Source organism: Microbacterium sp. S1037, assembly GCF_048381605.1.
In the GTDB taxonomy this organism is placed as follows: Bacteria; Actinomycetota; Actinomycetes; order Actinomycetales; family Microbacteriaceae; genus Microbacterium; species Microbacterium testaceum_B.
In genome coordinates, this window is sequence record NZ_JBLWIG010000003.1 from 392,597 (window position 1) to 446,598 (window position 54,002).

Annotated in this window: 59 protein-coding genes and 1 tRNA gene (2 of these 60 running past the window's edge); 33 read left to right on the top strand and 27 right to left on the bottom strand. The window is 71.1% G+C overall.

Annotated elements, in window-relative coordinates; translation table 11 throughout:
• Positions 1-314 carry the beginning of an epimerase gene (locus tag ACMW4R_RS16910; protein WP_058627608.1) on the bottom strand. The gene continues 691 nt to the left of window position 1, outside the view, so only the first 314 of its 1,005 coding nucleotides appear in the window; its start codon is at positions 312-314; its stop codon lies off the left edge, out of view.
• 70 nt (positions 315-384) lie between these two features.
• Between ACMW4R_RS16910 and ACMW4R_RS16915 the strand changes: the two genes are divergently transcribed.
• The 6 genes from ACMW4R_RS16915 (at position 385) to ACMW4R_RS16940 (ending at position 5,969) form a co-directional block, all read left to right on the top strand.
• Positions 385-1,176 (top strand): hypothetical protein, encoded by a 792-nt coding sequence (locus ACMW4R_RS16915; RefSeq protein ID WP_418300488.1) that lies wholly within the window; start codon positions 385-387, stop codon positions 1,174-1,176.
• A 42-nt stretch (positions 1,177-1,218) separates the two neighbouring features.
• Positions 1,219-1,830 carry a hypothetical protein gene (locus ACMW4R_RS16920; RefSeq protein WP_058613214.1) on the top strand — a complete coding sequence of 204 codons (612 nt, stop codon included), beginning with the start codon at positions 1,219-1,221 and terminating at the stop codon, positions 1,828-1,830.
• A gap of 236 nt (positions 1,831-2,066) precedes the next feature.
• The gene (locus ACMW4R_RS16925; RefSeq protein ID WP_058613196.1) at positions 2,067-2,630 is read left to right on the top strand and encodes a copper resistance CopC family protein; all 564 of its coding nucleotides are present in this window, start codon (positions 2,067-2,069) and stop codon (positions 2,628-2,630) included.
• Positions 2,627-3,178: a copper chaperone PCu(A)C gene (locus ACMW4R_RS16930; RefSeq protein WP_418300489.1), complete on the top strand. Its 552-nt coding sequence runs from the start codon at positions 2,627-2,629 to the stop codon at positions 3,176-3,178. The genes ACMW4R_RS16925 and ACMW4R_RS16930 overlap by 4 nt, the downstream gene beginning before the upstream one ends.
• Complete coding sequence (locus ACMW4R_RS16935; RefSeq protein ID WP_418300490.1) at positions 3,175-4,383, top strand: Dyp-type peroxidase; 1,209 nt, start codon at positions 3,175-3,177, stop codon at positions 4,381-4,383. Before ACMW4R_RS16930 ends, ACMW4R_RS16935 begins: the two co-directional genes overlap by 4 nt.
• A 140-nt stretch (positions 4,384-4,523) precedes the next feature.
• Positions 4,524-5,969 carry a PepSY-associated TM helix domain-containing protein gene (locus ACMW4R_RS16940; protein ID WP_418300491.1) on the top strand — a complete coding sequence of 482 codons (1,446 nt, stop codon included), beginning with the start codon at positions 4,524-4,526 and terminating at the stop codon, positions 5,967-5,969.
• Here ACMW4R_RS16940 and ACMW4R_RS16945 read toward each other — a convergent pair.
• A complete protein-coding gene (locus ACMW4R_RS16945; protein WP_418300492.1) occupies positions 5,920-6,333 on the bottom strand; it encodes a GNAT family N-acetyltransferase in 414 nt (137 codons plus the stop codon). The two genes, ACMW4R_RS16940 and ACMW4R_RS16945, sit on opposite strands and share 50 nt — an antisense overlap.
• 41 nt (positions 6,334-6,374) lie before the next feature.
• Positions 6,375-6,806: a hypothetical protein gene (locus ACMW4R_RS16950; RefSeq protein WP_058629404.1), complete on the bottom strand. Its 432-nt coding sequence runs from the start codon at positions 6,804-6,806 to the stop codon at positions 6,375-6,377.
• Between the two features lie 100 nt (positions 6,807-6,906).
• Between ACMW4R_RS16950 and ACMW4R_RS16955 the strand changes: the two genes are divergently transcribed.
• Positions 6,907-7,389 (top strand): 2'-5' RNA ligase family protein, encoded by a 483-nt coding sequence (locus ACMW4R_RS16955; RefSeq protein WP_058627612.1) that lies wholly within the window; start codon positions 6,907-6,909, stop codon positions 7,387-7,389.
• 129 nt (positions 7,390-7,518) lie between these two features.
• Here ACMW4R_RS16955 and ACMW4R_RS16960 read toward each other — a convergent pair whose 3' ends face one another.
• Positions 7,519-7,752 carry a hypothetical protein gene (locus ACMW4R_RS16960; RefSeq protein ID WP_058629405.1) on the bottom strand — a complete coding sequence of 78 codons (234 nt, stop codon included), beginning with the start codon at positions 7,750-7,752 and terminating at the stop codon, positions 7,519-7,521.
• A 2-nt stretch (positions 7,753-7,754) separates the two neighbouring features.
• Positions 7,755-8,258 carry a hypothetical protein gene (locus tag ACMW4R_RS16965; protein ID WP_153001363.1) on the bottom strand — a complete coding sequence of 168 codons (504 nt, stop codon included), beginning with the start codon at positions 8,256-8,258 and terminating at the stop codon, positions 7,755-7,757.
• Positions 8,259-8,456: 198 nt separating this feature from the next.
• Between ACMW4R_RS16965 and ACMW4R_RS16970 the strand changes: the two genes are divergently transcribed.
• Positions 8,457-9,449, top strand: coding sequence for an aldo/keto reductase (locus tag ACMW4R_RS16970; RefSeq protein WP_418300493.1), 993 nt, complete (start codon positions 8,457-8,459; stop codon positions 9,447-9,449).
• Between the two features lie 65 nt (positions 9,450-9,514).
• Here the strand turns inward: ACMW4R_RS16970 and ACMW4R_RS16975 are convergent, their stop codons facing one another.
• From ACMW4R_RS16975 to ACMW4R_RS16985, 3 genes are all read right to left on the bottom strand, one after another.
• Positions 9,515-9,967, bottom strand: a complete 453-nt coding sequence (locus tag ACMW4R_RS16975; protein WP_058613215.1) for an SRPBCC family protein — start codon at positions 9,965-9,967, stop codon at positions 9,515-9,517.
• A 312-nt stretch (positions 9,968-10,279) separates the two neighbouring features.
• Complete coding sequence (locus tag ACMW4R_RS16980) at positions 10,280-11,470, bottom strand: NAD(P)/FAD-dependent oxidoreductase (RefSeq protein ID WP_418300494.1); 1,191 nt, start codon at positions 11,468-11,470, stop codon at positions 10,280-10,282.
• A gap of 65 nt (positions 11,471-11,535) precedes the next feature.
• Positions 11,536-11,862 (bottom strand): hypothetical protein, encoded by a 327-nt coding sequence (locus tag ACMW4R_RS16985; protein WP_058597066.1) that lies wholly within the window; start codon positions 11,860-11,862, stop codon positions 11,536-11,538.
• A 250-nt stretch (positions 11,863-12,112) separates the two neighbouring features.
• Between ACMW4R_RS16985 and ACMW4R_RS16990 the strand changes: the two genes are divergently transcribed.
• Positions 12,113-12,475 (top strand): sugar ABC transporter ATPase, encoded by a 363-nt coding sequence (locus ACMW4R_RS16990; RefSeq protein WP_418300495.1) that lies wholly within the window; start codon positions 12,113-12,115, stop codon positions 12,473-12,475.
• Positions 12,476-12,583: 108 nt separating this feature from the next.
• Here the strand turns inward: ACMW4R_RS16990 and ACMW4R_RS16995 are convergent, their stop codons facing one another.
• Positions 12,584-13,039: an Hsp20/alpha crystallin family protein gene (locus ACMW4R_RS16995; protein ID WP_058615312.1), complete on the bottom strand. Its 456-nt coding sequence runs from the start codon at positions 13,037-13,039 to the stop codon at positions 12,584-12,586.
• 488 nt (positions 13,040-13,527) lie between these two features.
• Here ACMW4R_RS16995 and ACMW4R_RS17000 point away from each other — a divergent pair, with 488 nt between their 5' ends.
• Positions 13,528-14,355, top strand: coding sequence for a UbiA family prenyltransferase (locus tag ACMW4R_RS17000; RefSeq protein ID WP_418300496.1), 828 nt, complete (start codon positions 13,528-13,530; stop codon positions 14,353-14,355).
• Between the two features lie 200 nt (positions 14,356-14,555).
• Here the strand turns inward: ACMW4R_RS17000 and ACMW4R_RS17005 are convergent, their stop codons facing one another.
• From ACMW4R_RS17005 to ACMW4R_RS17030, 6 genes are read right to left on the bottom strand one after another with little or no spacing between them, the layout of a single operon-like run.
• Positions 14,556-15,311, bottom strand: a complete 756-nt coding sequence (locus ACMW4R_RS17005; RefSeq protein ID WP_418300497.1) for an SDR family NAD(P)-dependent oxidoreductase — start codon at positions 15,309-15,311, stop codon at positions 14,556-14,558.
• The gene (locus ACMW4R_RS17010; RefSeq protein ID WP_418300498.1) at positions 15,308-16,159 is read right to left on the bottom strand and encodes a fumarylacetoacetate hydrolase family protein; all 852 of its coding nucleotides are present in this window, start codon (positions 16,157-16,159) and stop codon (positions 15,308-15,310) included. The genes ACMW4R_RS17005 and ACMW4R_RS17010 overlap by 4 nt, the downstream gene beginning before the upstream one ends.
• A gap of 30 nt (positions 16,160-16,189) precedes the next feature.
• Positions 16,190-17,131, bottom strand: a complete 942-nt coding sequence (locus ACMW4R_RS17015; RefSeq protein ID WP_058613416.1) for a sugar kinase — start codon at positions 17,129-17,131, stop codon at positions 16,190-16,192.
• Positions 17,128-17,781 carry a bifunctional 4-hydroxy-2-oxoglutarate aldolase/2-dehydro-3-deoxy-phosphogluconate aldolase gene (locus ACMW4R_RS17020; protein ID WP_418300499.1) on the bottom strand — a complete coding sequence of 218 codons (654 nt, stop codon included), beginning with the start codon at positions 17,779-17,781 and terminating at the stop codon, positions 17,128-17,130. The genes ACMW4R_RS17015 and ACMW4R_RS17020 overlap by 4 nt, the downstream gene beginning before the upstream one ends.
• Positions 17,778-18,536: an SDR family oxidoreductase gene (locus ACMW4R_RS17025; protein ID WP_418300500.1), complete on the bottom strand. Its 759-nt coding sequence runs from the start codon at positions 18,534-18,536 to the stop codon at positions 17,778-17,780. The genes ACMW4R_RS17020 and ACMW4R_RS17025 overlap by 4 nt, the downstream gene beginning before the upstream one ends.
• Positions 18,533-19,555 carry a zinc-dependent alcohol dehydrogenase gene (locus ACMW4R_RS17030; RefSeq protein ID WP_418300501.1) on the bottom strand — a complete coding sequence of 341 codons (1,023 nt, stop codon included), beginning with the start codon at positions 19,553-19,555 and terminating at the stop codon, positions 18,533-18,535. Before ACMW4R_RS17030 ends, ACMW4R_RS17025 begins: the two co-directional genes overlap by 4 nt.
• Before the next feature lie 183 nt (positions 19,556-19,738).
• Between ACMW4R_RS17030 and ACMW4R_RS17035 the strand changes: the two genes are divergently transcribed.
• From ACMW4R_RS17035 to ACMW4R_RS17060, 6 genes are all read left to right on the top strand, one after another.
• Positions 19,739-20,902: a CaiB/BaiF CoA transferase family protein gene (locus tag ACMW4R_RS17035; protein WP_418300502.1), complete on the top strand. Its 1,164-nt coding sequence runs from the start codon at positions 19,739-19,741 to the stop codon at positions 20,900-20,902.
• Positions 20,899-22,032, top strand: a complete 1,134-nt coding sequence (locus ACMW4R_RS17040; RefSeq protein ID WP_418300503.1) for an extracellular solute-binding protein — start codon at positions 20,899-20,901, stop codon at positions 22,030-22,032. The genes ACMW4R_RS17035 and ACMW4R_RS17040 overlap by 4 nt, the downstream gene beginning before the upstream one ends.
• Positions 22,029-22,496 (top strand): MaoC family dehydratase, encoded by a 468-nt coding sequence (locus tag ACMW4R_RS17045; protein WP_418300504.1) that lies wholly within the window; start codon positions 22,029-22,031, stop codon positions 22,494-22,496. Before ACMW4R_RS17040 ends, ACMW4R_RS17045 begins: the two co-directional genes overlap by 4 nt.
• A gap of 53 nt (positions 22,497-22,549) precedes the next feature.
• On the top strand, positions 22,550-23,629 hold the full coding sequence (locus tag ACMW4R_RS17050; RefSeq protein WP_418300505.1) for a LacI family DNA-binding transcriptional regulator: 1,080 nt from the start codon (positions 22,550-22,552) through the stop codon (positions 23,627-23,629).
• Positions 23,630-23,728: 99 nt separating this feature from the next.
• Positions 23,729-24,706 carry an aldo/keto reductase gene (locus tag ACMW4R_RS17055; protein ID WP_058597077.1) on the top strand — a complete coding sequence of 326 codons (978 nt, stop codon included), beginning with the start codon at positions 23,729-23,731 and terminating at the stop codon, positions 24,704-24,706.
• Entirely contained in the window at positions 24,703-26,004 is a 1,302-nt protein-coding gene (locus ACMW4R_RS17060) for an L-fuconate dehydratase (protein ID WP_058630023.1), read from the top strand. Before ACMW4R_RS17055 ends, ACMW4R_RS17060 begins: the two co-directional genes overlap by 4 nt.
• Before the next feature lie 3 nt (positions 26,005-26,007).
• On the opposite strand, the gene ACMW4R_RS17065 is transcribed toward ACMW4R_RS17060, so the two are convergent.
• A complete protein-coding gene (locus tag ACMW4R_RS17065; RefSeq protein ID WP_058597079.1) occupies positions 26,008-26,745 on the bottom strand; it encodes a FadR/GntR family transcriptional regulator in 738 nt (245 codons plus the stop codon).
• A 122-nt stretch (positions 26,746-26,867) separates the two neighbouring features.
• On the opposite strand from ACMW4R_RS17065, the gene ACMW4R_RS17070 reads away from it, so the two are divergent.
• The 6 genes from ACMW4R_RS17070 to ACMW4R_RS17095 all read left to right on the top strand — a co-directional run bounded on the left by ACMW4R_RS17070 (position 26,868) and on the right by ACMW4R_RS17095 (position 32,693).
• Complete coding sequence (locus tag ACMW4R_RS17070) at positions 26,868-27,740, top strand: amidohydrolase family protein (RefSeq protein WP_058597080.1); 873 nt, start codon at positions 26,868-26,870, stop codon at positions 27,738-27,740.
• A gap of 202 nt (positions 27,741-27,942) precedes the next feature.
• Entirely contained in the window at positions 27,943-29,259 is a 1,317-nt protein-coding gene (locus ACMW4R_RS17075; RefSeq protein WP_058613395.1) for an ABC transporter substrate-binding protein, read from the top strand.
• A gap of 81 nt (positions 29,260-29,340) precedes the next feature.
• Positions 29,341-30,318, top strand: a complete 978-nt coding sequence (locus ACMW4R_RS17080) for a carbohydrate ABC transporter permease (RefSeq protein WP_058597082.1) — start codon at positions 29,341-29,343, stop codon at positions 30,316-30,318.
• Positions 30,315-31,256 carry a carbohydrate ABC transporter permease gene (locus ACMW4R_RS17085; protein ID WP_058597083.1) on the top strand — a complete coding sequence of 314 codons (942 nt, stop codon included), beginning with the start codon at positions 30,315-30,317 and terminating at the stop codon, positions 31,254-31,256. Before ACMW4R_RS17080 ends, ACMW4R_RS17085 begins: the two co-directional genes overlap by 4 nt.
• Positions 31,257-31,260: 4 nt before the next feature.
• The gene (locus tag ACMW4R_RS17090; RefSeq protein WP_418300506.1) at positions 31,261-32,373 is read left to right on the top strand and encodes a Gfo/Idh/MocA family protein; all 1,113 of its coding nucleotides are present in this window, start codon (positions 31,261-31,263) and stop codon (positions 32,371-32,373) included.
• The gene (locus ACMW4R_RS17095; protein ID WP_013585670.1) at positions 32,370-32,693 is read left to right on the top strand and encodes an L-rhamnose mutarotase; all 324 of its coding nucleotides are present in this window, start codon (positions 32,370-32,372) and stop codon (positions 32,691-32,693) included. Before ACMW4R_RS17090 ends, ACMW4R_RS17095 begins: the two co-directional genes overlap by 4 nt.
• 3 nt (positions 32,694-32,696) lie before the next feature.
• On the opposite strand, the gene ACMW4R_RS17100 is transcribed toward ACMW4R_RS17095, so the two are convergent.
• The 3 genes from ACMW4R_RS17100 to ACMW4R_RS17110 are packed head-to-tail and all read right to left on the bottom strand — an operon-like array spanning position 32,697 to position 35,615.
• The gene (locus tag ACMW4R_RS17100) at positions 32,697-33,815 is read right to left on the bottom strand and encodes an FAD-dependent oxidoreductase (protein ID WP_418300507.1); all 1,119 of its coding nucleotides are present in this window, start codon (positions 33,813-33,815) and stop codon (positions 32,697-32,699) included.
• Positions 33,808-34,530 carry a methyltransferase domain-containing protein gene (locus ACMW4R_RS17105; protein ID WP_418300508.1) on the bottom strand — a complete coding sequence of 241 codons (723 nt, stop codon included), beginning with the start codon at positions 34,528-34,530 and terminating at the stop codon, positions 33,808-33,810. The genes ACMW4R_RS17100 and ACMW4R_RS17105 overlap by 8 nt, the downstream gene beginning before the upstream one ends.
• Entirely contained in the window at positions 34,527-35,615 is a 1,089-nt protein-coding gene (locus tag ACMW4R_RS17110; protein WP_418300509.1) for a type III polyketide synthase, read from the bottom strand. Before ACMW4R_RS17110 ends, ACMW4R_RS17105 begins: the two co-directional genes overlap by 4 nt.
• Positions 35,616-35,795: 180 nt before the next feature.
• Here ACMW4R_RS17110 and ACMW4R_RS17115 point away from each other — a divergent pair, with 180 nt between their 5' ends.
• Positions 35,796-36,125 (top strand): hypothetical protein, encoded by a 330-nt coding sequence (locus ACMW4R_RS17115; RefSeq protein ID WP_058613399.1) that lies wholly within the window; start codon positions 35,796-35,798, stop codon positions 36,123-36,125.
• A gap of 107 nt (positions 36,126-36,232) precedes the next feature.
• On the opposite strand, the gene ACMW4R_RS17120 is transcribed toward ACMW4R_RS17115, so the two are convergent.
• Positions 36,233-37,429 (bottom strand): glycosyltransferase, encoded by a 1,197-nt coding sequence (locus ACMW4R_RS17120; RefSeq protein ID WP_418300510.1) that lies wholly within the window; start codon positions 37,427-37,429, stop codon positions 36,233-36,235.
• A gap of 296 nt (positions 37,430-37,725) precedes the next feature.
• On the opposite strand from ACMW4R_RS17120, the gene ACMW4R_RS17125 reads away from it, so the two are divergent.
• Positions 37,726-38,136 carry a MarR family winged helix-turn-helix transcriptional regulator gene (locus ACMW4R_RS17125; protein WP_241490589.1) on the top strand — a complete coding sequence of 137 codons (411 nt, stop codon included), beginning with the start codon at positions 37,726-37,728 and terminating at the stop codon, positions 38,134-38,136.
• 6 nt (positions 38,137-38,142) lie between these two features.
• On the opposite strand, the gene ACMW4R_RS17130 is transcribed toward ACMW4R_RS17125, so the two are convergent.
• Complete coding sequence (locus tag ACMW4R_RS17130) at positions 38,143-38,484, bottom strand: hypothetical protein (RefSeq protein WP_058597088.1); 342 nt, start codon at positions 38,482-38,484, stop codon at positions 38,143-38,145.
• Between the two features lie 281 nt (positions 38,485-38,765).
• On the opposite strand from ACMW4R_RS17130, the gene ACMW4R_RS17135 reads away from it, so the two are divergent.
• The gene (locus ACMW4R_RS17135; RefSeq protein ID WP_418300511.1) at positions 38,766-39,701 is read left to right on the top strand and encodes a helix-turn-helix domain-containing protein; all 936 of its coding nucleotides are present in this window, start codon (positions 38,766-38,768) and stop codon (positions 39,699-39,701) included.
• Positions 39,702-39,940: 239 nt separating this feature from the next.
• On the opposite strand, the gene ACMW4R_RS17140 is transcribed toward ACMW4R_RS17135, so the two are convergent.
• Entirely contained in the window at positions 39,941-41,434 is a 1,494-nt protein-coding gene (locus ACMW4R_RS17140; RefSeq protein ID WP_418300512.1) for a SulP family inorganic anion transporter, read from the bottom strand.
• 120 nt (positions 41,435-41,554) lie between these two features.
• Here ACMW4R_RS17140 and ACMW4R_RS17145 point away from each other — a divergent pair, with 120 nt between their 5' ends.
• Positions 41,555-41,926, top strand: a complete 372-nt coding sequence (locus tag ACMW4R_RS17145; protein ID WP_058597098.1) for a MerR family transcriptional regulator — start codon at positions 41,555-41,557, stop codon at positions 41,924-41,926.
• The gene (locus ACMW4R_RS17150; RefSeq protein ID WP_058628014.1) at positions 41,923-42,498 is read left to right on the top strand and encodes a GNAT family N-acetyltransferase; all 576 of its coding nucleotides are present in this window, start codon (positions 41,923-41,925) and stop codon (positions 42,496-42,498) included. The genes ACMW4R_RS17145 and ACMW4R_RS17150 overlap by 4 nt, the downstream gene beginning before the upstream one ends.
• Before the next feature lie 36 nt (positions 42,499-42,534).
• Here ACMW4R_RS17150 and ACMW4R_RS17155 read toward each other — a convergent pair whose 3' ends face one another.
• Positions 42,535-43,275 carry a FadR/GntR family transcriptional regulator gene (locus tag ACMW4R_RS17155; protein ID WP_418300513.1) on the bottom strand — a complete coding sequence of 247 codons (741 nt, stop codon included), beginning with the start codon at positions 43,273-43,275 and terminating at the stop codon, positions 42,535-42,537.
• Between the two features lie 78 nt (positions 43,276-43,353).
• On the opposite strand from ACMW4R_RS17155, the gene ACMW4R_RS17160 reads away from it, so the two are divergent.
• From ACMW4R_RS17160 to ACMW4R_RS17175, 4 genes are all read left to right on the top strand, one after another.
• Positions 43,354-44,244, top strand: a complete 891-nt coding sequence (locus ACMW4R_RS17160; RefSeq protein WP_418300514.1) for a proline iminopeptidase-family hydrolase — start codon at positions 43,354-43,356, stop codon at positions 44,242-44,244.
• 45 nt (positions 44,245-44,289) lie between these two features.
• On the top strand, positions 44,290-45,714 hold the full coding sequence (locus tag ACMW4R_RS17165; protein WP_058628012.1) for an APC family permease: 1,425 nt from the start codon (positions 44,290-44,292) through the stop codon (positions 45,712-45,714).
• Complete coding sequence (locus ACMW4R_RS17170; RefSeq protein ID WP_418300515.1) at positions 45,711-46,652, top strand: acetamidase/formamidase family protein; 942 nt, start codon at positions 45,711-45,713, stop codon at positions 46,650-46,652. The genes ACMW4R_RS17165 and ACMW4R_RS17170 overlap by 4 nt, the downstream gene beginning before the upstream one ends.
• A gap of 49 nt (positions 46,653-46,701) precedes the next feature.
• A tRNA-Ser gene (locus ACMW4R_RS17175) sits at positions 46,702-46,793 on the top strand.
• Positions 46,794-46,850: 57 nt separating this feature from the next.
• Here the strand turns inward: ACMW4R_RS17175 and ACMW4R_RS17180 are convergent.
• Genes ACMW4R_RS17180 through ACMW4R_RS17195 form a run of 4 tightly spaced genes read right to left on the bottom strand, consistent with a single transcriptional unit; the run spans position 46,851 to position 52,021 of the window.
• Positions 46,851-47,426 (bottom strand): hypothetical protein, encoded by a 576-nt coding sequence (locus ACMW4R_RS17180; RefSeq protein WP_058630034.1) that lies wholly within the window; start codon positions 47,424-47,426, stop codon positions 46,851-46,853.
• A 24-nt stretch (positions 47,427-47,450) separates the two neighbouring features.
• Positions 47,451-49,742 (bottom strand): transglutaminase TgpA family protein, encoded by a 2,292-nt coding sequence (locus ACMW4R_RS17185; RefSeq protein ID WP_418300516.1) that lies wholly within the window; start codon positions 49,740-49,742, stop codon positions 47,451-47,453.
• Positions 49,729-50,973: a DUF58 domain-containing protein gene (locus ACMW4R_RS17190; RefSeq protein ID WP_058613407.1), complete on the bottom strand. Its 1,245-nt coding sequence runs from the start codon at positions 50,971-50,973 to the stop codon at positions 49,729-49,731. Before ACMW4R_RS17190 ends, ACMW4R_RS17185 begins: the two co-directional genes overlap by 14 nt.
• A gap of 7 nt (positions 50,974-50,980) precedes the next feature.
• On the bottom strand, positions 50,981-52,021 hold the full coding sequence (locus ACMW4R_RS17195; protein ID WP_193753590.1) for an AAA family ATPase: 1,041 nt from the start codon (positions 52,019-52,021) through the stop codon (positions 50,981-50,983).
• A 163-nt stretch (positions 52,022-52,184) separates the two neighbouring features.
• On the opposite strand from ACMW4R_RS17195, the gene ACMW4R_RS17200 reads away from it, so the two are divergent.
• Positions 52,185-53,117 (top strand): ROK family protein, encoded by a 933-nt coding sequence (locus ACMW4R_RS17200; RefSeq protein WP_058597107.1) that lies wholly within the window; start codon positions 52,185-52,187, stop codon positions 53,115-53,117.
• Between the two features lie 141 nt (positions 53,118-53,258).
• A protein-coding gene (locus tag ACMW4R_RS17205) for an ROK family transcriptional regulator (protein WP_418300647.1) crosses the window boundary here: on the top strand, positions 53,259-54,002 show its 5' portion. It continues 411 nt past the right edge of the window; 744 of the gene's 1,155 nt are visible here — the first part of the coding sequence; it begins with the start codon at positions 53,259-53,261; the stop codon falls past the right edge of the window.

Sequence of the window (54,002 nt, forward strand, 5' to 3'; positions counted from 1 at the left end):
GCGTTGAACCACACGCGGGGCGGACGGACTGCCGTGCGCACCGCGCGGTGCAACGCCCTCGTCGTCTCGACCCGTGAACGCAGGATCTCGTCTCGTGCCGCGTCGGTGTACCGGCACGACACGATCTTGCCCGCGAGGTTGACGAGCACGTCCGCGCCCTCGACGAGACGCTCGATGGCCGGTTGGTCTTCCCAGGTCGCGGTGCCCCTCCGGCCGATCGTGTCGAGGTCGTATCCCTCGTCGCGGAACGCGGATGCCAGAGCCTGGCCGACGAAACCACTCGCTCCGGCGATGACGACACGGGGTCGGGTCACGGCATCCTCCTGGGTCGGACTCAGCCTAGGGGGCGCGCCGCCCGCGCCCGCTGCCGACAGAATGAGAGGCATGGCGAAACCGCTCGACGTGGCCCCGCTCCTGCAATTGCGCGACGGATACGACGACAGCGAGGAGACGGAGGCCGTACGCCTGTTCGCCGAGGCGAACGGCGCGCAGTTCTGGCCCCTCGTCCTCGACCAGCCCCTGCCGGGTGTGGTCTTCCGCGACCCCGCCGGCCGCCCGCGCCAGATGCAGGGCGCGGGCCGGATCGTGCGGTTCCCCGGGGACCCCGAGATCGAGATCGCCAACTCCGCCTTCCAGTACGCGATCGAGCTCAACGTCATGAGTTCGGCGTGGGGGTACGCGGCTGTCCGCCTGTCGCGCCCCGCGCCGGCCCTTCTCGTCGAGACCGCGAGCGCGCGAGCGATCCGGCTCCTGCCGTCCACACCGACCGCCGCGGAGACGCTCGCGCTCGGGAACGGTACGGAGGTTCACGTCGATGCTCGGGCGGCGGGCTGGGCCCGTGGCATCCTGCGTCCCGACGTCCTCGACCTCCTCGACGACGCCGAGCTGCCGTTCGATCTCGAGATCGTCGAGGGGTGGCTCTTCCTCTACAGTCCGCGGCAGCTCGCCGTGGGGGACCCGCGCGTGTGGCGGCGGGCGCTCGGCGTCGTGGCAGCCGTCCGCGAGGCCATCGAAGAGACCGACGGCACCGATGCCATGGCATCCGGGGCTCCTCAGGTGCTCCCGATGAAGGACCGGCCGTGGAAGGGCGGGGGCCGGAGGGCTCTCGTGCTCTACGGCTCCGTGGCCGCCGTCGTGGCGATCCTCGGCGTCGGGATCGCGCTGTTCGCGCGGTGACGGCGGCGGTCCTCGCCGCGCACGCCTGACACAATGGGTCTCATGCGACGGCACGAACGGGGAACGCGCGTCGCGCGCGGAGCCGTGGCCGCCGCCGTGGCGACATTCGTCGCTCTGCTTTCGCACGTGACCGCTGGGGGAGCGATGCCGGGCGCGGTGGGCATCCTCGTCCCGCTCGCGCTGTCGTTCGTCGCGTGCACCGCGCTCGCCGGTCGCCGCCTGTCGGCTCTGCGCCTGGGGCTCGCGGTCGGCCTCAGCCAGCTGCTGTTCCACACCCTCTTCGTCTTGGGCAGCTACCGGCCGGGTGTCGCCGCCGGTCACGTCCATGGCGGCGCGGGGGCGATGCCCGCACTCGACGCGGACTCGGTGACGATGACGATGCTCCCGGATGCCACGATGTGGGGCTGGCACGTCATCGCCGCCGCGCTCACCACCGCCGCCCTGCACCGCGGGGAGCGGACCGTCGCGCACCTGCGCGAACTCGCCGTCCGGCTCGGTGCCTGGCTGCGCGCGCGGGTCCGTATCCTCACCGACGCGCCCGGACCGACCCCCGCGCGTCGTGTCCTCGCGGATGTCGTCGCCGACGTGCGAGCCGTCTCGGTCCTGCTGGCGGCGACCGCTCGACGGCGCGGCCCACCTCTCGGCGCACACTGACGCCCGCCCCGCGTGATCCGTCGCGGGGCGTTCGGTCGTCGGCATCCGGTTCCTGACGCTCCTCAGCGCTCGGCACCCGCCGCGACCGGCCCGTCGTGCACACGCACGGCGGGGATTCGCGTCCTCCGAGACGCCCGTGTCCGTCGTGCCGTGCCGTCGCCTGCGTGCGTGGGCAGCGCTGTGCGCTGAATCCGCGCCGTCGCGGCGCGCTCGGCATTGCCGAGAGAGAGAACCCCATGATCCGCCTCCGCGCTGTCGCGGTCGGATGCGCCGTGGCCGTCGTCGTCGTTCTGACGTCGGTCGTCCCGGCATCCGCCCACGATCAGCTGTTATCCAGTTCACCCGCTTCGGGTGAGCGTCTTCCGTCCGCTCCCGAAGAGATCACCCTGACCTTCTCGGCCGATGTCCTCGATGTGGGCGCCGACATCATCGTCGCCGACGCTGAGGGCACCGACTGGGCGGTCGGCGACCCCGCCATCGCGTCCGCGACCGTCGCGGTCGGCCTCACCGAGGGCATGCCCGCTGCGGGCTACGAGGTGCGCTGGCGCGTCGTCTCGAGCGACGGTCACCCCATCTCGGGCGTGATCCCGTTCACCGTCGGCGACGCAGCCCCTCTCGAGCGGGCACCCGCCTCGGCGAGCGCGCCCGCCGTCGCGGCCCCCGTGGCCGACGATCCGGGCATCCCCCGCATCGTCGTCGTCGCCGCCCTCGGCGCGGGCATCGCCCTCGCCGCCCTCCTCCTCGTTTCTCTCCTCCGCCGCGCCGCGCGCGGCCGACAGCCCGGAAAGGCCTCGTCATGAACACTCGCTCCCTGCGCTTCGGCGCCCTCGCCCTCGTCGCCTGCCTCACCCTCGCCGGTTGCGCCGGCACGACCGCGCCCGCTCCCGCCGCCGAATCGGCGTCGTTCTCCAGCACGGACGTCTGGGTCAAGGCCGCCGACGGCGGGATGAGCGCCGGCTTCGGAGAACTCACGAACACCGGCGACGCCGACCTCACCGTCGTCTCGGCGACGAGCCCCGCCACCTCGTCGATGCAGTTGCACGAGACCGTCGCGAACGAGGACGGCCAGATGGTCATGCGCGAGGTCGAGGGCGGGTTCGTGATCCCGGCCCACGGCTCGCTCACGCTCGCCCCGGGCGGAAACCACCTGATGTTCATGGACGTCACCTCTCCGCTGCGTGCCGGCGACGACACGACGATCACGCTGACGTTCTCGGACGCGTCGACCGTCGACATCACCGCCCCGATCAAGGAGTTCGCCGGAGCGAACGAGAGCTACGACGGCGGCGACATGGGTGACATGGACATGGGTGACATGGACATGGGCGAAATGGACATGGGCCAGTGAGGGCGCGTCTCGACACGCGCCGCGGCCCGACTCGGCGCACGTTCATCATCGGTGGGGCCGTCGCGGGGGTCGGCGCGGTGGCCGCGATCGGCGTCGACGCCGCGGCGTCGGCCCAGGCTGGCCCTGCCTCGACACCGCTGAACGGTGACGTGACCGTGCCGTTCTACGGCACCCACCAGGCGGGGATCGACACCGACGCCCAGGCGCACGCGTCGCTCATCGCGCTCGACCTGCGGCCCGACGTCGATCGCGACGGCATCCGTCGTCTTCTTCGGACGTTGACCGATGACGCCGCGCGCCTGACGCGCGGAGAAGCGGCCCTGGCCGACACCGAGCCCGAGCTCGCGACCGCCCCGGCCCGCTTGACGGTGACCTTCGGCTTCGGGCCCGGGCTCGTCGCGCGGGCCGGTGCTCTCGCCCCGTCGTGGTTGCGACCGCTGCCGGCGTTCTCGATCGACCGGCTCCGGCCCGACTACGGCGACGGCGACCTGCTGCTGCAGATCGCCGCTGATGATCCGGTGACCGTGGCTCACGCCGCACGAATGCTCCTGAAGGACGCACGCGCGTTCGCCGCCCCGCGGTGGGTGCAGCAGGGTTTCCGACGGGCACACGGCACCGAGCGGCCCGGGACGACCATGCGCAACCTCTTCGGACAGGTCGACGGTACGGCCAATCCCGTGCCCGGCACGACAGCGTTCGACGAGGTCGTGTGGGCGCGCGAGGGATGGATGGCCGGTGGAACAGGCATGGTGGTGCGCCGCATCGCGATGAACCTCGACACCTGGGACCGCCTCGACCGCCCCGGCCGTGATCAGGCCGTCGGACGCTTCCAAGCGACGGGCGCACCCCTGACCGGGACCGACGAGTTCGACGAGCCGGACTTCGACGCGAAGGATGCCATCGGCTTCCCCGTGATCCCGGAGTTCTCGCACCTGCGACGGTCGCGGTCGGACGATCCGGCGGAGCGCATCTTCCGCCGCGGGTACAACTACGACCAGACTCCGCCCGCGGGCGAGGTCAGCGACGCGGGGCTGGTGTTCGTGTCGTTCCAAGCCGATGTCGATCGACAGTTCGTCCCGATCCAGCAGCGCCTCGACCAGCTCGATCTGCTCAACCAGTGGACGACGCCCATCGGCTCGGCGGTCTTCGCCGTGCCGCCCGGGTGCGCCGAGGGCGGCTTCATCGGAGAGGGGATCCTGTCATGACGACAACGCGACCGGACGGGGCTTCCCCGCTGCCGGAGACCCCGTCGGGTACCGCCCCTTCGAGTGTCCAAGACACCCGGAGCCCCGGGGCCGGGAGTCCGGGTGTTCTGGACACTCGACCCGGTCGCGGTGCCGAAGGCGTGGCATCCGGTGCCGGCCGCAGAGGGTGGTTCACCGCGCTCCTGCGGCGGGTGCACTTCTTCGCGGGGATCCTCGTGGGACCGTTCATCCTCGTCGCGGCGGTGAGCGGCGGACTTTACGCCCTCACCCCGGTCGTCGAGAGGGTCGTCTACTCGCACGAGCTGACGGCGACCTCGAGCCTGCCCGGGATGCCGTTGGCCGACCAGATCGAGGCCGCCGAGGCCTACGTCGGTTCCGGTGCCACACCCGTCGCCGTGCGGCCCGCGCCCGAACCCGGCGCGACCACACGCGTGATGTTCGCCGACGACACGCTGCCCGAGAGCACCACGCGAGCGATCTTCGTCGACCCCGCCACGACCGAGATCCGCGGCGATCTCCCCGTCTACGGCACGAGCGGAGCACTGCCGGTCCGGCACTGGATCAGCGATCTGCACCGTTCGCTCCACCTCGGCGCCCTGGGCCGGTGGTACAGCGAGCTCGCGGCATCCTGGCTCGGAATCGTCGCGCTCGCGGGACTCGGACTCTGGATCGGGCGCTTCGTGCGCAGCCGCCGCGGGCGCCGCGATCTGCTCCGCCCCAACCGGTCGCACCGCGGTTACCGTCGCCTGTCGGGCTGGCACTCGGCGGTCGGGATCTGGGTCGTCCTGGGGGCGCTCTTCCTCTCGGCCACCGGGATCACGTGGTCGACGTTCGCGGGCGCGAACGTGACGGACCTGCGCGCGGCGATCGGCGGGGGGACGCCCTCGCTCGACACCTCGCTCGAGGGTGCCGCCGCCCACGGGGGAGACCATGCCGAGCATCTGGGCGGTTCGCCCTCCGCGCCCGCGGGGGCGGCGAATCCGCCGACCTTCGACGCGGTGCTCGCGATCGCGAAGCGCATCAACGTCGACAGCGGCGACGTCGAGATCCGCCCGCCGGCCGCTCCCGGCACCGCCTGGGTCGTGCAGGAGATCCATCGCAGCTTCCCGACGGAGGTGGATGCCGTGGCGATCGACGGCGCGACGATGGAGGTCGTCGACCGCGTGGACTTCGCGACCTTCCCGCTCCTCGCGAAGCTTTCGCGCTGGGGCATCGACCTGCACATGGGCTCGATGTTCGGTCTGCCGAATCAGATCGCTCTGTTCGCTCTGGCGGTCGGGATCGCCGCTCTCGTGGTGCTCGGCTACGCGATGTGGTGGAAGCGGCGCCCGACGCGGGGACTCGCGGCCGCCCCCGCCCGGGGAGCCCTTCGTGGTGCTCCGTGGTGGGGCGTCGCGATCGTGCTCGCCGTGGCGGTGCTCATCGGATCGGTCCTGCCGATGGTCGGTTACCCGCTCGCGGCGTTCGTCGTGCTCGACGTGCTGCTCGGGTGGTGGGGGCGACGCGCGGCGGTCCGACGGGTGACGGGCGCTGGGCTCAGCTCAGGACCTGGTGCATCGTCACGGAGCCGGTCGTCGGCTCGGTGAAGCCGAGGCTGCGGTAGAGCGCCTGGCCCGGCGGGTCGGCGAGGAGTGTCACATAAGCACCCTCGGGGGCCTTCTCACGGATCTCCGCGAGAAGGCCCTCGAGGATGCGGCGTCCGAGTCCGCGCCGCTGGTAGGCGGGGAGCGTCGCCATGTCGGCGACGAGGAAGTACCACCCGCCGTCACCGACGACCCGGCCCATCGCGACCGACCGGCCGTCGGCATCCACGATCCGTCGCCACGCCCAGCTGTTCGCCAGGGCCGGTGCGCCCTGCTCGGGGCGCTTCGGAGTCAGCCCGGAGGCGCGGCGCAGCTCGAGATAGTCGTCGAGCGTCGGGGCGAGGGGTTCGAGGCGGAGGTCGTCCATCGGACCAGCCTGGCACGCGTCGGATGCGGGGCTGGCGCGGCTCAGGCGTCGTCGGGGTCGGGGAGGTTCTGGGCGATGCGGCTCGAGGCGGCGGAGTCGCGACCCACGCCGGGCTGATACTTGGCGATCGGGTCGTCGCCGTCGACGTGCGGCTCCGGCGCCGTGTCGTCCACGGGCTCTCCCGCTGACGTGTCCTCGTGGTGGCGCGAGGTCGAGTCGCTGCCGCCCCGGGCATCATCGGTGCCGCGCTCCATGCCGCCGTCGGCCGCGCGCGTTCCGACCCCGGGCAGGTCGTTCTGGCTCGACACGTTCTGCACGCGCGCATCGTCGTCGGTGTCGATCTCGGTCGCGGCGACAGCGCCGCTGTCGGCTCCCGCGCCGCCCGCGGGGACGTCGGCGGCGAGACCGTCGGAGTCGGCGACGGTGTCGCCGTGATCGGCGCCGGGGAGATTCTCGGGGGTGGGAGTGTGCATGGACGTTCCTTCCGTGGGGCGTGTGGCCACGTTAGGCGCGGGGTCCGACATCGGCGGCGGGGTTGACGCCGCCGTCACGGCGGCATGGCAGGATCTTCGGATGACGGCCACTTCCCCTTCCCAGCGGTACTGCGTCGTCGCCCTGTTGGCTCCTCTGGAGGTGGGCGACCGTGTCGCGCGAAGCGCATGGCCGGCGCACGTGACGCTCGCCTCGAACTTCCTCGCGGAGGCATCGACCGCTGAGCTCGTCGAGATCCTCCGCGAAGTGCCGTTAGCGGATGAGCCCTTGACGTTCCGGGTCGGTGACGTGGCCATGTTCGGTTCGCAGCACGACATCGCCGTGCGGCTGGTGGAGTCGCCGCGCGCGAACCATCTGCACGGGCTCCTGACAGACCGTCTCGAGCATCTCGCGGGCTTCGCCGCGGACGAGCCCGCCTACTGGCGGGGTGGCTTCCGACCTCATCTCACGTTGGGACCCGCCGTCCGTGCGGTCGACGGGGAGATCATGCGGTCGACACGTGTCGGGATCGCGCGGATCCAGGGTGCCGAGGCAGAACTCGTGGGAGCTGTCTCCCTCGGGTGACGAGGCGAGGAGCCTCCTGCAGCGTGGTTCGCACGGGTGGCGGGCCGCCGACGTCGCCGACCACCCTCCCGTCCCGGGAGATCTCCCAGCCGCTGATACACCGGGCGGGGGGCGCTCCGAGGCGGCGGCTCAGTCGGTGTCGACCGCGCGGCGACCCCGCACGATCGTGAGCAGCGCCGCCGCGACGAGCACCGCCCACGACAGCACCAGGGCGATGGATGCCAGGGCGTGGCGTGGCGCTTCCGGCGAGGGCGCGGGGTCGAAGACCGCGTAGCCGAATGCGCTGAGCAGCAGCCCGAGCGACCCGACGAGGTACAGGGTTCCGAGCAGTCGACCGAGACGGGCGACGGGGGCGTGCGCCATGGTCAGATCAGTCCCTTCAGAATCGCCGCGACGAGGCCGGCGAGTGCCGTCAGCAGAGCGCCGAACAGGCGCACGTACCACCTCGCCCCGCGTTCGGCGAGCGCCAGCCACCCCAGCACTGCCAGGATCACGAGTCCCGACACCGAGGCACTCGCGAACGACGCCGTCTCGGGCAGCACGCCGACGACACCCAGGGCGAGCAGCGCGATCGGCACGATCGGACCGATCAGGATGCCGCTCGAGTGGGTCAGCGCCAGCGAGATCGACGCGCGCACCCCTGAGAAGGTATTGCCGCGGACGCCGTGCGTGGCGATGGTCACGGCCACCACGTGGGCCGTCCAGATCGCGGTGGAGGCGAGAATGCCGGAGAAGAAGACATCGGTCAGCGAAACCCCCGGCTGCGTACCGGCCAGCACGCCTGAGACGAGGATGGTGCCGTAGATGGCTTCAGGCGTCGCGATGACGTAGCGCAGCGGTGTGGCGCGCGCGGAGGGAGGAGTGCTCACGCTCACATTCTGAGGGACGCTGTTTCCCCCTGTCGCCGCGACGGGCGGGATCGTCGCGGTCATCCTCGAACCGGCCGACCGAGGTGCGCGGGAGGCGTCGAGGTACCCGCGGCGGCAGACCCGTCGGGCCCCGGCATCCGACCGCCCCGATGTCGGAAGCGCTGGCTAGGCTCGAGAACAGCGTCGAAAGGACACCCCATGCAGCAGCGCCCCCTCTCCCGTACCGGCCGCGAGGTCTCGGCGATCGGTCTCGGAACCTGGCAACTCGGTGCCGACTGGGGAGATGTCAGTGAAGACGACGCGCGGGCCGTGCTGGCAGCCTCCGCCGAGGCCGGCGTCACGCTCTTCGACACGGCCGACGTCTACGGTGACGGCCGGTCCGAGCAGATCATCGGGGATTTCCTGAAGAGCGCGGATGCCACGGGCATCACCGTCGCCACCAAGATGGGCCGCCGCGAAGACCAGGTGCCCGAGAACTACGTGATGGAGAACTTCCGCGGCTGGCTCGACCGTTCGCGGCGCCTGCTCGACACCGAGACCCTCGACCTCGTGCAGCTGCACTGCCCGCCGTCCGCGGTGATCGACGACGATGCCACGTGGGATGCCCTCGACCAGCTCGTGTCCGAAGGGGTGATCGCTGCGTACGGCGCCTCGGTCGAGACGATGGACCAGGCATTGTCGGCCCTGACACGGCCGAACCTCACCAACCTGCAGATCATCTTCAACCCGTTCCGTCTCAAGCCCCTCGACGAGGTGCTGCCGCTCGCGGCCGAGAAGAACGTCGCCGTGTTCGCGCGCGTGCCGCTCGCGAGCGGGTTGCTCTCGGGCAAGTATTCGCGGTCCACGACGTTCGCCGAGAACGACCACCGCTCGTACAACCGCAACGGCGAGGCATTCGACAAGGGCGAGACGTTCTCGGGCGTCCCGTTCGACGAGGGCGTTGCCGCGGCCGACGAGCTCAAGGCATCCCTCCCCGAGGGGGTGACGCTGCCCGCGGCGACGCTCGCGTGGATCGCGTCGCGCGAAGGCGTCACTTCGGTGATCCCCGGCGCACGCTCGGTGTCTCAGGCCACGGCGAACGCCCAGGCCGCTGAGCTGCTCGAGGGCGGCTTCGACCTCGACGCGTTCGACGCTCTCGTCCGCGACGTGTACGACCGCCGACTGCAGGCCGAGATCCACCCGCAGTGGTGACCCGCGCATGAGGAAAGCCGGGTCCGCTCATGGAGCGGACCCGGCTTCGTCGTGGGGAGGAGACGTCAGCTGACGTCGCCGCGCCAGGCGCCGGACTCGGCGCCGCGCGACTCGATGTACTCCTTGAAGTTCGCGAGGTCCTTCTTGACCGAGTGATCGTCGGCGCCGAAGACCGCGCCGAGCTTCTCGAGGACGCCGGTGGGTGCCCAGTCGATCTGGACCGTGACCCGCGTCTCGTCGTCCGACAGGCGGTGGAAAGTCACGACGCCGGCGTGGTTCTCGTCACCGCCGATGCTGTTCCACGCGACCCGCTCGTCGGGGTGCTGCTCGGTGATCTCGGCGTCGAACTCGCGCTCGGCCCCGGCGATCTTCACCTTCCAGTGCGTGAGGGTGTCGCTCTTCTGCGTGATGGACTCCACGAAGCTCATGAAGTGCGGGAACTCCTCGAACTGCGTCCACTGGTTGTACGCGACGCGGACGGGAACGTTGACGTCGATGGTTTCGATGACCTGTGCCATGGTGTCCTCTTTCGTGTGGTTTCCGGGGCTGTTCCAGTCTTCGGCCGTCGTGGCCGACGTGCCCCCGGGGTTGAGGGATCGGCACGGATGACCTATACGCGCGGGTGCCGTGGCGACGGCGTTGGGCGCGGCGGCGATGGCGTGGGGATGCGGCCATAAACGCGATTCGCGCGCAGAAACGCGAGGAGAGCGCGTTTATGGTCGCGGATCGTGTTTATGCGCGGGCGGGCGCCACCGGGCGCCGGGTCGGCGCTGCGCGGTCGCGCGTGCGAACGCCCCGGGCGCCGGGTCGCACCCCCGGGAGCCCCCGTGTCAGGCACGCCCCCGCAGGATCAGGTGCCAGTACACCCAGGGCAGGACGCGGCGGTCGGCGATCCATGAGAGATACCGCTCCCGGTACAGCGAGCGCCAGAACGGGATCGTCGGCTGCAGCCGGCCCCACCGGTCGAACTCCGCGAAGACGACCGTGCCGCGCGACACCGTGAACGGCACCACGCTGTACCCGTTGTACTTCTGCGTGGGCGCGCGTCCCCCCAGAACGGCGCGCAGGTTCTTCACGAGCGCCTTGGCCTGCTGACGGATCGCGCCGCCCGAGCGCCGGGTGGCGACCGCCGCCGCGTCGCCGACGGCCCAGATCTCCGGGTGCCGCACGTGCTGAAGCGTCTCGGGATCGACGTCGACGAACCCGTGCGGATCATCGGATGCCGCGAGCCCACTGCCCGCGATCCACTCGGGCGCCCGCTGGGGAGGCACGGCGTGCAGCACGTCGTACTCCAGCGTCTCCTCCGCGCCGCCGCGACCGATCGTGAGCGTGCGGGTCTCGACATCCACGGATCGAAGGTCGCGACTGTAACGCACCTCGATTCCGTACTCGTCGAGTTTGCGCTGCAGCTCGCGATCGACGGCCGGGATGCCGAAGGGCACCGGGTCGGGGCAGACGAAGACGACGCGGATGTCGTCGCGCACGCCGATCGCGCGCCACCAGTCGCACGCGAGGTACATCGGCTTCTGCGCGGCCGCGCCGCACGAGGCGGGTTCGGGCGGTTGCGTGAACACGACGGTTCCCGACCGGAGATCGCGCAAGGCCGCGGAGGCCTTCGCCGCGAGCGCGTAGTCGTAGTTCGAGACGCCGGAGTCCGCGGCCATCGCCTCGGGCAGTCCGGGGACCTGCTCCCACGCCATGCGCATTCCGGCGCAGACGACGAGCTGGTCGTAATCGACGCGCCCGCCCGAGACGAGATGGACGCGCCGGGTCTCGGCATCCACCGTGAACACCTCGTCGCGCAGCCACCGCACCCCCGGAGGGATGACGTCCGCCTGTGGCCGCGCGGCTTCCGAGGCGCGGGCAGCCCCGCCGGCGATGTGCGACTGGAGGGGGGCGAAGACGTGGAGCGTCCGCGGTTCGATGACCGTGATGTCGGCCAGACCGGCGCGGTGCAGGCGCCCGGCGACCGACAGTCCGGCGTTGCCGCCGCCGACCACGACAATGCGGGGATTCGTCATGCCCTCACGCAACGTCATGTCGTGGACCCGCGCCAGCGCCTTGACAGCCGCGGTGGGTGACGCGCCTACGCGAAGGTCGCGGCGGGGAGGCTGTCGTCCGCGGGTTCCGGCACGACGTACAGGCCGGTGGGGGAGTTCGCCGTCGACATGAGCGCTTCGAGCCACGCGCGGTTCACCGCCGGTGGACGCCCGCCGTTGAACTTGAACACGAGGTTCGCCCGGGGATGAAGCCACACCGCGGTCCGTCCGCCGCCCGTGCTGATGTCGTCCTTCCACACGAAGTAGAACGGCTCGCCCCGCCGCAGCTTGTTGCCGATCACGACCTGGAGGTGCGCCAGGAGGCGATCCTCGAACTCGTTGCGAACGCCGCCCTCGTAGATGAACTTGCCCACGTCTCCCTCTCCGCGGACGATCCCGCTGCTGTGTCCGTGCCATCGAAGTCGCTCGCGAGAGCCACGCGGCCCGGCGCGCGCCGAAGGACGGCGGCTTTGCGTACGAGTCCCCGCACTTTGCTGCCGGGGCGTGACGCGTCCTGCGTAGTTTTCCCAGTAGTCGGGTTCGGCCGCGGAAGGGCTGTCAAGGGGCGCCCCGCGGCGCGAGACCCGCGATGGGATGAAGGGGTTGCCAACGAAAGGACCTCTCATGAGCGACGCCTCGATCGACCCGTCCACCCCCGACGTTCCCGTCACCGACCCCGACGGCGGGCTCTCCGGGGCTCAGCCGCTGCGCGACGGTGACACCTCCATCGAGCCCGACCCCGCGCTCGACCCCGCGCAGGCCGAGTGGGATGCCACGACGGCCGTCAATGCCGGTGTCGACCCCGACGACATCAACCCCGCGACGGCGACGGGTGCCGATCCGGCCGAGATCCCCGCGGACGACAGCGACATCCCGCTCGAAGACATCCACCCGGAGTCGACCGGGACCGACTCGCAGGGCGAAGACCCCGGCATCGTTGAGCTCGGCGAGGAGGGTCAGGGCGACCTCGCCCCCGAGGACCTCTGAGCCCCACTCGCGTGGGATTCGACCGTGCGCACAGAACCGTGCGCACAGAACGGTGCGCACGCCGAGAGGGCCGGCCCCCGAAGGACCGGCCCTCTCTGCGTGTGAATCTCACTGCTCGATGAGCTGCGGGGTGCTCTCGTGCGCTTCGATGACGCCGTCGTGGTCGTCGGTCGAGACGGCGATGCGGCGCGGCTTCGCCTTCTCGCTCACCGGGATCGTCACGCTCAGCACGCCGTTACGGTACGAGGCGCTGATGTTGTCGGTGTCGATGCCCTGGCCCAGGTTGAGCTGCCGCACGAACGAGGCCGTCTCGCGTTCGCGCGTGATCCACTTCACGCCCTCGCCCGAGGAGAGCGTGCGTTCGGCGCGGATCGTCAGCAGCTGACCGTCGACGTCGATGTCGACCGATCCCGGGTCGACGCCCGGGAGGTCGGCGGCGAGGACGTAGTGGTCGCCATCGCGGTAGAGGTCCATCGGCATCCGTCGCGGTCCGCCGCCGCGGCGAGCGTCGAGAAGGGTCGACGCGAGGCGGTCGAGGTCGCGGAAGGGGTCGTAAGTGGCCATGTCGATACTCCTTTTCGATCTGTCCGTTGAAGTTGAGTCGAGTTCGCTCAACTGACCTCAGATTAGCACTCGCGTGGCGAGAGTGCCAAGGGTTCGCACGCGTGGTCGTCACGCTTTTCGGGATGAAACCCGGATGCCACGGCATCCGAGTCCCTTCCCTTTTCCGTCTGCTCCCCACGGCGTACCGTCGCGCGGAGTTGAGGGGAGACACGCCTGTGCGTCGGCCTCAGGGATCGGCGTGTCGGACGTGAACTCCGCTCGACGGTACGGCGGCTCGGGAGGTTGTGCGGCAGATGAAGCGGCAGAACTCGTACCGTCGCGCGGAGTCCGTCGGCGACGCGCCGGGGATCAGGGCCCCGGCACCGGCGCGCCGCGCCCCGACTCCGCATGACGGCACGCCGCGCCGGGCGGAAACTCCGCACGACGGCACGCCGCGCCCGGACTCCCGAGCCGCCCCGTCCGCCCTCCCCGCGCGATAGCGTCGTCGGGTGACGGATGCCGCGGCGAAGCCGCACCTCGTGCGGGCCCTCTGGGGCGCGACCCATCCCGGTCCCACGCTCGTGGTCACCGTCCTCTCCCTCGCGCTCGGGATCGCCGCGGGCGTCGAGCCCGCGCGCCTCGCGCTGCTCGTGGTGGCCGTGTTCGCGGGTCAGGTCTCGGTGGGCCTCTCCAACGATGCGATCGACGGGGCGCGTGACGCCGCCGTCGGCCGCACCGACAAGCCCATCGCCGGGGGAGCGGTCACCCCGGAGCGCGCGCTCGCGGTGGCCGTGGCATCCGCGATCCTCGCCGTGGGGCTCTCGGTGCCGCTGGGCCCGGGTCTCGTCGCGGCGCACGCGATCGCGCTCGCGTCGGCGTGGGGCTACAACGCCGGGCTGAAGTCGACGCCGTTCTCGATCGCGCCCTTCGTGCTGAGCTTCGGGCTCTTCCCCTCGTTCGCGACGCTGTCGGCTGTCCCGCCGGCGCTCGCGGCGCCCTGGGCGTCCGTCGCCGGGGCGGCGCTCGGAGCGGCCGTCCACCTCACCAACGTCGTCCGTGACCTCGACGACGACCGCCGAACCGGCGTAAGGGGACTCCCGCACCGGCTCGGGGCGCGCGCCTCGGTGGTACTGGCCGCGTGCGGGATCCTCGCCGGCGCAATCGCGGTGTTCCTGGGGACGGATGCCACGGCCCTCGGCCTGGTCTTCTTCGTCGCCGTCGCGACGGTCGCGGTCGCCGCGGTGGTCGTGGTGTTCGTGAGGTCGCCGGGGCGGGCGGTGTTCCAGCTGACGATGCTGGCGGCGTTGCTGCTCGCCGCGCAGCTCGTCGTGGCGTGACGGCGCTCGGGCCGTTCGGCGACGGCCCGGTGGCTTCCACAGGCTCAGCCACCTGCGTTGCGGCGGTGGGGGCGGGCTCCGGTGGCTTCGACGGGCTCAGCCACCTGTGTCGCGGTGATGGATCACCCACCTGTGTTTCGGCGGGCGGGGCGAGGCGCCGGCGGACTCAGCCGCCTCGGCGCCCCGCCCCGGACCGTGATTTACTGCGGGCGCACCCGCAGGTGCGTCACGCCGCCGTCGACCTCGAGGGCCGTCCCCGTGGTCGACCCCGACAGCGGACTCGCGAGGTAGAGGATCGCGCCCGCCACCTCGTCGGGCGTGACCATGCGGCCCGTCGCCTGCCGAGCGTCGAGCGCGGCACGCTCGGCGACCGGGTCGGGGAAGTTCTGCAGCATTCGCTCGACGAAGGGCGTCGACACCGTGCCGGGGCTCACGCAGTTCACCCGCACGCCCTCGCGCACATGGTCGGTCGCCATCGCGTAGGTGAGCGAGAGGATCGCGCCCTTCGAAGCGTTGTAGACGGCGCGCTGGGGGAGGCCGTTGAGCGCCCCGATCGAGCACACGTTGACGATCGACGCACGCTCCGAGCGCTTGAGGTAGGGCAGCGCGGCGGCGCACGCGCGGGCGGTGCCGCGCACGTTGATGTTCAGCACGCGGTCCCAGTCGGCCTCGGTGGCCTCCTCGACGGTTCCTACGCAGCTCACGCCCGCGCTGTTCACCAGCACGTCGACGCCGCCGAACCGGTCCGCGACGGCGGCCAGGGCGGCATCCACGGAGTCCCGGTCGGTCACGTCCGCACCGAATCCGGTCAGACCCTCGTCGAGATGGTCGGTGACCAGGTCGAGCACGGCCACCCGCGCCCCCCGCGCGGCGAACGCCTGCGCGGTCGCCAGACCGATGCCCGAAGCCCCGCCGGTCACCACGACGGAAAGACCGTCGAACTCGCCGGCGCTCATGCCTGCACCATCGTCTGACGCGCGCGGCCGAGACCGTCGATCTCGAGCTCCACCACGTCGCCGGCCCGGAGGTAGGGAGTGTCGGGGAGACCCAGGGCGACGCCCGCGGGGGTTCCCGTGTTCACCAGGTCGCCCGGGCGCAGCACCATGAACTGCGACAGGTACCAGACGACGTACGCGACGGTGAAGATCTGCGCGGAAGTCGAGCCGTTCTGCCGCTCGACGCCGTTCACCGAGAGACGCAGACCGAGAGCCTGCGGATCGCCGACGTCGGATGCCGGCACGAGGTCGGGGCCGAGCGGGTTGAAGGTCTCGCAGCTCTTGCCCTTGTCCCACTGGCCGCCGCGCTCGAGCTGGAACTCGCGCTCGGAGACGTCGTGTGAGACGACGTATCCCGCCACGTGGGCGAGCGCCTCGTCGGGGGAGGCGAGGTAGCGCGCGGTCGTGCCGATCACGACCCCGAGCTCGACCTCCCAGTCGGTCTTCGTGGACCCGCGGGGGATGAGCACGTCGTCGAAGGGACCGACGATCGTCGAGGGATCCTTCATGAACACGACGGGCTCCGCGGGGACGGCGGCTCCCGTCTCGGCCGCGTGATCGTGGTAGTTCAGGCCGACGCAGACGATCTTGCCGGGGAGCGCGATGGGCGCTCCCACGCGGAGGGATGCGGCATCCGGAAGGATCGGCAGCTCGCCGTTCTCGGCGGCGGCGCGAGCGCGGGCGAGGCCGTCGTCGGCGAGGAAGGCGCCCGTGATGTCGGCCGTGAGCGGACGCAGGTCGTAGACCGAGCCGTCGTGGCGCAGGACGGGGATCTCGGCGCCGGGATCGCCGAGTCGAGCGAAGGACATGGATTCTCCTTGGGGTGGGTGGTTCAGGGGTCAGCGGGTGACGGGATCGGCGGATGCCGCGCCCTCGAGCTCGGATCGACGGATGCCGCCCTGCCAGTCGCCGGGGTGCAGGCAGGCGTAGGCGCCGGCCAGGGCAGCGGTGCGCAGGCGCCCCGCGGGGTCACTCCCGGCGAATCGCTCGGACAGGTACCCGGCGGCGAACGCGTCTCCCGCGCCGACCGTGTCGACCGGGGTGATGGGGACCGCGGCGATGCGGTGCAGCTCGCCGTCGATGACCGCGACCGCTCCGTCGCCGCCCAGGGTGACGACCGCGTCGGCGGGGCCCGCCGCGGCCAGCGCCCGGGCGAGCTCTTCGGGCGCGGTGTGGGGGTGCAGCATCCGCGCCTCGTCGTCGCTGGCGAAGACGATGTCGGCGAGCCCGATGACGTGCGCGTACGCTTCGACGGCCTCGGCAGGGTCCCAGAGCCTGCTGCGGTGGTTGACCGCGAACGACACGAGCGCGCCTGTGCCGCGAGCGCGGTCGACCGCGGCGATCACCGTCTCGCGCGCCGAGTCCGACAGAGCGAGGGTGACGCCGGTCACGTGGAGGATGTCACCGGTCTCGAGGGGAAGGTCCTCGAGGTCGGCGGGCTCGAGTCGACTGCCGGCGCTGCCTCGGCGGTAGTAGTCGACGGTCGTGGCGCCCGCGCGCGGTGTCGACTTGAGCATGAGGCCGGTCGGGGCGCCGGCGTCGAGGAGGGCGCGCACCTCGACGCCCTCGGAGCGGAGGTCGCCCACCACGCGACGACCCAGAGCGTCGTCGCCGACGCGACCGAGCCACGTGACGGGGACGCCGAGGCGGGCCAGTCCGATCGCGGTGTTTCCTTCGGCCCCTCCCGTCGCGATGTGCGCCTGGGACGTGTGCTCCCAGCCGCCCACACCGGCACCGAGGACGAGCCCCATGCTCTCGCCGAGCGTGACGACGCGGCTCATCGGGCGGACCGTGCCGCGTCGCGGATGCGCGCGCACTCGGCGGCCGCGGCGGCGATCGTCTCGAAGTCGCCGCGGGCGATCGCGTCGCGGGGCACCATCCAACTGCCGCTCGCCGCGAGCACCCACGAACGGCGGAGGTAGTCGCCGAGGCTGCCCGGATCGACGCCTCCGCTGGGGATGAACCGCACGTCGGGGAACGGTCCGTGCAGCGCGTCGAGGTAGCTCCCTCCGCCGAGGTGTCCGGCCGGGAAGACCTTCACGTCGGAGAAGCCGTCGGACAGCGCCCGCTGGACCTCGGTCGGGGTCGCGACGCCCGGAACGACCGTCACGCCGCCCGCGCGGAGCCGGTCGGCGACGGCGGGGTCGTATCCGGGCGTGACGGCGAACGTCGCGCCCGCGTCGATCGCGGCATCCGCCTGCTCGATGGTCAGCACCGTCCCCGCGCCGGCGAGGAACCCGTCGATGCCGGCGGTCGCCGAGATCGCCGCGAGACCGGCGGGCGTGCGCAGGGTGAACTCCGCGCAGCCGACGCCCCCGTCGCGCAGGGCGAGGGCCAGGTCGCGCGCACGATCGGCGTCGTCGAGCACCACGACGGGGACGATACCCACGGAGCTGAGGCGTTCGGTGAGCGAGGACGACGAGTCGCTCATCGCCCGAGCCACCCCCCGTCGACCGGCAGGGTGATGCCCGACACGTAGTCGGACGCCCGTGAGGCGAGGAACACCGTCGCCCCGGCGAGATCGGATGCCTCGCCCCACCGGCCCGCCGGGATGCGGTCGAGGATGGCGGTCGAGCGCACGCTGTCGGCGCGCAGGGCTTCGGTGTTGTCGGTCGCGATGTAGCCGGGCGCGATCGCGTTGACGTTGACGCCCTTCGACGCCCACTCGTTCGCGAGGGCCTTGGTGAGCCCCGCGATGCCCGACTTGGCCGCCGTGTAACCGGGGACGTTGATGCCACCCTGGAAGCTCAGCAGCGAGGCGGTGAAGATGATCTTGCCCCGCCCGCGTTCGAGCATCTGGCCGGCGACGGTCTGAGTGAGACGGAACTGGCTGCTGAGGTTGATCTGCAGCACGCGATCCCACGCGTCCAGCGGGTGCTCCGCCGCCGGGGCGCGCTCGATGGTGCCGGCGTTGTTGACGAGGATGTCGATGTGGCGTCCGGAGAGGTCCGCCCCCAGCGCGTCGACCGCCGACGGATCGCTGAAGTCGCACGCGATGCCGGTGAACGAGCGACCGGTGGCCGTCACCGCGCGTTCGATCTCGCTGCCCGACGTCGACTGCGAGGCGCTGACCCCGATGATGTCGGCGCCCGCCTCGGCGAGACCGAGCGCCATGGCGAAGCCGATCCCTCGGCGCGCGCCCGTGACGACGGCCGTGGTGCCCTCGAGCGAGAAGAGCCCGTTCATGCCTGGCCTCCCACGTCGACGAGGATCTTCATCGCGCGGCCGGCCTCGAGGTCGGCGAAGGCCTCGGCGGTGGCGCTGAGGGGCACGATGCGCGTGATGAGCAGATCGGTGGGGATGACGCCGCCCGCGACGAGCTCGACGGCGGTCTCGAAGTCGGGGCGCTGGTACACCCGAGCGCCGAGGAGGCGCAGTTCGCGCCAGAACATCCGCTGCAGGTCGACCTCGCGCGGGGTGGGGTGGATCGCCACGACGACGATGGTGCCGCGCACCTTCGCCAGCCCCGTGGCCCCGCGCACGGCGGCGGCGGCCCCCGAGACCTCGAAGACGACGTCGGCTCCGGCCCCGTCGGTCCATTCCTCGACCACGGCGACCTGGTCGCGTTCGCGGGGGTCCAGCGTCGCGAAGCCGAGCTCCTCGATCTGCGCGCGGCGCTTCTCGTCGAGCTCGATCACGAGCACCTCGGCCCCGGTGTGACGGGCGACGCACGCGATGAGGACGCCGATGGGACCGCCGCCGATGACGACGGCCTTGTCGCCCGGGGCAAGCTCGGAGCGGCGCACGTCATGGACGGCGACGGCGACCGGCTCGACGAGAGCGGCATGGTCGAGGGCGATCCCCTCGGGAAGACGCACGAGCGTCTCGGCCGGGACGTTCCACAGGCCCTGGAGCGAGCCGGGGGAGTCGATCCCGATGAAGTCGAGGTTCTGGCAGATGTGCTCGTTGCCGGCGCGGCATGCGGGGCAGGTGCCGTCCCAGGCCAGCGGCATCACCGTGACACCGTCTCCGGCGCTCCAGCCGTCCACGCCCTCGCCGACCGCGGCGATCGTGCCGCTCATCTCGTGGCCGAAGACGAGCGGGGTGGCGACTCGCGCGTCCATCGAGCCGTGGAGGATGTGCAGGTCGGTCCCGCAGAGGCCCGTGTAGGCCACCCGCACCTGGATCTGGCCGGGAGCGGGAGGCGTGGCATCCGCCTCCCGGATGTCGATCGTGTGATCGCCCACGTAGGCCGCTGTCAGCATTGACTCTCCTAAAGATCAGATGAATTCTCCGATCAATCATGCCTCACAAATCGTCATATGTCTCGGTTGCACCCGAAACCCCGCAGCGCTACGGTGAACAAACGATTGACCACGACGTCTCACGACGTTTTCTCCTCGACGCGAAGGCGCGCGATCCTCATGACACAGCAGATCATCAGACCCTTGGACGGTCTTCTCGTCCTCGACTTCAGTCAGTTCCTCGCCGGTCCGGTCGCGGCGCTCCGCCTCGCGGATCTCGGCGCGCGGGTCGTGAAGATCGAGCGCCCCGGCGTCGGCGACATCGGACGGACCCTCGCGTTCGCCGGTCGCTCGATCGACGGCGACACGGTGTCGTTCCACGCGATGAACCGCAACAAGGAGTCGGTCGCCGCCGACCTCAAGAACCCCGACGACCTCGAAGACGTCCGTCGGCTCGTCGCGCGCGCCGATGTCATGATCCAGAACTTCCGCCCGGGGGTGATGGAGCGCATCGGTCTCGACTACGCCTCGGTGAAAGAGATCAACCCCTCGATCGTCTACGCCAGCGCGAGCGGCTACGGCGACGAGGGTCCGTGGCGCGACCGTCCCGGTCAAGACCTGCTCGCCCAGGCGATCTCGGGGCTGCCGTGGCTGAGCGGCTCCCGGGAGGACGGCCCCGTGCCGCTCGGCCTCTCGATCGCCGACCACCTCCTCAGCTGCCACATCGCTCAGGGAGTGACCGCGCTGCTGGTCCGCCGCTTCCGCACGGGGCAGGGGGGACTCGTGCAGTCGAGCCTGCTGGAAGCCGTCCTCGACCTGCAGTTCGAGCTCCTCAGCACGAAGCTCAACGACGACACCATCCAGGTGCGGCGCCACGGCGAGCACTCGGCGCACGCCTTCCTCGCCGCCCCCTACGGCACGTACCCCACCCTCGACGGGTACCTCGCCCTCGCGATGAACCCGATCCCCGAACTCGGTCGCCTCCTCGACCTTCCCGAGCTCGCGGTCCTGACGGATCCGCGCGACGCCTGGGACCGCCAGGAAGAGATCGAGGCGCTCCTCGCGGCGCGCTTCGCCACGGGTTCCACGGCGCACTGGCTCGGCATCCTGGATGCCGCGGACGTCTGGTGTGCGCCGGTGCTGACGCTCGACGAGCTGCTGGCCTCGGACGGGTTCGCCGCGATCGACATGACGCAGGAGGTCGAGCGGCGCGGGACGAGGATCGCCACCACCCGGAGCCCGCTCCGGATCGACGGGCAGGTGCTGCGCAGCGAGAAGGCCGCGCCCCTGCTCGGGGAGGACGGCGCGCGCATCCGCGCGGAGTTCCTGTCGAGCGACGTCCGGGCGGAAGACGGGGCCCGCGCATGAGCGTCGAGCTGCGCGGCATCACGTGGGAGCACGAGCGCGGGTACGGCAGCGTCGCGGCGTCGGCTCGGGCGTACCGTGAGGTCGCTCCCGACGTCGAGGTGCGATGGGATCAGCGCTCGCTGCAGTCCTTCGCCGACCAGCCGCTCGAAGAGCTCGTGCGCGACTACGACCTTCTCGTGATCGATCACCCGCACATCCCCTTCGCGGCCGAGGAGGGCCTCTTCGCCCGCCTCGACGGCAGCGGTCACGACGACGAGCTCGCGCTGCTCGCCGCACAATCGGTCGGCTCGTCGCACGCGTCGTATGCGCACGCCGGAGGGCAGTGGGGCCTCGCGACGGATGCCGCGGCCCAGGTCGCGGCCTTCCGGCCCGACCTGCTTCCCGAGCCGCCCCGCGACTGGCCGGGCGTGCTCGCCCTCGCCGCGGAGGGGAGGGTGCTCTGGCCGTACAAGCCGGTCGACGCCTTCTCGAGCCTGATCACGGTCGCCGCCGGCAACGGCGAGGATGCGATGCGGACTCCTGGCGTGTTCCTCTCCGCGGACGCTCTCGCGGAGTCGATGCACACTCTCCGTGCCCTCGCCCGGGCCGTGCCTGCGGAGTGCGCGACGTGGAACCCCATCCAGACCGCCGACGCGCTCAGCGAGGGCACGCGGTACTGCTACGCCCCGCTGCTGTTCGGCTACTCGAACTACAGCCGCCCGGGCTTCCGCGCGCACCGTCTGCGGTACGTCGACATCCCGGCATCCCGTCGTGGGGTGCGCGGGTCGCTGCTGGGCGGGGCCGGCATCGCCGTCTCGTCGCGGTCGCGCCACACCGCCGAGGCGATCGCCCACGCCTTCTGGCTCGCCTCGGCCGAGGTGCAGTCGGGCGTCTACTACGACGCCGGCGGGCAACCGGGCAACGCGGTCGCGTGGGACGACGACCGCACGAACGCCGACAGCCTCGACTTCTTCCGCGGAACCCGCGCGACGCTCGAGGGGGCGTACGTGCGACCGCGGTGGTCCCGTTACATCGAGCTGCAGAACGCCCTGTCGCCCCTCGTGACGGCGGCCCTGCGCGACGAGCTGACCGACGACGAGCTGCGCGCGCGCCTGGACGCCGGCGTCCGCGCCACCGAGGGGGACCGATGAGGATGATGGACCGCTGGTACGAGGACCACGTCGTCGGAGAAGCGCGCGAGACGGTGGGGCGCACCATCACCGAGGCCGACATCGTCCTGCACGCCGGCCAGACCGGGGACTTCTTCCCCCATCACATGGATGCCGAGTGGATGGCGACGCAACCCGCCGGGCAGCGCATCGCCCACGGCACGCTCGTCCTCTCGGTCGCGGTCGGCATGACCGCCGGCGACATCAACCCGCAGTCCATGAGCTACGGGTACGACCGGATCCGCTTCATCCGCCCCGTGTTCATCGGCGACACGATCCGCGTCACGGCCGAGATCACCGCCCTGCGCCCCCACGCCAGGACCCCGGATGCCACCGGCTACGTCGACGAACTCGTCACCGTGCGCAACCAGCACGGCGACACCGTCATGGTGCTCACGCACGTGTACCTCGTCAACCGCCGTCCCGCGGGGGAGCGCGACGTGTGACGCGGGGGTGGGCTCGCGGCATCCCTACCTCTCGCCATCCCTACACTGGGCGGATGGTCAGGCTGAGCGACGTCGCCGCGCGCGCCGGGGTGTCGGTCTCGGCCGTCTCCCGCGTCCTCAGCGATGCACCGAACACCCGCGTGAGCGAGAGCACGCGACGGCGGATCCAAGAGGCGGCGGCCGAACTCGGGTATCGCCCGAACTTCGCGGCGCGCGCGCTCAAGTCCGCGCGCACCCACGTCGTCGGTCTCGTCGTGCCCGACGTGACGAACGCCGTCTTCACCGAGCTGCTGCACGGCGTCGAAGACGAGGCGTACCGCCTCGGCTACGTCGTCCTCCTGGCGCGGGCGGACGGTCTGCCCGAGGGCGTCGACATCATCGGACGACTGATCGGCGAGGGCCGCGTCGATGGGCTGATCGTGCAGACCGGCGACGCCATGCCCGACAGCGACATCAACCGCCTGATCGCGGGGCGGATGCCCGTCGTGTTCGTCAACTCGATCCATCCCGAGGGTGCGGGGTCGGTCGTCCTGGACGACGAGCGCGGCGCGGCTGTCGCCGTCGACCACCTCGTGGGGCTCGGGCACCGCCGCATCGCGCTCATCAGCGGCCTGGCCTCGTCCGATACAGCGCGCCGGCGCGAGGGCGGATTCCGTGCCGCGATGGAGCGCGCGGGGCTCGAGGTCGGCGAACGCGATGTCACGCGCCTCGGATACGAACCCGCGCGGGGCGCGGAGGCGTTGACCCTCCTGTGGGCCGGCGAGGAGCGGGCCGGCGAGGAGCGGGCCGGCGAGGAGCGGGCCGGCGAGGAGCGGGCACGGGAGGAGCGACCGACCGCCGTCGTGGTGGCGAACGTCAACGCCGCGTACGGCGCGCTCGCCGCGGCGCGGCGCCTCGGGCTGAGCGTCCCCGAGGACCTGTCGGTGGTGGCGATCCACGACGCGTGGACGGCCGAGCACACGTGGCCACCCCTCACGACGGTCCGGATGCCGCTGCGCGAGGTGGGAGCGACGGCGCTGCGAGCGGTGGTTGAGAACCTCGCGTCGGGGGCTCGCGCGGACGTCGTGGTGACCGACCCGGCCCCGAACCTCGTGGAGCGGGCGTCGACGGCGGAGCCCCGCGAAAAGAACTGATCTATTCCGTCGATTCCTCGTCGATGTGTGGCTCTGAGCCCTCGATTCCTCCTAGTCATCTGATGAATGTGATGTAGGCTGGGGGAAAAGGAGGCGACCATGCGCACTCGTGCATTGCGGCACGGAACACTGCTCACCGAGATCGGCCTCGGCGCGGCTCAACTCGGGAACCTGTATCGCGAGACGACCGAGGCAGAGGTCGACGAGTCGGTCGACACCGCGTGGGACGGGGGTGTCCGGTACTTCGACACCGCCCCCCACTACGGGCTCGGTCTCTCGGAGCGACGCCTCGGCGCGCGCCTCGCGAGCCGCCCGCGCGACGAGTTCGTGATCTCCACCAAGGTCGGTCGGGTGCTCGAGCCGAGCCCCGAGACCGCGCACCTCCGCGACGACGACGGGTTCGACGTGCCGCGCGACGTCGTCCGCCGGTGGGACTTCAGCCGTGACGGCATCCTGCGCTCGGTCGAGGACTCCCTCCGGCGCACGGGTCTCGACCGATTCGACATCCTCTACCTGCACGACCCGGACGATCACTTCGCCCAGGCGTCCACCGAGGGCATCGGCGCGCTCATCGAGCTGCGCGAGCAGGGGGTCGTCTCGGCCGTCGGCGCCGGGATGAACGCGGCCGACCCGCTCGCCGAGCTCATCCGACGCGCCGACATCGACGTCGTGATGTGTGCGGGGCGTTACACGCTCCTCGACGACTCCGCCGCCGCGGAACTCCTTCCGCTCGCCCAGGAGCGCGGGGTCGGTGTGGTCGCCGCCGGGGTCTTCAACTCCGGGCTGCTGAGCGCGCCCCGTCCGCCCGCGGACGCCACCTACGACTACCAGCCCGCGCCGCCGGAGCTCATCGCGCGGGCGAACGCGATCGCCGACATCAGCGAGCGCCACGGGGTGACCCTGCCCGACGTCGCCGTGGCCTTCGCCCTGCGGCATCCCGCGGTCGTGTCCGTCGTTCTCGGCGCGCGAGGACGCCGCCAGGTGACCCAGAACCTCGATCGCGCCGCCACCCCCATCCCCGACGACCTCTGGCGCGACCTCGCCGAGGCAGACCTCATCTCCAAGGAAGACGCATGACCACGATCACCGCCGTCACCGCGCACGACGTGCGCTTTCCGACCTCGCTCAGCATGGACGGGTCGGATGCCATGAACAAGGACGGCGACTACTCCGCCGCCTATGTGGTGGTGCACACCGACGACCCCGAGCTGAAGGGGTACGGCTTCACGTTCACCATCGGACGCGGCAACGACCTGTGCGTGGAGGCGGCGCGTCAGCGTGGACTGCCCCTCGTCGGACGCTCGGTCGAAGATGCCGTCGCCGACCTCGGGGGCGTCTACCGCGAACTCGCCTCCGACTCGCAGCTGCGCTGGCTCGGTCCCGAGAAGGGCGTCGTCCACCTCGGCATGGCCGCGGTCATGAACGCCATGTGGGATCTCGCCGCACGGGTCGCCCAGAAGCCCCTCTGGCGCCTGCTGGCCGACATGACCCCGGAGCAGCTCGTCGACGTCGCCGACATGCGCTACCTGTCGGACGCCCTCACGCGCGAGGAGGCCATCGGCATCCTGACCGAGCTCGCTCCCACGCGCGCCGCGCGCATCGCCGAGCTCGAGGGCCGCGGCGGCTACCCCTGCTACACCACGAGTGCCGGCTGGCTCGGGTACAGCGACGACAAGTTGCGGCGTCTGCTGCAGGAGGCCGTCGACGAGGGGTACCGCCACGTCAAGCTCAAGGTCGGCGCGAGCCTCGACGACGACATCCGGCGTCTGCGCATCGCGCGAGAGGTGATCGGGTGGGATGCCAACCTGATGATCGACGCGAACCAGGTCTGGGACGTCCCCGAGGCGATCGAGTGGATGAGCCACCTCGCCGAGTTCAAGCCGCTGTGGATCGAAGAGCCCACGAGCCCCGACGACGTTCTCGGGCACGCCGCGGTGCGCAAGGCCGTCGCCCCGATCGGGGTCGCGACCGGCGAGCACGGGATGAACCGGGTGCTGTTCAAGCAGATGTTCCAGGCCGAGGCGATCGACTTCTGCCAGCTCGACTCCGCCCGCCTCGCGAGCGTCAACGAGATCATCGCGGTCTACCTGATGGCGGCGAAGTTCGGAGTGCCGGTGTGCCCGCACGCCGGCGGCGTCGGTCTGTGCGAGCTCGTGCAGCACCTGTCGATCTTCGACTTCGTGTGCGTGTCCGGGACGCTCGAGAACCGTGTCACCGAGTTCGTCGACCACCTGCACGAGCATTTCGTCGACCCGTGCATCGTCGAGAACGGCGCGTACGTGCTCCCCTCGCTGCCCGGTTACAGCGCCGAGATGTACGACGCGTCTCTCGCCGAGTACACCTTCCCCGAGGGAACGTACTGGGCGAGCCGGTGACGGCTACTGGGCTTCGGGGTCTTCGTCCGCGTGTGCGGCGCTGAACTCCTCGACGCCCAGGAGGTGCACCTGCATGCGGATGCGAGCCCGGGCGGGATCCCGACGGACGAGTTCGTCGAGGATCGCCCGGTGCTCGGCCTGCGTCTCGCGCACCGACCCGCGGTGCGTGATGGCGCGCCAGAGTCGCGCGCGGAACGTGCGTCCCACGAGCGTGTCGATGATGGCGGCCAGCGCGGGATTGCCGCTCGCGCGGGCGATGATGCGGTGGAACTCGGTGTCGGCGTCGATGAAGCCCTCGAGGTCCATGTCGGGCTCGTTCTCGAGGATCGTGTCGACGACCCCGAGCGTCCGGTCGAGCTGCTGCAGCTCCTCGTCGGTGAGACGCGTGGCGGCGAGCGAGACGGTCTCGGCCTCGAGCATGCGTCGCACGGCCAGCAGGTCGGCGGCGTGGGCGGGCTGCTGGAGATCGGCGAGGAAGCCGAGCGGGCTCAGCAGGGTGCGGGGGTCGAGCGCCGTCACGTACGTGCCGTCGCCCTGTCGCGTCTCGAGTACTCCGAGCGTCGCGAGCGCCCGGACGCCCTCGCGCAGCGAGCCGCGCGAGACGCCGAGTTGCGCCGCCAGGTCTTTCTCGATCGGCAGGCGCGACCCGGGACCGAGCTCCCCTCGCGTCAGCATCGTCTTGATGCCGTCGATGACCACGTCCGTCTGGGAACGCGGTGCGGAGACGAAGTCGTCGGTCATGGCGGTCAGTCTACGGACTGGAAGGATTCATCGGAGGAATTCCGCCGATTCCGCTCGAAACGCCCCCGTCGGTGGCGAAAACCTCCGATGATGATTGTCCGAACCCGCCCGAGGAGGCACGCATGACCTTTCCCGTGATCGACGCCCATCAGCACGTGTGGGACCCGTCCCGCGCCGAGTACGACTGGCTGACGCCGGATGCCGCCCCGATCGACGGGGTCATGACGTTCGCCGACGTCGCTCCCGAGCTGCGCGCGGCCGGCGTCGACTTCACCGTGCAGGTGCAGTCCGCCGACAACCCGGAGGACACGCAACTGATGCGCGAGTCCGCCGCCGCTCACCCCGAGGTGGCCGGCATCGTCGGGTACGCCCCGCTCGAGGATCCCGAGCGGACGGAGCGCACCCTCGCGTCGTGGGAGGGTGACCCGCTCATGGTGGGTGTGCGCACCCTCATCCACAACCAGCCCGACCCCGACTGGCTGCTGCGCCCGGAGGTCGACGCCTCGCTCGGGCTCCTCGAGGAGCGCGGCCTCCCGTTCGACGTGGTCGCGGTGTTGCCGCGCCACGTCGAGATCGTCCCACTGGTCGCCGCTCGCCATCCCCGCCTGCGGATGGTGATCGACCACCTCGCGAAGCCGCCGATCGGCGTGAGCGACGGGGCGGAGTGGGGTCGTCTGATGAGTGCCGCCGCGGAGAACGCGAACGTGTACGCCAAGGTGAGTGGACTGTACTCGGCGACGGGCGACAGCTCGGCGTGGACGACCGACCAGATCCGCCCGTTCGTGGACAGGGCTCTCGAGATGTTCGGGCCCCAGCGCCTGATGTACGGCGGGGACTGGCCGATCTCCGTGCTTTCCGGCGGATACACGCGCGTGTGGAACGGTTTGCGACCCCTGTTCGACGAGTTCGACGCCGACGCCCGCGAGCGGGTCCTGGGGCGCACGGCGGCAGAGTTCTACCGCCTCGACGCGGGTCGACTCGGCCTTTCCGGCTGAAGTCGATCAGAATCGGCAAAAAATCGTGGAAACAACAATTCATCTGATGTATCGTCGGACCTAAGCCTGAGGCTGTGGGATCAGACGAGCAAGCAAACGTTTGATCAAATACGTGCCGCGGGATAACGTTTGACCAATTCGCTCGGGTCGTCACAGCTCCCGATCAACTGGGCGAAGCGGCAGCTCACACAAAGGAGTGTCAATGAAGACAACACGCATCCTCGCGGCCGGGGCGGCGCTCGCCGTCGCCGCGCTCACGCTCGCCGGATGTTCCGGCGATGCCACGGGCGGGACGGCGTCGCAGGCGCAGACCGACTCGGGCGGAAAGATCACCGTCTGGGTCGACCCGCCCCGCGTGCCCGCCGCCGAGGCATTCCAGAAGGCGTACCCCGACATCCCGATCGACGTCGTGCAGATCGACGGCACGGTGGGCGGCAAGACGGTGAAGCAGTCGTTCGCCAACTTCGACGCCGCCGGGTCCGGCTGGCCCGACGCGATCTTCTTCCCCTCGAACGACGACATCGCCTGGGCGACGAACTCGACCAGCAACTACGCGGCCGACCTCACCGATCTGATGGCCGACACGATCTCGGGCTACGACCCCGCCGTGCTGTCGTTCTGCAACATCGACGGCAAGATCCGGTGCCTGCGCAACGACGCGGCACCCGACGTGTTCTGGTACAACAAGGCCTTCTTCGACGAGAACGGCTACACGCTGCCCACGACGTGGGAGGAGTACGGCGACCTCGCGGTCAAGATCGCCACCGAGCACCCCGGCAAGATCAGCGGCTTCCTCGGCGACGCCTACGCGATCAACCGCTACCTGCAGGCCTCGGGTTGCCCGACGAACGACCGCGTGTCCGAGAGCGAGGCGCACATCGACCTCTCCGACTCGACCTGCACCCGGGCGACCGATCTGCTCGACAAGATGTACAAGGGCAAGGCGCTCAGCACCCAGGGCATCTTCGACGGCGACGCGGCGACCGAGGGCCAGAACCTCGTGATGAGCCCCGGAGCGGCGTGGTGGGGCAACTACCTCTTCCGCGACACCTGGAAGATCCCGGCCGGCCAGATGACCGCGGCGGCTCCGCTGCCCTGGAAGGGCGACTCGAAGCCGTCGACCGGTAACGAGGGCGGTGGCCTCTGGGGCGCCTCGTCGCACATCACGGGCAAGGAGCTCGAGAACACGCTGACGTTCATGAAGTTCGTCGCGACCGACCCGCGCTGGCAGGTCGACCTCTCCACGGGCCTTCCCGGCTACGGCCCCGTCCAGGACGCGTGGCTCGCCAAGCTCGAGGCCGACAAGTACTTCGCCGACGTGCCCACGACGCAGGCGTCGTTCAAGACCGCCCTGGGTGAGGTGCAGCCGTACTCGTACATGCTGTACGACACCGGCTCGGTCTGGACCGAGACGGTCAGCCCCACGCTGATCTCGGGCGGCAGCATCCCGGACGCGATCACCAAGTTCGGCGACGAGCTGGTGAACCAGGCCAAGTCGGTCGGCTACACCGTTCAGTGACCCCGCGGCCAGGGCGCCGGTGAGAACCGGCGCCCTGGCCCCCTGTCTTCCCCCGGAAGTCGATTCCCCAGGAAAGAAGTCATGACCGTCACCGCCACAGAAACGCTCACCACAGCCGAGCGACGCGGGGCTCTGCCCCGCCGCACCTCGGGGCGTCGGCGCGCTCCCCACCGTGTCGAGGCCCGCGGGGCCTGGATCCTCATGGCGCCGTACGCGGCGCTGTTCCTCGTCGCCGCCGCCATCCCCATCTGCTACGCGTTCTGGATCTCGCTCCAGAAGGCGCCGACCATGGTCAACCCGAAGTCCGGGTTCGGCGGCCTGGACGCCTACATCACCGCCGTCACCGACTTCCGGTTCTTCGACACGTTCATCAACATCTTCACGGTCATGATCGTGTGGCTGCCGCTGATGATCGTGGGCATCGTCGGTCTCGCGCTGCTCGTGCACGCGAGCCCCGGGCGCTTCGGCGGCGCGATGCGCTTCGTGTACTTCCTGCCCGGCGCCCTCGCCGGCATCGCCAACTTCGTGCTGTGGGTCTACCTGCTGAACCCCTCGATCTCGCCGATCGCGTTCCTCTGGCAGGGCCTGGGAGTCAACAACCTCAAAGAGGTCACGACGACCGAGAACCTTCCCTGGATCCTCACCGCCATGCTGTTCTTCCAGGGCGTCGGAACGTGGATCGTCATCGTCAACGGGGGCCTGAACGGCATCGCCGAAGAGGTCTTCGAGGCGGCCAAGATCGACGGGGCCAACTCGTGGCAGCTCGCGTGGAGCATCAAGCTCCCGCTCATCCGCCCCTGGATCGGCTACGCCGCGCTGATGAACCTCGCCTACGGCTTCCAGCTGTTCCTCGAGCCCTACCTGCTGCGGCAGATCTCGTCGGGATCGGTGGATGCCGAGTGGGCGCCGACGCAGCTGGGTTACGCGTTCGCCTTCACCAACCGCAACTTCCCGGCCGCCGCGGCGATGTCGATCATCCTGCTGGTGATCACGCTCGCGATCGGCATGTTCATCGTGTTCAAGAGCGGCCTGTTCGGCGAAGAGGAGAAGTCCAAGTGAGCGTCGCGACCCGCACTCCGTCCGGCAACAAGGCCCCGTCGACGCGCTGGAGCGTCGGTCGGGTGTCGCGCATCACGGTGATGCTCGTCGTCGCCGCGATGTTCGTGATCCCGATCGTCGGCTTCATCGCGATGGCCTTCCGCGACCAGGACAACGTCGCCGCCGGAAGCGACGGCTTCCTCGGGCTCGGCGGCCTCTCCTGGGATCACGCGGTCTACAGCTGGTCGCAGATCACCGGCTTCGGCCCCTCGGGGGGCGGACTCTTCCAGCGGTGGATCCTCAACTCCCTGATCCTCGCTGTGGCGGGCGGCATCCTGGCTCTGGTCGCCGCTCTCCCCGCGGGCTACGCGCTCGCCCGACTGCGGTTCCGGTGGCGCAAGGCGTGGCTGTTCGCGACGCTGCTGGCGATGGTCATGCCCAACACGGTCCTGGTCATCCCGCTCTTCCTCGAGGTCAACGCGATCGGCGCCGTGGGGCAGCTCTGGCCCGTGGCGGTCATCATGGGCTTCTTCCCGTTCGGGGTGTACCTCAGCTACATCCACTTCATGACGACCATGCCGCCCGAGCTCGTGGAGGCCGCGCGGATCGACGGACTGGGGGAGCTGGCGATCTTCTTCAAGATCGGCCTGCCGATCTCGAAGCAGGCGATCGCGCTCGTGGCGTTCTTCTCCTTCGTGGCCAACTGGACGAACTTCTTCCTGCCGCTGGCGCTGCTGACCTCGAACCAGCAGAACAAGACGATCTCGATCGGCATCCAGGAGCTCATCGGCGCGAGCCCGCTGTTCAACGCGACCGTGGCCGCGGGGCTCGACGTCAAGCTCTACATGCCGCAGCTGGCGCTCGCGACGGTCATCTCGATGATCCCGCTGCTCATCGTGTTCATCGGGGCGCAGCGCTTCCTCGTGCGCGGGCAGACCGTCGGCGCGGTCAAGGGCTGAGCGCGTGAGCGACCAACCCGAGCGGCATCCCGCCCCGTCGTACACCGTGCGCGCGGTGGAGGACCCGCGTCCCATCGTGATCATCGGCACCGGCGGGATCGTGAAAGACGCCCACCTCCCCGCGTACCGGAAGGCGGGGTTCCCCGTCTGGGGCCTGGTGAACCGCACGGTCGAGCGCGCCCGGGCGCTCGCCGACGGGTACGGCATCGCCCACGTCTTCGGAACGGTCGCCGAGGCGGTGGCCGCGGCGCCCGCCGACGCCGTGTACGACATCGCGCTCATGCCCGAGCAGTACCTCGACGCCCTCGAGGCGCTGCCCGACGGGGCCGCGGTTCTGATCCAGAAGCCGCTCGGACACTCGCTCGCCGAGGGGGTGGCCCTGCGGGACGTCTGTCGACGGAAGGGGCTCGTCGCCGCGGTCAACACGCAGCTGCGCTTCGCCCCCTACATCGCCGAGGCGCGCCGTCTCATCGCGGAGGGGGCCATCGGCGAGGTGTACGACATGCAGGTGCGGGTGGCGGTGGACACCCCGTGGCATCTCTTCCCGCACGTGTTCGGGCTAGACCGCCTCGAGATCACGATGCACAGCGTCCACTACCTCGATCTCGTGCGCTCGTTCTTCGGCGACCCCGACGCGGTCAGCGCGGTGACCGTCCGGCATCCCGAGAAGCCCGAGATCGCGACCACGCGCTCGACGATCCTGATGCGTTACCGGGATCGCCCCCTGCGGGTCACCGTCAGCACGAATCACGACCACGCCTTCGGACCGGGGCACGAGGAGAGCTTCGTGCAGTGGGAGGGCACGCGCGGGGCGATCCGCGCGCAGATGGGCCTCCTGCTCGACTACCCGGACGGCGGTCCCGATTCGCTCGAGATGGTGCTGCTCGACGAGAAGGATGCCGGGTGGCAGCCCGTCCCCTTCGAGGGGTCGTGGTTCCCCGACGCCTTCATCGGCTCGATGGGTGCCGTGCAGCGCTTCGTCGAGGGGTCGGTGCCGACGCTGCCGACCGCGGTCGACGACGTGCTGCACACCATGGCGGTCGTCGAGGCCGCCTACGCTTCCGCAGACCGAGAGGGCGTCCCCGTGGCCGTCCCCGACCCCCAGGAGAACTCGTGAGAAGGTTCGCGTCCGTCATCGGCGTCTCGCCCGAGAACCGCGAGGAGTACGAGCGGTACCACGCCGCCGTCTGGCCCGGCGTGCTCGAGCAGATCACGCGGAGCAACATCCGCAACTACTCGATCTACCGCTACGGCGAGCTGCTCTTCGCGTACTACGAATACGTCGGCGACGACTACGAGGCCGACATGGCGGCCATGGCGGCCGACCCCGAGACGCAGCGCTGGTGGTCGGTGCAAGAACCCCTGCAGAGCCCCGTGCCCGACCGGCGCGAAGGCGAGTGGTGGCACGAGCTCCCCGAGATCTTCCATCTCGACTGACCGCTAGCTGCGGGCGGCCCGATCCATCTGCATCGCGTACGCGCGGGTGAAGGCGGCGCCGCCCGGTCCGCGCAGGACCGTGCGCAGCGCCGCCGTCTTGGCCGCGTGCGCGCCCGGGCCGAGCGCTCGCCCGAGGAACGTGTTGAGCGCGGCCAAGCGGGCCGCGTGCCTCGCCGACGCGAGACGATCGCGCTCCCAGCGGGCGAGCCCGTCCGGTGCGTCCGTCCGCAGCCAGCGCGAGAGCAGCGGCGCGAGGGTCAGCGCGTCGAGCAGCCCGAGGTTCATGCCCTGACCGCCGATCGGGCTGACCTCGTGCGCCGCGTCGCCGACGACGATCACCCGGCCCCGCCGGAGCGCGGGAGCCACGGCGCGGCGGACCCGGAAGGTCGTCGCCGCGGGGATGTCGACGTCGAGCCCGGCGCGGTCGGTGACGGCGCGGCGGAGGAAGGCCGTGGCATCCGGGATCTCGTCGGTGCCCGCCCAGGCCACGAGACGACGGTGACCGTCGGGAAGCGGGAACGACTCGAGCACGCCCGCGCGTTCGAGGTGGACGCGCGCGACGGGACCGCCGGGAGCGACGACGTCGGCCATCGCGTACCGGTCGGGGTACTCATGCGTGCGCACGGCGCCGGGGCGGTAGACGAGCTCTCTCCCCGCCCACCCGGATGCCACGACGACGAACCGGGCCCGGATCTCCTCGTCGCCGTGCGGGCCGACGACTCGCGCGCGGACCGACGCGCCGTCGTCGATCAGCGCCGTGACGGCGACCCCGCGCCGGACCGGCGGAGCGAGCCGGGTGAGGACGTCGACCGTGTCGGCCTGCGGGAGCGCGGCGACGTACGGGTGCCGCGCGCGCAGCCGGTCGAAGCGGATCTCGGCCAGCCGCCGCCCGTCGGCGCGCGCCTCGCCGCGTTCGATGCGCACCGCGCGCGCGAGCAGGTCGTCCGTCGCGCCGGAAGCCTCGAGATGCGTGAGGGCGGGGGAGTGGATGCCGATGGCCCGCGTTCCCCCGCCGATCGCCGTCCGCTTCTCGACGACGTCGACCTCGACCGCCCGCGCGCGCAGGTCGGCGGCGAGGGCGAGACCGACCGGGCCCGCCCCGACGACGAGGACCTCAGGCATCCGCGCGTCCTTTCGCGACGGCGAGCACCCGGAAGGGCGCGGGGGTCTCGACGTGCCACGGCGAGCCGAGGGCCTCGGCCAGCTCGGGCGCGCGGTGGCTGCGGCGGATGGAGCGGAGCCCGTCGACGCGGAGGAAGGTTCCCGCCGACAGGGGGGCGATGCCCACGGCGTACAGCGCGTAGGCGAGGCGGCCGCGGGCGATGTCGGCGTGCAGCACGGGTCCGCGCGACAGTGTGAGCGAGTCGTCGGCGAACCGCTGCAGTGCCCCGGCGTCGAGATGGTGCAGGACGTGGTTCGACAGCACGAGGTCGAAGCGCTCGCCGGCGTCGATCAGCGCGCGCGACCCCTGGGCGACGAAGCGGACCCCGGGGCGTTCCCTCTCGCGTGCCGCCTCGAGCGCCCGGGGATCGGGGTCGGCCCCCACCCACTCGACGTCGAGGCCGTCGCGCGCGGCGAGCGTCGCGAGGCGAACCACCACGTCGCCGCCGCCGCACCCGAGGTCGAGCACGCGGGCGGGGCGGCCGAGCGCGCGCAGCTCGGGGCGAACGCGCGAGCGGTACACGTGACCCCACGCCGACACGAGCCGGTTCACGAGGCCGAACCGGCGGTACGTCGCGGCGAGGGCGCGGGGGTCGCAGTCGGGGTCGTCCATCAGCTCGGTGAGGGCGGTGTCGCGCTCGGCGAGCCCTCGCCACGCTCCCCGTGCGCGGGTCACGGCCGCCGCAGCGTCAGGCGCGCCGCCTCCACCGTGAGTCCCGGGCCGAAGGCCAGCGCGGCCACGCGGTCGCCGTCGTCGCGGGAGGGGTCGGCGAGGAGGTCGCGCAGGATGAACAGCAGGGTCGCGCTCGACATGTTGCCGTGCGCGCGCAGGACCGCCCGCGAGGGCGCGAGGGCGCTGGCATCCAGATCCAGCGCGGTCTCGACGCGGTCGAGGATGCTGCGACCCCCGGGATGAACGGCCCACGCGTCGATCCCGTCGAGGTCGCCGATCACGTCGGCGGCGATGCCGACGATCTCTCGGCCGATGATGCGCGGGACCTCGGGGGTCAGCGTCATCTCGAAGCCCGAGTCGCCGACGGTCCACGCCATGTCTCGTTCGCCTTCGCCCGTGAGGTGGGTGGCGAAGCCGTCGAGGTCGAAGCCCTCGTGCCCGGGATCTTCGGATGCCACGACCGCCGCCGCGGCACCGTCGGCGAACACCGAGGCGGCGACGATCTGATCGGGGTGCGACGAGGTCTGCCAGTGCAGCGAGCACAGCTCGGCGCACGCCACCAGCACGACGGCGTCGGCGTCGGCGGCGACGATGCGCGCGGCCAGGCGCAGCGCGGGGATCGCCGCGGCGCACCCGATGAATCCGAGGTGGTAACGCTCGACCGTGGTCGCGAGACCCAGGTCGCGGACGAGCCGGTAGTCGGGGCCGGGCGCGAACATCCCGGTGCACGAGACGGTCACGACGTGGGTGATGGCATCCGGCGTTCGTCCCGACCCGGCGATCGCGGCGCGCGAGGCCTGAGCGAACAGAGGGGGAGCGGCGCGGCGGTACTCGTCGTTGCGGGCGCCCGTCGGCGGCATGAGGAGGGTGTCGCCGTCGCGGACGCCGAGGGCTCCGCCGCCCTCGCCGGCGAGCTGGGGGAGGACGACGTGCCGCGTGTCGATCGCCGCCGCGTCGAAGGCGGCGCCGACCAGCCGCTGCGCTTTCCGGTCGAACCCGGGCTGGGCCGCGAAGAGGTCGCGGAGCGTGGCCTGGTCGACGCGCGTCTCGGGCAGGGCCGTGCCGATCGAGAGGATGCGCGCGGTCATGCCTCACTGTAGACACGCTTTCCCGGGTCGGCTGCGGGGATGGCGCGGGTGTCGCCCGCCGTCTATGGTGCGGCGCCCGTCGGAGGGACCGGTGGCCGCCGCTTCCCGAGCCTGTCAACCCGCTCGGACCGCTCGGTCCGACCGTCCTACGGTGGCCCTCCCCACGGAAAGGACGCCGCCATGACCGGTCCCCGTCACGACCCGAACCGGGTGCTGAACCAGAAGGCCGTGCAGAACCCGAACCGCCGCGTGTGGCTCGTGGCATCCGGGCTCCTCGCCCTCATCGCGATCGTGCTGTTCGCGTTCTCGGTCCCGATCGTCGCGGCGTGGGCGTGGATCGGCATCGCGTTCCAGGTCGCGATCTTCGCGGCCCTGCTGGTCAACGGATTCACGGGACGAAAGGGCTCCTACCAGGGGTACCTGTTCGCCGTCCTCCTGTGCGTCCAGGCCGCGGTCGCGCTGCTCGTGATCGTGGTGATCGCGATCGCGGCGTGGATGCCCGCCGCCTGAGCCGCTCCTTCGCACGTGAGTGTCCAGAACACCCGGACGTTCGGGAAAATCGTCCGGGTGTTTCGGACACTCAGCGCCGGGACGGCACCTCGCGCGACCCGATTCGGTTACGCGGCGAGGGCGTCCCGGAGCAGCAGGCCCGAGAGGGCCTCACGGTAGTCGTCGACCATCCGGCGTCGGTCGAGACGACCCCGCGCGCGGATCGCGGCGGCGCGGAGCGCGCCACGGTGGGCGAGGGCGTGCTCCCAGGTGTCCGCGATCGCGTCCGCGTCGCGCGGCGTGACGAGGCCGAAGCCCTCGACGACGCGAGCGGCGTCGCCGACGTCGGTGGTCACGGGGATGGCCCCGGATGCCGCCCCCTCGGCCAGGCAGAGCGGTGAGGCCTCGCCGAAGGCGCTGGTGAGGGCGACGACGTCGGCCACGCGGTAGAGCTGGGGCATGTCCTCGCGGAGCCCGAGTGAGTGAAGGTGCGTCCCCTCCGCGAGGCGGCTCTCGGCGACGAGGGAGGCGAAACCGGTGTTGTCGCGGGTCATCCCCGATCCGCACATCACGTAGTGCGTGTCGGGGAAGCGCCGCGCGTGCCGCGCCACCGCCGCGAGGAAGAGACCCGGATCCTTCATCGCGTCGAACCGCGCCGCCAGCAGCACGACGTGCGCCGACTCCGGGATGCCGAGACCCGCGCGGATCCGTCGACGCTCGAGCCGCGTCCCCGGCCGGAACCGCCGCGTGTCGATGCCGTTGTCGATGATCCACGCCTCGCCGGCGGCGACACCGGCGCGGGCGTACGCGTCGGACGTGGAGGCGGCGCACGAGATGGTCGCCGACACGATGCCGGCGGCCGCGGCATCCGTCAGCCATCCCAGGGCCGGTCCCGAGTGAGTGGGGTCGGAGCGGTGCAGGCACGCGGCCGTCGGACGAACGGGCAGGAGGCCCGCCTGATCGAGCGCGAGGACGAGGCTCAGGGGCTGCTCCTTCAGAGACAGCACGATGTCCGCCTCGTCGAAGAGAGCGGCGGCGTGGTCGAGCTCGGCGGCGCTGAACGCGTCGGGCGTGATCGGTCGATCGCCGGCGATGCGGTCGAACGTCGTGATCCCGACGCCCGCGTCGCGGAGCCGGTGGTATCTCGCGTCGTCCCGGGCGTCCTGCACCGAGCCGTCGCGACGGGCCGCGGAGGTGAGCGACAGGACGTGATGCTCCTGGCCGCCGATCGTCGCGAGGCTCGCGACGACGTCGGAGTGCAGGATCCGCGCCCCTCCGGCGAAGAATCCTTCGTAGAGCGACAGCACGCGCACGGGTCGAGTCATGGGATCGCCTTCCGGGGGAGGGGCGCCGCGTCGTCTGACGCGGTTGTCTCATGCTGAAGGCTCGACCCCGGGCTGCGGGTTACGCCTCGAAGACCATCGTGTGAACGACGGGACACCCGGGGTCGGCGCGGGAGCGGCGCGGGCATCGGCGCGTGGATCGTCCGTCGGGTCGAGGCGTCGGCACGACCGGTTTCACCCGGCGCGGCGTGACGAAAGGGACTGGGCGGGGATGAGTACGATGTACGGTCGTGTCGTCGTCACCCGATTCGCCATCCGGCTCCGCCCCGGATTCACCGATGGGCCGCGCCCTGCTCGCCTACGGCGAGGCGCGTCGCACCGCGGTGGCCGAGGCGCGTCGAGAGCTGTCGTTGAACGAACTCGACGCTCGCGCCCTGCTCTTCGTCGTCGACAACCCGGGCGCACGTCCCTCGGACGTGCGCGACCACCTCGGCATCACCTCTGCCGGCGTGACGACGCTGATCGATCGACTGGTGCAGCGCGGTGCGGTGCGTCGCGACCTCGACACCGAGGATCGTCGGGTGAACCACATCACGGCGATCATCGACCTCGACGCGTACCCCTGGTCGCTGCTGCGCGCTTTCGACCGGTCGATCGAGCGGGCGATCGCGGCGCTCGATCCGGACGAGAGCGCGCGCGTCGCGCACATTCTCGAACGCGTCGTCGCCGAGGCCACGCGAGCGGACTGACGACCCTTACTGCCCCGCGAGGAATGCTTCGGAGCGCGCCTGCAGGAACGAGCAGAGCGCCGAGAGCATCGCGAGCTCTCCGGACAGCGCGAGCACCTTCCCCGCGGGCAGGGGAGCGGCGTTCTCGCGCGGCTCGAATGTCACGGCCCAGTCCGTCGATCCGGCCGCAGCGCCGGGGGCCACGAAGAACGTCGTCGAGACGCTGCGCAGTTGCGCCGCGATCAGTCCTCGATCCAGATCGTCGTCCAGATCCTGAGGAATGACCCGCAGGATGTCGGCGTCGTGGTACCCCAGGGCGCGGAAATCGTCGACCCACGATTGCAGAGTCGCCATGGTGCGGAAGGTCATTCGGCATCCCGTCGATCGATGGCCGCCGGAACGCGCGCCTCACCAATTATGCGACCCGCCGCCTCGGTCGCGGGTCGAGAGACCACGACCTGCGCGCAACCGCTGCCCGCGGCTGCGCTGGCTCGTTTCTTCGCGGTGACCGGGAACGATACGGTGAAGGGATCCCCCCGGCATCCTTTCTCGTCGATATCCCCCCGATGTCCTGAGAGCGATCCCACGCACATTTCGCGTGAGAAAGCAACGGTGTTGCCGCACGTTTCCGGACGATTTAGGAAAGCCCCGTGGAGCATACGAACATCGAGACCAGGGATGCCGCCATCGTCGAAGAGATGTGGCAGACGGTCGTTCCGGGGGCTCGTATCTCGCGCGCCGACGCCATTCAGCCCGCATTGAACTGGCACGCCGTCTCGGATACGGGATTCGCCTTCTGCGATTACACGATCGGATCGACCATGCTCGTCGAGTCCGACCCTCTCGATCAGGTCGTCGTGGGACGGATCGCGGGGTCGCGCGTGGCGGGGACGTATCGCCGTGAACGCATCGACACGGCGGTCCCCTTCATGGTCGTCGATCGCCCACTCGAGGTCGCCTTCACCGGACGCATCGCCGGGACCGCTGTCTCGTTCTCGCGCTCCGACTTCGAGGACGGTGCGCGTCGGCTTTCGGGTGATGAGGGACTCCGGGTCCGCGCGACCGGGCACGCCCCGGTCAGCGAGCAGCGCCTGCGGTACTGGACGCGCACGTGGGAGTACGCGAGGGACGTCCTTCTGCGCTCCCCCGAGCGAACCCCCCTGATTCAGCAGCAGGCGCGGATGCTCATGCTCGAGGCGTCGCTGCTCACCTTCCCCACGACCTTCACCGATGCGCTCGCCGCGGGCCGCCCCGCCCGCCCGCTGCCGGCACCCGTGCGCCGCGCGAAGGCGTACATCGAAGCCCACGCGGCGGAGTCTGTCGTTCTGGCCGACATCGCCGCCGCGGCCCGGCTGTCGCCTCGCGGCTTGCAGTATGCCTTCCGGGCCTCCACCGGGCGCACCCCGATGCAGTACCTGCGGCGTGTGCGCCTGGACGCGGCGCGCGCCGATCTGCGCAGCGCCGACCCGTCCGTCGACACGGTCGCGGCGATCGCGGCGCGCTGGGGCTTCTCGAATCTCGGTCGCTTCGCCGCGATGTACCGCGGGGAGTTCGGCGAGACGCCGTCGACGACGCTGCGCTCCTGAGCTCGTCGCCCGCGAGAGGCGCGGTGCTGGAGGGAGGGGGTGGGACCGGCGGAGGAGGGTTTCGGCCGTGGCATCCTCCCGTCGTCCCTGATCCTCCGCTCGGCACGGTGGCGTGGTCGCCGACGTCGCCCCCCCTGTGGCGAAGGGAGGAGATGTGACCGGCGGAGGAGGGTTGCGGTCGTGGCATCCTCCCGTCGTCCCTGGTCCGCCGCTCGTCACGCGCGCGTAGTCGGCGAGCGTCAGTGCCCCGCGCCGAGACCCCCGCTGAGGCGCTCGTGGAACCGCGCCGCCGCGGCGTTCATCCCCTCGAGCTCGACGGTCGTCCCGAGGTGGGCGTACTTCGTCTGCACGGCATCCAGGGCCGCGACCGTCGAGGCATCCCACACGTGCGAACGCGACAGGTCGATCACGACGCGGGCGGGGTCGCGGTGGTACGCGAACTTCGTGGTGAGGTCGTTGCTCGAGGCGAAGAACAGCTCACCCTCGACGACGTAGCGGGCGGTGTCGCCGTCGACCGATCGGGTGACGCTCGTCAGCGAAGCCACACGGCGCGCGAACAGCACCGCAGCCGCGACGACGCCGACCCCCACACCGATCGCGAGGTTGTGCGTCCACACGGTGATCGCGACCGTGAGCACCATCACGATGGTCTCGCTCAGCGGCATCCGGCGAAGGGTCGAGGGGCGGATGCTGTGCCAGTCGAAGGTGGCGATCGACACGACGATCATGACGGCGACGAGCACGGCCATGGGGATGGTCGCGACGACGTCGCCGAAGACGAGCACGAGCATGAGCAGGAAGACGCCCGCGAGGAACGTCGAGATCCGGGTGCGCGCCCCCGAGGCCTTGACGTTGATCATCGTCTGGCCGATCATCGCGCAACCGCCCATGCCGCCGAACAGCCCCGACAGCACGTTCGCGGCGCCCTGACCGAGCGACTCGCGGGTCTTCGACGAGGGGGTGTCGGTGATGTCGTCGACGAGGGCCGCGGTCATGAGCGACTCGAGCAGTCCGACGATCGCCATGGCGAGCGCGAAGGGGAAGATGATGCCGAGCGTCTCGAGGGTGAACGGGACGTTCGGGATCAGCAGCGCCGGCAGGCTTTCGGGCAGCGCCCCCTGATCGCCGACGGTGGGCACCGAGATGCCGAGCACCACGACGGCGCCCGTGAGCAGCACGATGGCCACGAGCGGGGCGGGCACGGCCTTCGTCAGGCGCGGCAACAGGTACATGATCAGCAGGCCCGCCGCTGCGATCGGGTACACGGCCCAGGGCACCCCGATGAGCTGCGGCACCTGCGCGGTGAAGATGAGGATCGCCAGCGCATTCACGAACCCGACCATGACGCTGCGCGGGATGTAGCGCATGAGCTTCGCGACGCCCGCGAGACCCAGGACCACCTGCAGGATGCCGCCGAGGATCACCGTCGCGAGCAGGTAGTCGACGCCGTGCTCGCGGGCGACGGGGGCGATGACGAGCGCGATCGCCCCGGTCGCCGCCGAGATCATGGCGGGACGGCCGCCGAGGAACGCGATCGCAACCGCCATGACGAACGACGAGAACAGGCCGAGTCGCGGGTCGACGCCCGCGATGATCGAGAACGCGATCGCCTCCGGGATCAGCGCGATCGCCACGACGAGACCGGCGAGCACCTCGCGGGTGAGCAGGCGAGGCGAACGCAGGGCCTGTAGGACGGTGGGTTCGGGGCGCGGGCGCGCGAGGACGTCGGTCATGTCGATGCTCCAGAGGCGGATCGGGGGGAACCCGCGACGGTGCGGGGAAGAATAGAGGGGTCGCGACCGCGACCGAGAAGAACTCTACCGTAACGTGAGGTTTGCGGGATCGGGGATGCCATGACCGAGGAGCGTCCGATGCAGATCGGCGAGCTCGCCGAGCGCACGGGGCTGTCGATCCGCACGCTGCGCCACTACGACGAGATCGGTCTGCTCCGTCCGTCGGCCCGCACCGAGGGCGGCTTCCGTCTCTACACAGCCGACGACGAGTCGCGCCTGCTGCTCATCCGCCGCATGAAGCCGCTCGGATACTCGCTCGAGCAGATGGGCGACCTGCTGGCCGTCGTCGACGGTCTCGAGGCCGATCCCGACGACGCCGGGCTGCGGGAGCGCTTCGCCGGTATCCGAGACGAGGCGCAGCGGCGCCGCGAAGACCTGCGCCGCAAGGTCGCCGCCGCGGATGAGTTCGTCGCACAGCTGGAGGCACGATGACCGCCCACGACCTCGTGCTCGAGGGGCACGGCATCCGTCTCACCCCCGCCCATCCCGACGACGCGGCGGAGGCGTGGGCCCTCACCGACGCGCCCCTGTGGGCGGGCATGACGACGCCATGGCCGGCGTCGGTCGACGCCTACGCCGCGCACGTCGAGCGTCAGCGCGAGACGCCCGGCATGCTCGCGTTCACGGTTCGGGATGCCGAGACCTCCGGCATCCGCGGATCCACCACGTTCTACGACCTCACGCCCGCGCAGGGCCGGGTCGAGATCGGCACGACGTGGTATGGCCGCGCCTTCCAGGGCGGGCGGACGAATCCCGCGGCCAAGATGCTGCTGCTCGAGCACGCGTTCGAGGAGTGGGGGCTCAACCGCGTGGCGCTTCGCTGCGATGCGCGCAACGAGCGCAGCGCGCGGGCGATCGAGCGCCTCGGCGCGACGCCCGAGGGTCGACTGCGTCATCACCGCATCGCGGGGGACGGCTCGATCGGCGACACGCTCTACTTCTCGATCCTGCGCGAGGAGTGGCCGGGCGTTCGAGCGGGCCTGGAGGCGCGCCTCACGGGTTGAGGGCGCGGGAGGCCTCCCGCCGCGGGTCACGCGACCTCAGGCCTGGGCCGCGGCGGCGCGCCGGCGCGCGAACTCCCGCGCTTCCGTGAACAGCTCGAGGTCGATCTGCACGTGTCGGCGTGCGAGCTCGGCGGCCTCGTCGGGGGAGGCGGTCACGATCGCGGCCACGATCGCGTCATGCTCGCTGGCCGCGCGGGACTCCATGCGGCGATGGCTCTCGCGGTCTCCCCACGGATGGGCGGGAGCCGACAGCGAGAGGTGCCGTTCGTGCTCGAGGAGGATGTCGCGCAGGGCCGTGTTGTGCGCCGCATCGATGATCGACAGGTGCAGGAGGCTGTCGGCGCGCTGCTTGGGGTTGCCGGAATCCGCCGCGTGGAAGGAGGCCAGGCGGTCGCGTATGACCGCGATGTCGGCATCCGTCCGTCTCTCGGCGGCGAGGCGGGCGAGCGACGAGTGCAGCATCGAGCTCGCGGTGCACGCGTCGACGAGGTCGCTCCATCGCTGCTCGAACCAGCGGTCGACACCGACGACGATCGATGCCGGCCACTCCTCGGCGACGAAGGTGCCGCCCGCGCGGCCACGGCGTTTCTCGATCAGCCCGCGCGTGGCCAGGTCGTCGAGAGCGGCGCGCACCGTGGTGCGCCCCACACCCAGGAGGGGGGAGAGGTCGCGTTCCGCGGGCAGGCGGGTGCCGGGCAGGAACTCACCCACCGCGACAGCGGTGATGAGGCGCTGGGTGACGCGGTCCACCAGGGAGGCGTCGTCGGTCTCGGCCATGGGCTCCCGTCGTTTCCTCCATGTTAATTCCGCAGAAAAGGTTTGCCAACGAACCATTACGGGGTCCACGATGACTCCATGCACCGCGAGATCACCGTTCCCTTCCACGACGGCTTCACCTGGGCCCGCCTGACCGAGCCCGCCGAGCCGACCGGCAGAGCTCCGCTGTTCGTCCTGCACGGCGGACCCGGAATGGCCCACAACTACGTCGCCAACCTCGACGCCCTCGCCGACCTCACCGGTCGCACCGTCGTGCATTACGACCAGATCGGGTGCGGCAAGAGCTCGCACCACCCCGACGCTCCCGCGTCCCAGTGGGTGCCGCAGCTCTTCGTCGACGAGTTCCACAATCTGCGCGAGGCGCTCGGCTTCGATGAGTACCACGTGCTCGGTCAGTCCTGGGGCGGCATGCTCGGCGCCGAGATCGCCGTCCGGCAGCCGGCGGGGTTGAGGAGTCTCGAGATCTGCAACTCGCCGGCATCCATGGAACTGTGGCTCGCCGGCGCCGCGCGGCTGCGCGCCGAGCTGCCCGTCGAAGCCCGCGAGGCCCTCGACCGTCACGAGGCGGACGGCACCCTCGACGACCCCGAGTACCTGGACGCCACCCGCGTGTTCTACGAGCGCCACGTCTGCCGCATCACGCCCATGCCGCAGGACTTCATCGACAGCGAGCAGCAGATGCTCGCCGACCCGACGGTGTACTTCACGATGAACGGACCGAACGAGTTCCACGTCGTCGGCACCGGCCGCGACTGGACGATCATCGACCGCCTCCCGCAGGTGGCCGTGCCCACGCTCGTGGTCGCCGGCGAGTTCGACGAGGCCACGCCCGAGACCTGGGCACCGTTCGTCGAACGCATCCTCGGCGCCCGCTCGCACGTGTTCGCCGGTGCGAGCCACTGCACGCACCTGGAGATGCCCGACGCCTTCCGTACCGTCATCGCCGACTTCCTCGCTCCGCTTCCCTGACCCGCCCCACCCCGTTACGCTCCACCGCACCCGAACAGGAGTCCCATGTCCGACACCGCCCCCGAGGCCCAGCAGTCGCTGGAGTCCTTCGGCTACAAGCAGGAGCTCAAGCGCTCCATGTCCACCCTCGACCTCGTCGTCTACGGCCTGGTCTTCATGGTGCCGATCGCCCCGTGGGCCATCTTCGGCGTCGTGTACAACGCCGCCAGCGGCATGGTCCCGCTCGTGTACATCACGGGCGTCGTGGCCATGATCTTCACGGCGCTCGCCTACGCGCAGATGTCGAAGGCGTTCCCGATCGCCGGCTCCGTCTTCTCGTACGTGGGGCGCGGCATCCACCCCACCGTCGGCTTCTTCGCCGGATGGGCGATCCTGCTGGACTACCTGCTCGTCCCCACGCTCCTCTACGTGTTCGCGGCGTCGTCCATGGCCGGGATCTTCCCCGACGTGCCCCAGTGGATCTGGGCGGTGGCGTTCGTGATCATCAACACCGTCATCAACGTCCTCGGCATCGGCTCGATCAAGCTCGCGAACCGCGTCATGCTCGGCATCCAGCTGCTGTTCGTGGTCATCTTCGTCGTGATCGCCATGGTCGCCCTCTCCTCGGGAGCGATCCCCGGGGCCGAGTTCTCGATCGCCCCGGTGTGGGATGCCGAAAAGGTCAACCCCGCGCTGATCGCCACCGCCCTCTCGATCGCGGTGCTGAGCTTCCTCGGCTTCGACGGCATCTCGACGATGGCCGAGGAGTCCACCGGTGACCGCAAGTCGGGCGGTCGGGCGATGATCATCGCCCTGCTCGTGGTCGCGGTGCTCTTCATCGCGCAGACGTGGTTCGCCAGCGCCCTGGCCGCCGGCACGATCGCGTTCTCGGACGACGACGTCAACAACGCCTTCTTCCTGCTCGTCGCCCAGGCCGCGGGTTCGGGCTGGGCCACGGCGTTCCTCGCCGTCAACGTCGTCGCGGTCGGCATCGCCAACGCCGTGGCGGCGCAGGCCGCGACCTCGCGCCTTCTCTACTCGATGAGCCGCGACCGGCGCCTCCCCGCCTTCCTGTCCAAGGTCAACTCCCGCCAGGTGCCGTTGGCCGCGATCCTCTCGGTCAGCGCGATCTCGCTCGTGCTCGTGCTGTTCTTCGTGGGCCAGATCGCGGTGATCTCGTCGCTGGTGAACTTCGGCGCCCTCCTCGGCTTCCTGCTGCTGCACGTGTCGGTCGCCGTGTACTACCTCGGCAAGAAGAAGTCGAAGAACTACCTGCTGCACCTCGTCGTGCCGGTCATCGGGTTCCTCATCATCGGCTACGTGCTGCTGAACGCCGACATCACCGCGAAGGTCGGCGGCATCCTGTGGCTCGTCGTGGGCGGCGTGGTCTACCTCATCTTCGCTCGCAAGAGCGGCGGTGCGACGGGGCCGCTGCCCGAGCACGCGACGGCGACGGCCGGGGAGGGCGGCGGCGAGGTGGCCGCGCGATGACGGAGCTCTTCCTCGGCAAGGAGCACGGTCGTCCGGGGCACGACGCCTCGGTGCCGCCGGTGCTCCGCGTGCGGCCCGGCACGGGTGAGCGCATCGCGTTCCAGACCGACGACGCGGTGTACCGCGAGCTCCACGAGCACGGAGACCTGGCGCGCCTGTCGGCCCCTCTGAACCCGGTGACCGGCCCGGTGTACGTCGAGGGCGCGCATCCCGGCGACGCACTGGCGGTCACGATCCATGAGATCCGGCTGACCGACACCGGGTGGGCGATGAGCCTGCCCGGTGTCGGGGCCCTGCGCGACCGCATGCCCGACCGCGTCGTGACCCGTCGTATCCCGATCGATACCGATGGCGTGCATCTGACGGATGCCGTGACCGTCGCGCCCCGACCCATGGTGGGCTGCATCGGCACCGCGCCCGCCGCGGGGGTCGCGAGCACCGTCATGCCCGCCCACGCGATCGGCGGCAACATGGACGTCACCGACATCGCTCCCGGCGCCACGGTGTACCTGCCGGTGGAGGTCGAGGGGGCGCTCCTCGCGATCGGCGACGTGCACGCGATCATGGCGCGCGGCGAGTCGTCGTTCGTCGCGATCGAGGCCGAGGGCACGGTCGTCGTGTCGGTGGAGGTGGTCCCGGGTATGGGGCTGCGCGCCCCGCGCATCGCGACGGCCGACGAGTGGATCTTCGTCGGGCTCGGCGCCACCGTGCAGGAGAGCGTGCAACGCGGCTACGAGGACGCGTTCGACGCGTTCGTCGACCGCGGATGGGATGCCATGGACGCCTACACCGTCATGAGCGCGCTCGCCGACTCCGAGCTGGGTGGGCCGACCGGCGCGGTCGACCCCGACCCCCTGCATCCGTTCGACGCGATCGGCGCGGTGACCCTCCACCGCGTGCCGCGCCCGCTGCTCGACCAGGGCGCCGACGTCCGCTGAGGGAGACCGCGGCGGGTGACGGTGCCGCCGCCGTGTAAGATCGTCCCTTGGAAGTGTGTCCGAGCGGCCTAAGGAGCATGGCTGGAATCCATGTAGGCGGGGTAACTCGCCTCGCAGGTTCAAATCCTGTCACTTCCGCCACGAAGAGCCCCGTCCGAACGAGAGTTCGGGCGGGGCTTCGGCGTTGTGGCGGAGGCGTCAGAGCTTCAGGACCGCCAGCGTCACGTCGATCGCCTCCGAGTCGGCGGGGGCGTACGACGTGTCGCCGTCCGGGCCGTCCTTCCCCCGGTGAATTTCGACCGAGACGCCGGGCACGTAGACGGTCGAGTACCCGGTCGTGTCGGGGGAGCCGTCGGCCGTCCATCGCCACCCCACGCCCCCGAGGTCACTGAGCCGAGCGTCGGTGAACGACGTCGCCTGGAGGTTCAGCATCTTGGCGCCGGCGGTCGCCTGCTCGTCGGTGGGCATGTCGTTCTGGCTGATGAGGATCGAGGCGTAGGGGCCGCCCTCGGGCGCGGCCCACATGCACATGACCGCGCCGTCGTCGACGGAGTCGCCGACCAGGCTCATCCCCTCGACGAAGCCGGGGATCGCTGCGGTCACTTGCTCGCAGCTCGTGATGCCCGGGAACGGCGCGGTGGCGACGGCGTCGCCGTCGCCGGTGTCGTCGGCCGCGTCGTCGTCGGACGGGGAGACGCCGGCGGCTGCGCATCCGGAGAGCAGGGTGAGACCGACGAAAGAGGTGAAGAGAATCCCAGGTCGACGCAATTTCATGCCCGACAACCTAGCAAAAGCCGGTTACGCGCCGACCCGCTCACGCTCCTCCGCGGCGGCGGTGCCGGGACGCACGACGAGCGAACGCGGAACGACGCGCGCGAGCACGCGGCGCGGCCCCGTGACCCGGGCGCGCAGGCTCGCGCCGACCCGCGCGGCGGCGTCGGCGAGGAGCGGTCCGGCGGTGGCATCCAGCGCGTTCTCGGCGTAGCTGACGCGCTCGACCGCCGCGCGCAGGAGGTCGACATCGTCGGGATCGGCGCCGTGGTCCCGCACCAGACGCTCGGCGAACCGCCGCGGCGACTCACCGCCCGGGACCGGGATGCCGAGATCCACCGCGTCGTCCTGCACGGCCGCCCACGCGGCCACGGGGTCTCCCGCTCGCGCCGCGATGAGACGCGATCGGCGTCGCAGAGAGCGCACCACCGCGGGAACCGCGAGGATCAGGAGCAGCACCGCGATGCCCGCGGCGATCAGCAGACCCGGACCGATCGCCCGCGTCGCGCCCGAGGTGCTCCCGCTCGACAGCCCCGGGCCGTCCTGGTTGCCGAGCGAGGGTGCGGTCGTGGGCTGGCTGCCCGGCGCTGCGCTCTGCGACTGCTGCGGAGCGTTGGGTGCGGTGGTCGTGCTACCCGTGCTGCCGGAGGCGAAGCTCGTGGGGACGCCGAGGCTGTTGGTGGGCTCGAACGGCACCCAGCCGATGCCCTGGAAGTACACCTCGGGCCACGCGTGCAGCTGGCTCGAGGTGACGGTGAACGTGGACCGCTCCTGCCCGATGCCCGAGCTCGACAGCGTGCCGGGCAGGTAGCCCACGACGATGCGCGAGGGCATGTCGAGCGTTCGGGCCATCACGGCGAAGGCTGAGGCGTAGTGCACGCAGTATCCGGTGCGCGCCTGCAGGAAGTCGGCCACGGCATCCAGTCCCGCCCCGTCGAACCCCGCCTCGACCGGGGCGTCCAGCGAGTACCGGAACGCGCTGCTACGGAACCAGGTCTGCAGGTCGATCAGGGCGTCGTACGGCGATGACGCGCCCGCCGTGATCTCACGGGCGGTGTCGCCGATGATGGCGGGGACGTCGGCGGGGAGGGCGCGCACCGCATCGCCCAGCTCCGATCCTCCGACCGGACGCGCGCGGATCTGCTCGAGCGTCGGTCGGGGCGCGGACGTCTGCACCTCGTAGTCCTGGTCGCGCGACGAGCCCGCGCGCGACACGATCGTGCGGTTGTCCGGCATCCCGAGCCAGTCGCCCTGCAGGCCCGTCACGGTCGTCGCGGGGGAGGGGACGGGGAGCCACGGGCTGTCGAGCTCGCCGACCGAGATGTCGGTCGTGTACTGCGCGACCGCGATGTCGGGGTCGATCTCGGGGGCCGCGAACACCGGACCGTCGTCGGGGACGTTCACGGTGTCGTTGCGATCGGGTTGCCACACCGAGCCGTCGAAGCTCGAGAGCGTCACCGCGCGCAGGTAGGGCGGTGTGGGTGCGTCCGTCTGCAGCGTCAGCACGTCGACGTCGCGCGGCTGGCGCAGGTCGTTGCCGAGCTCGAGGTTGGGGTTGATCGTCGTTCCGTATCCCCCCGTCCCGCCGGAGGCGAAGCGCAGGGCGGGTTGGGGGAGGAGGGGTGTCGCGACGACGGCGACGAGCACCGCGACCGCGGCGATGCCGAGGGCGGTGGCGGACGCCCCGCGCCCGCGTGAACGGCTGCCGGCGTGGCGCGAGCGCGTGTCCACGCGCAGGAGGAAGAGGAGCGCCAGGGCGAGCAGGACGAAGCCCGGCACGTCCACGTCGGCCGGGATGGCGATCGTGGGGATGAGCGAGACCGCGACGAGACCCACGGCCGCCAGCAGCGGCATCCGGGCCGTGAGCACGACGTGATCCAGCACGATGGCGAGGGCGCCGATCGCCGCGACCAACACGAACGCGAGTCCCACCCCCGGCGCGACGGGTGCGACACCGGTACGGATCTCTTCGGATGCCGCGGAGACGAGGCCCGGGACGGTGCTCACCGTGGCAGGGCTCGGGATGAACCCCAGCACCGCCGTGGTGCGCCCGAACAGGGCTGTGAGCGCGAAGACCCAGATGCCCAGCTCGATGACCGTGGCCACCAGCGCCGGCAGCGCGCACAGTCGCGCGACGAGCCCGGCACCGAGGAGGGCCGCCGTGAGGAAGGCGGCCTGGACGGTCCACGATCCCGGAGCCATGACCGAGAACACGGGGAGCATGGCCGCGGCGATCGCCGCGAAGAGGCCGAGGGTCAGCAACGACGCGTCGCGGCGACGACGGGGCGTGCGCAGCTGCGTGACGTCACCGGCCGACATCGGCGAGTCCTCTCTCGGTCGCCTCCGCCCATGCGGCGGCGATGTCGCCACCGGGACGGACGGATGCCACGCGCCACCCCGCGGCCAGGGGAGCGTCGAGGTCGGGCTGGGGCGCGACCACGACCATGATCGGCAGCGCTGAGCGCTGCGCGAAGGCGCCGGGAACCAGCGCGGGGTCACGCGAGGGGTCGGACGTGACGACCACGACCGGTCCCATCATGACCGCGGCAGACGCGGGGATCACGCGCGCGGACGAACCGTCGACGCGCGCGGTCAGGCCGGCGAAAGACGCCGCCAGTGCTCGCGCCTCTCCCTCTTCTCCGCCGTCGACGGGCTCGGCCAGGAGCTCGCCGTCGCTGTCGACGACGTCGACGGTGTACCCCTCGTGCACGAGGCGTGCGACCGCCGACACGCATGCCGAGACCGCCGTCTCGAAGGCGATGTCCGCGCTCGGCGCCTCGCCGGCCGCGGCGGACCACCGCGACGGGGCACGATCGAGCACCACGGTCGCCGCGGGGCTGGACTCCTGTTCCTCCTGGCGCACCATGAGGGTGTCGCGATGCGCGGTCGCGCGCCAGTGGATGCGCCGCATCGAGTCGCCCGGGGCGTAGGGGCGGGCGACCAGGTTGTCGACGCCCTCTCCGAGCTGCAGCGCCGAGGACTGCCGGGTGCCACCGGCCTCGCCCCCGGTCGGGGGGAGCGGCGGAAGGTCGACGATCGCGGGGGCGACCGTGATCGGGGAGGGCCGTCCGAGCTTGAATCGGCGACGGACGAGGCCGAACGGATCGGTCGTGACGACCTCGAGCGGGCCCAGCGCGTGAACGCCCCGTTCGCGGCCGACGATCTCGTAGCGGAGCTCGACGGGGACGGTGTCGCGACCGAGCGACGACGCCGTCGCCGGGAACAGACCCCGTGCGTTTCCGCTCACCCCGGCGGCGAGGGTGTCGGCCCACCGCCCGGGAGCGGTCGGCAGGGCCGTCTGCAGGCCGACGCGCACGACGACGTCGGTGCGCGATCCCACGTCGATGACGTCGGGGCGGACGGTCCGCGTGACGCGGTCGGTGCGTCGCGCGATCAGGAGGGTGACGGCTGCCGCGGCCAGCAGTGCGGCCATGAGCACGCCGAAGTACATCAGTTCGGGGATGCCGGCCCGTTGGGCGATGACGAGGGAGGCCACCGCGAGCACGACGGCACCGCTGCCCCGGAGGGTCAACGGCCACCAGCGTCTCATCGGGCCCTCATGCTCGAGCGGCGAGCGGGACGCGCACGCTCGCGGCGATGCGGTCGAGCGCCTCGGACACCACGACCGCTCCCGCCCGGCCGCCCGCGGCGGAGCGGTTCGCGATGAGGCGGTGACCGAACACCGGGTTGAGCAGCGACGTCAGGTCGTCGGGGATGACGTACGCGCGCCCGTCGAGCGCCGCCCGGACCTTGGCGGCACGGACCAGCTGCAGAGTGGCTCGCGGACTCGCGCCCAGGCGGATGTCGGGGTGGCTCCGCGTCGCCTGCGCCAGCGCCACGACGTACTCCTCGAGCGCGGGGGCGACGTGCACCCCGCGGGCCCAGGCGATCATCGCGGTGATCTGCCGCGCGGTCACGACGGGCACGATCCCGTCCAGGGGGTTCACGGAGTCGCGCTGGCGCAGCATGAGCGCTTCGGCGGCGGCATCGGGGTAGCCCATCGAGATGCGCAGGAGGAAGCGGTCGCGCTGGGCCTCGGGGAGGGCGTAGGTGCCCTCCATCTCGAAGGGGTTCTGCGTCGCGACGACGAGGAACGGGGAGGGCAGCACGTGCGTCCGCCCGTCGATGGTGACCTGTCGCTCCTCCATCGCTTCGAGCAACGACGACTGCGTCTTGGGGGAGGAGCGGTTGATCTCGTCGGCGATGACGATGTTGGCGAACACCGCGCCGGGCGTGAACTCGAACTGCCGTGTGACCGGGTTGAAAACCGAGACGCCCGTGATGTCTCCTGGGAGCAGGTCGGGCGTGAACTGGATGCGTCGCACGTCGGCGTCGACCGTCGCGGCCAGCGCGCGGGCGAGCATCGTCTTGCCCACCCCGGGGACGTCCTCGATGAGGAGGTGCCCCTCGGCGAGGAGCGCGATGAGAGCGCTCTGGACGGCCTCGGGCTTGCCGTCGATGACGTTCGAGACGGATGCCGTGATCTGATCGGTCAGCCGGGCGAAGGATTCCGCGGTGAGCGGCTCGTCACTTCCCGGGCGGGCGGTCTCGGTGCGGCGGAGTCGCGATGCCGCCTCGGGCGTGGCCGTCTCGTCCATGGCATCCCTCGTGTCGATGGGCGGCGGCAGCCGTTGCCGCCGTGACCTGATCGTAACCTGCGCCGCGGGGCTCGGGGCCGTGCGGGGCGTGGTGCACAGGCGTCACTCGGCGGATGCACCGGCCCCTAGGATCGGGGAGCATTCGTTCACCCGAGGAGCGCGCATGTCCGATGCCACCCCGTCCCTGCCCGCGTACACCCATGTTCTCGCCGTCGACATCGGCGGGACGAAGGTCGACGCCGCTGTCGTGTCGATGGCCGGCGAGGTGGTCCGAGAGAGCGTGACACGCCGGCCCACCGGACGCGAGAACGACCGCGAGGCCATCGCACGCAACGTCCGCGAAGCGGCGGAGGGGGCTCTGGCTGCGGTCCCCGGCCTGCGTGTCGGCGCGATCGGCGTCGGCAGCGCCGGACCGGTCGACCTCCCGTCGCGCTCGGTGTCGCCGCTCAACCTTCCCCAGGCCGCCGGTCTCCCGATCGACGAGGTGCTGAGCGGTCTGGTCGACGGCCCGATCACGCTCGCCCTCGACGGCACGTGCATCGCACTCGCCGAGCACTGGCGGGGATCCCTGCGCGGATGCCGGAACGCGATGGCGATCGTCGTCTCCACGGGTGTCGGTGGAGGCTTCGTGCTGGACGGGCGTCCGATGGGCGGCGCGAGCGGCAACGCGGGCCATCTCGGGCAGACGTTCGTGCGCACGATCCACGACGGTGACGCCGTGGCATCCACTCTCGAAGCCGTGGCCGCGGGTCCCGGAACCGTCGCGTGGGCGCGGACGCAGGGCTGGGAGGGCGCCACCGGACTCGACCTGGCGGCGTCGTACCGTGCCGGCGACGAGATCGCCCGCGCCGCCGTGTCGCGTTCGGCGACCGCGGTCGGCCAGGCGATCGCCGCGGCGGCGACGTTGTGCGACCTCGAAGCGGTCGCGATCGCGGGCGGGTTCTCGCAGGTCGCCGACGACTACGTCGATCAGGTGCGCGTGGCGGCGGAGGCCGCGGCGGTGCACGCCTACGCGCGACGCTGTCGCATCGTCGGCTCCGGCCTCGACGGCGACGGGCCCCTGCTGGGTGCAGCGGCGCTCGCGCTCGGCGCCTGACGGACGACGACGCGGAGGGGCGCGGCTTCTACGCGGGCGTACGCTGAGCGGGGGTCTGCGACGCGGGCCGGCGAGCGAGAGTGGGAAGCGATGCGGACGGGGGCGAACCTGCCGGCGGTCGGCGAGTACAACCAGACCCTCGTGCTCGACCTCATCCGCCGCGCACCGGAGGGGCTGAGCCGGGTGGAGCTGTCGGCGCGCACCGGACTCAGCGCTCAGACCCTCAGCAACGTCACGCGCCGCCTCGCCGATGAGGGGCTGATCGCCGAAGCGGGCAAGGTCATCTCCGGCCCGGGCAAGCCGCGCACGCTGCTGAAGCTCGAACCGCGCTCCCGATTCGCCGTCGGCGTGCACCTCGACCCGGTGGTCGACACGATCGTCGTGGTCGACATGGCCGGTGACGTCGTGGCGCACGACGAGATCCCGCGGCGCCACGGCGCTGCCCCCGCCGAGCTCATCGACGATGTCCGTGCGGCGGTCGATCGCATCGTCGCCGAAGCCGAGATTCCGCGGGAACTCGTGCTCGGAGTCGGCGTGGCCGCTCCCGGCCCGTTCGATGCCCGGGGAGGCAGACTTCTCGATCCGCCCCTGCTGCCCGCGTGGCACAACGTCCACGTGCGCGAGGACCTCGGTGCGGCGACCGGTCTCCCGGTCATCGTCGAGAAGGACGTGACCGCCGCGATGGTCGGCGAGATGTGGTTCGACCGGTCCGACGCCCTCACCGACGCGATGTTCCTGTACTACGGCGCCGGTGTCGGTCTCGGCGTGGCGATCGGCGGTGCGCCGGTGCGCGGTCGCACGGGCAACGCCGGGGGTATCGCGCACGTCGTCGTCGACCCCGACGGCCCGGCGTGCGAATGCGGGTCGCGCGGGTGCCTCGGGGTC

Bases quoted from the DNA above. Each gene is read 5' to 3' on its own strand.
- ACMW4R_RS17010 (WP_418300498.1), bottom strand. From the start codon at position 16,159: ATGTCCTTCGCTCGACTCGGCGATCCCGGCGCCGAGATCCCCGTCCTG.
- ACMW4R_RS17065 (WP_058597079.1), bottom strand. From the start codon at position 26,745: ATGACCGACGACTTCGTCTCCGCACCGCGTTCCCAGACGGACGTGGTC.
- ACMW4R_RS17115 (WP_058613399.1), top strand. From the start codon at position 35,796: ATGACCGGTCCCCGTCACGACCCGAACCGGGTGCTGAACCAGAAGGCC.
- ACMW4R_RS16995 (WP_058615312.1), bottom strand. From the start codon at position 13,039: ATGGCCACTTACGACCCCTTCCGCGACCTCGACCGCCTCGCGTCGACC.
- ACMW4R_RS17070 (WP_058597080.1), top strand. From the start codon at position 26,868: ATGACCTTTCCCGTGATCGACGCCCATCAGCACGTGTGGGACCCGTCC.
- ACMW4R_RS17200 (WP_058597107.1), top strand. From the start codon at position 52,185: ATGTCCGATGCCACCCCGTCCCTGCCCGCGTACACCCATGTTCTCGCC.
- ACMW4R_RS16920 (WP_058613214.1), top strand. From the start codon at position 1,219: ATGCGACGGCACGAACGGGGAACGCGCGTCGCGCGCGGAGCCGTGGCC.
- ACMW4R_RS16960 (WP_058629405.1), bottom strand. From the start codon at position 7,752: ATGGCGCACGCCCCCGTCGCCCGTCTCGGTCGACTGCTCGGAACCCTG.
- ACMW4R_RS16930 (WP_418300489.1), top strand. From the start codon at position 2,627: ATGAACACTCGCTCCCTGCGCTTCGGCGCCCTCGCCCTCGTCGCCTGC.
- ACMW4R_RS17040 (WP_418300503.1), top strand. From the start codon at position 20,899: ATGAGCGTCGAGCTGCGCGGCATCACGTGGGAGCACGAGCGCGGGTAC.
- ACMW4R_RS17130 (WP_058597088.1), bottom strand. From the start codon at position 38,484: ATGACCTTCCGCACCATGGCGACTCTGCAATCGTGGGTCGACGATTTC.
- ACMW4R_RS17030 (WP_418300501.1), bottom strand. From the start codon at position 19,555: ATGCTGACAGCGGCCTACGTGGGCGATCACACGATCGACATCCGGGAG.
- ACMW4R_RS17150 (WP_058628014.1), top strand. From the start codon at position 41,923: ATGACCGCCCACGACCTCGTGCTCGAGGGGCACGGCATCCGTCTCACC.
- ACMW4R_RS16975 (WP_058613215.1), bottom strand. From the start codon at position 9,967: ATGGCACAGGTCATCGAAACCATCGACGTCAACGTTCCCGTCCGCGTC.
- ACMW4R_RS17125 (WP_241490589.1), top strand. From the start codon at position 37,726: ATGGGCCGCGCCCTGCTCGCCTACGGCGAGGCGCGTCGCACCGCGGTG.
- ACMW4R_RS16980 (WP_418300494.1), bottom strand. From the start codon at position 11,470: ATGACGAATCCCCGCATTGTCGTGGTCGGCGGCGGCAACGCCGGACTG.
- ACMW4R_RS17190 (WP_058613407.1), bottom strand. From the start codon at position 50,973: ATGAGACGCTGGTGGCCGTTGACCCTCCGGGGCAGCGGTGCCGTCGTG.
- ACMW4R_RS17060 (WP_058630023.1), top strand. From the start codon at position 24,703: ATGACCACGATCACCGCCGTCACCGCGCACGACGTGCGCTTTCCGACC.
- ACMW4R_RS17120 (WP_418300510.1), bottom strand. From the start codon at position 37,429: ATGACTCGACCCGTGCGCGTGCTGTCGCTCTACGAAGGATTCTTCGCC.
- ACMW4R_RS16955 (WP_058627612.1), top strand. From the start codon at position 6,907: ATGACGGCCACTTCCCCTTCCCAGCGGTACTGCGTCGTCGCCCTGTTG.
- ACMW4R_RS16945 (WP_418300492.1), bottom strand. From the start codon at position 6,333: ATGGACGACCTCCGCCTCGAACCCCTCGCCCCGACGCTCGACGACTAT.
- ACMW4R_RS17145 (WP_058597098.1), top strand. From the start codon at position 41,555: ATGACCGAGGAGCGTCCGATGCAGATCGGCGAGCTCGCCGAGCGCACG.
- ACMW4R_RS17110 (WP_418300509.1), bottom strand. From the start codon at position 35,615: ATGACCGCGCGCATCCTCTCGATCGGCACGGCCCTGCCCGAGACGCGC.
- ACMW4R_RS17050 (WP_418300505.1), top strand. From the start codon at position 22,550: ATGGTCAGGCTGAGCGACGTCGCCGCGCGCGCCGGGGTGTCGGTCTCG.
- ACMW4R_RS17045 (WP_418300504.1), top strand. From the start codon at position 22,029: ATGAGGATGATGGACCGCTGGTACGAGGACCACGTCGTCGGAGAAGCG.
- ACMW4R_RS17015 (WP_058613416.1), bottom strand. From the start codon at position 17,131: ATGAGCCGCGTCGTCACGCTCGGCGAGAGCATGGGGCTCGTCCTCGGT.
- ACMW4R_RS17165 (WP_058628012.1), top strand. From the start codon at position 44,290: ATGTCCGACACCGCCCCCGAGGCCCAGCAGTCGCTGGAGTCCTTCGGC.
- ACMW4R_RS17195 (WP_193753590.1), bottom strand. From the start codon at position 52,021: ATGGACGAGACGGCCACGCCCGAGGCGGCATCGCGACTCCGCCGCACC.
- ACMW4R_RS17005 (WP_418300497.1), bottom strand. From the start codon at position 15,311: ATGAGCGCCGGCGAGTTCGACGGTCTTTCCGTCGTGGTGACCGGCGGG.
- ACMW4R_RS17185 (WP_418300516.1), bottom strand. From the start codon at position 49,742: ATGTCGGCCGGTGACGTCACGCAGCTGCGCACGCCCCGTCGTCGCCGC.
- ACMW4R_RS17160 (WP_418300514.1), top strand. From the start codon at position 43,354: ATGCACCGCGAGATCACCGTTCCCTTCCACGACGGCTTCACCTGGGCC.
- ACMW4R_RS17170 (WP_418300515.1), top strand. From the start codon at position 45,711: ATGACGGAGCTCTTCCTCGGCAAGGAGCACGGTCGTCCGGGGCACGAC.
- ACMW4R_RS16990 (WP_418300495.1), top strand. From the start codon at position 12,113: ATGAGCGACGCCTCGATCGACCCGTCCACCCCCGACGTTCCCGTCACC.
- ACMW4R_RS17155 (WP_418300513.1), bottom strand. From the start codon at position 43,275: ATGGCCGAGACCGACGACGCCTCCCTGGTGGACCGCGTCACCCAGCGC.
- ACMW4R_RS17140 (WP_418300512.1), bottom strand. From the start codon at position 41,434: ATGACCGACGTCCTCGCGCGCCCGCGCCCCGAACCCACCGTCCTACAG.
- ACMW4R_RS17180 (WP_058630034.1), bottom strand. From the start codon at position 47,426: ATGAAATTGCGTCGACCTGGGATTCTCTTCACCTCTTTCGTCGGTCTC.
- ACMW4R_RS17075 (WP_058613395.1), top strand. From the start codon at position 27,943: ATGAAGACAACACGCATCCTCGCGGCCGGGGCGGCGCTCGCCGTCGCC.
- ACMW4R_RS16970 (WP_418300493.1), top strand. From the start codon at position 8,457: ATGCAGCAGCGCCCCCTCTCCCGTACCGGCCGCGAGGTCTCGGCGATC.
- ACMW4R_RS17020 (WP_418300499.1), bottom strand. From the start codon at position 17,781: ATGAGCGACTCGTCGTCCTCGCTCACCGAACGCCTCAGCTCCGTGGGT.
- ACMW4R_RS17055 (WP_058597077.1), top strand. From the start codon at position 23,729: ATGCGCACTCGTGCATTGCGGCACGGAACACTGCTCACCGAGATCGGC.
- ACMW4R_RS16950 (WP_058629404.1), bottom strand. From the start codon at position 6,806: ATGCACACTCCCACCCCCGAGAATCTCCCCGGCGCCGATCACGGCGAC.
- ACMW4R_RS17025 (WP_418300500.1), bottom strand. From the start codon at position 18,536: ATGAACGGGCTCTTCTCGCTCGAGGGCACCACGGCCGTCGTCACGGGC.
- ACMW4R_RS17100 (WP_418300507.1), bottom strand. From the start codon at position 33,815: ATGCCTGAGGTCCTCGTCGTCGGGGCGGGCCCGGTCGGTCTCGCCCTC.
- ACMW4R_RS16915 (WP_418300488.1), top strand. From the start codon at position 385: ATGGCGAAACCGCTCGACGTGGCCCCGCTCCTGCAATTGCGCGACGGA.
- ACMW4R_RS16925 (WP_058613196.1), top strand. From the start codon at position 2,067: ATGATCCGCCTCCGCGCTGTCGCGGTCGGATGCGCCGTGGCCGTCGTC.
- ACMW4R_RS17080 (WP_058597082.1), top strand. From the start codon at position 29,341: ATGACCGTCACCGCCACAGAAACGCTCACCACAGCCGAGCGACGCGGG.